Source organism: Escherichia sp. TW14182 (assembly GCF_000208525.1).
GTDB lineage: Bacteria > Pseudomonadota > Gammaproteobacteria > Enterobacterales > Enterobacteriaceae > Escherichia > Escherichia ruysiae.
In genome coordinates this window covers 1-57287 of sequence record NZ_AEJZ01000062.1, presented here as the reverse complement: position 1 = coordinate 57287, position 57287 = coordinate 1, and the positions used below count along the sequence as shown (strand labels likewise).

The 57287-nt window shown below is 52.4% G+C and carries 56 protein-coding genes (1 of these 56 running past the window's edge); 33 read left to right on the top strand and 23 right to left on the bottom strand.

Features of this window, described 5'->3' with window-relative positions; translation table 11 throughout:
- On the top strand, positions 1-861 hold the 3' portion of the coding sequence (envZ, locus tag EQY_RS0106220) for a two-component system sensor histidine kinase EnvZ (protein WP_001253701.1). It extends 492 nt beyond the left edge of the window; the window shows 861 of its 1353 coding nt (coding positions 493-1353); its start codon lies off the left edge, out of view; it ends in the stop codon at positions 859-861.
- A gap of 76 nt (positions 862-937) precedes the next feature.
- Here the strand turns inward: envZ and pckA are convergent, their stop codons facing one another.
- Complete coding sequence (gene pckA, locus EQY_RS0106215) at positions 938-2560, bottom strand: phosphoenolpyruvate carboxykinase (ATP) (protein WP_001309803.1); 1623 nt, start codon at positions 2558-2560, stop codon at positions 938-940.
- Between the two features lie 376 nt (positions 2561-2936).
- On the opposite strand from pckA, the gene EQY_RS0106205 reads away from it, so the two are divergent.
- On the top strand, positions 2937-4661 hold the full coding sequence (locus tag EQY_RS0106205) for a DUF4153 domain-containing protein (RefSeq protein ID WP_000432420.1): 1725 nt from the start codon (positions 2937-2939) through the stop codon (positions 4659-4661).
- A 143-nt stretch (positions 4662-4804) separates the two neighbouring features.
- On the opposite strand, the gene hslO is transcribed toward EQY_RS0106205, so the two are convergent.
- The 4 genes from hslO to igaA form a co-directional block, all read right to left on the bottom strand.
- A complete protein-coding gene (gene hslO / locus EQY_RS0106200) occupies positions 4805-5683 on the bottom strand; it encodes an Hsp33 family molecular chaperone HslO (RefSeq protein ID WP_024165248.1) in 879 nt (292 codons plus the stop codon).
- A 24-nt stretch (positions 5684-5707) separates the two neighbouring features.
- Positions 5708-6109 carry a ribosome-associated heat shock protein Hsp15 gene (hslR, locus tag EQY_RS0106195; protein WP_000660493.1) on the bottom strand — a complete coding sequence of 134 codons (402 nt, stop codon included), beginning with the start codon at positions 6107-6109 and terminating at the stop codon, positions 5708-5710.
- Between the two features lie 10 nt (positions 6110-6119).
- Positions 6120-6788, bottom strand: coding sequence for a GMP/IMP nucleotidase (gene yrfG / locus EQY_RS0106190; protein ID WP_001295168.1), 669 nt, complete (start codon positions 6786-6788; stop codon positions 6120-6122).
- 64 nt (positions 6789-6852) lie between these two features.
- Positions 6853-8988, bottom strand: coding sequence for an intracellular growth attenuator protein IgaA (gene igaA, locus EQY_RS0106185; protein ID WP_000104495.1), 2136 nt, complete (start codon positions 8986-8988; stop codon positions 6853-6855).
- Between the two features lie 321 nt (positions 8989-9309).
- On the opposite strand from igaA, the gene nudE reads away from it, so the two are divergent.
- Entirely contained in the window at positions 9310-9870 is a 561-nt protein-coding gene (gene nudE / locus EQY_RS0106180; RefSeq protein ID WP_000045734.1) for an ADP compounds hydrolase NudE, read from the top strand.
- 166 nt (positions 9871-10036) lie between these two features.
- On the opposite strand, the gene mrcA is transcribed toward nudE, so the two are convergent.
- A complete protein-coding gene (gene mrcA / locus EQY_RS0106175; protein ID WP_010348371.1) occupies positions 10037-12589 on the bottom strand; it encodes a peptidoglycan glycosyltransferase/peptidoglycan DD-transpeptidase MrcA in 2553 nt (850 codons plus the stop codon).
- A gap of 119 nt (positions 12590-12708) precedes the next feature.
- On the opposite strand from mrcA, the gene hofM reads away from it, so the two are divergent.
- The 20 genes from hofM (at position 12709) to EQY_RS0106075 (ending at position 30411) form a co-directional block, all read left to right on the top strand.
- Entirely contained in the window at positions 12709-13488 is a 780-nt protein-coding gene (gene hofM, locus EQY_RS0106170) for a DNA utilization protein HofM (protein WP_010348370.1), read from the top strand.
- On the top strand, positions 13488-14027 hold the full coding sequence (locus tag EQY_RS0106165; RefSeq protein WP_001069302.1) for a PilN domain-containing protein: 540 nt from the start codon (positions 13488-13490) through the stop codon (positions 14025-14027). The genes hofM and EQY_RS0106165 overlap by 1 nt, the downstream gene beginning before the upstream one ends.
- Positions 14011-14451, top strand: a complete 441-nt coding sequence (locus tag EQY_RS0106160; RefSeq protein ID WP_001093900.1) for a HofO family protein — start codon at positions 14011-14013, stop codon at positions 14449-14451. Before EQY_RS0106165 ends, EQY_RS0106160 begins: the two co-directional genes overlap by 17 nt.
- Entirely contained in the window at positions 14441-14845 is a 405-nt protein-coding gene (locus tag EQY_RS0106155; RefSeq protein WP_001264129.1) for a DUF2531 family protein, read from the top strand. Before EQY_RS0106160 ends, EQY_RS0106155 begins: the two co-directional genes overlap by 11 nt.
- The gene (hofQ, locus tag EQY_RS0106150) at positions 14757-15995 is read left to right on the top strand and encodes a DNA uptake porin HofQ (RefSeq protein WP_000816023.1); all 1239 of its coding nucleotides are present in this window, start codon (positions 14757-14759) and stop codon (positions 15993-15995) included. Before EQY_RS0106155 ends, hofQ begins: the two co-directional genes overlap by 89 nt.
- A gap of 400 nt (positions 15996-16395) precedes the next feature.
- Positions 16396-16917 carry a shikimate kinase AroK gene (gene aroK, locus EQY_RS0106145; protein ID WP_000818618.1) on the top strand — a complete coding sequence of 174 codons (522 nt, stop codon included), beginning with the start codon at positions 16396-16398 and terminating at the stop codon, positions 16915-16917.
- Positions 16918-16972: 55 nt separating this feature from the next.
- A complete protein-coding gene (gene aroB / locus EQY_RS0106140) occupies positions 16973-18061 on the top strand; it encodes a 3-dehydroquinate synthase (protein ID WP_000439868.1) in 1089 nt (362 codons plus the stop codon).
- Positions 18062-18151: 90 nt separating this feature from the next.
- Positions 18152-19453 (top strand): cell division protein DamX, encoded by a 1302-nt coding sequence (gene damX / locus EQY_RS0106135; protein WP_000343228.1) that lies wholly within the window; start codon positions 18152-18154, stop codon positions 19451-19453.
- A gap of 106 nt (positions 19454-19559) precedes the next feature.
- The gene (dam, locus tag EQY_RS0106130) at positions 19560-20396 is read left to right on the top strand and encodes an adenine-specific DNA-methyltransferase (RefSeq protein ID WP_000742146.1); all 837 of its coding nucleotides are present in this window, start codon (positions 19560-19562) and stop codon (positions 20394-20396) included.
- Between the two features lie 17 nt (positions 20397-20413).
- The gene (rpe, locus tag EQY_RS0106125) at positions 20414-21091 is read left to right on the top strand and encodes a ribulose-phosphate 3-epimerase (protein WP_000816280.1); all 678 of its coding nucleotides are present in this window, start codon (positions 20414-20416) and stop codon (positions 21089-21091) included.
- Entirely contained in the window at positions 21084-21842 is a 759-nt protein-coding gene (gph, locus tag EQY_RS0106120; protein ID WP_000032690.1) for a phosphoglycolate phosphatase, read from the top strand. The genes rpe and gph overlap by 8 nt, the downstream gene beginning before the upstream one ends.
- A complete protein-coding gene (trpS, locus tag EQY_RS0106115; RefSeq protein WP_000165546.1) occupies positions 21835-22839 on the top strand; it encodes a tryptophan--tRNA ligase in 1005 nt (334 codons plus the stop codon). The genes gph and trpS overlap by 8 nt, the downstream gene beginning before the upstream one ends.
- Before the next feature lie 161 nt (positions 22840-23000).
- Positions 23001-23906 (top strand): GntR family transcriptional regulator YhfZ, encoded by a 906-nt coding sequence (gene yhfZ / locus EQY_RS0106110; protein WP_001254798.1) that lies wholly within the window; start codon positions 23001-23003, stop codon positions 23904-23906.
- 16 nt (positions 23907-23922) lie between these two features.
- Positions 23923-24285, top strand: coding sequence for a hypothetical protein (locus EQY_RS0106105; protein WP_010348351.1), 363 nt, complete (start codon positions 23923-23925; stop codon positions 24283-24285).
- An 83-nt stretch (positions 24286-24368) separates the two neighbouring features.
- Positions 24369-25532, top strand: coding sequence for a YhfX family PLP-dependent enzyme (locus EQY_RS0106100; protein ID WP_000497312.1), 1164 nt, complete (start codon positions 24369-24371; stop codon positions 25530-25532).
- Positions 25533-26759: a phosphopentomutase gene (locus EQY_RS0106095; protein ID WP_000090655.1), complete on the top strand. Its 1227-nt coding sequence runs from the start codon at positions 25533-25535 to the stop codon at positions 26757-26759.
- Positions 26756-27634, top strand: a complete 879-nt coding sequence (locus EQY_RS0106090) for a phosphotriesterase-related protein (RefSeq protein WP_000151143.1) — start codon at positions 26756-26758, stop codon at positions 27632-27634. The genes EQY_RS0106095 and EQY_RS0106090 overlap by 4 nt, the downstream gene beginning before the upstream one ends.
- A 10-nt stretch (positions 27635-27644) precedes the next feature.
- The gene (locus EQY_RS0106085; RefSeq protein WP_024212436.1) at positions 27645-27998 is read left to right on the top strand and encodes a DUF2620 domain-containing protein; all 354 of its coding nucleotides are present in this window, start codon (positions 27645-27647) and stop codon (positions 27996-27998) included.
- 11 nt (positions 27999-28009) lie between these two features.
- The gene (locus tag EQY_RS0106080; protein WP_000366826.1) at positions 28010-29314 is read left to right on the top strand and encodes a YhfT family protein; all 1305 of its coding nucleotides are present in this window, start codon (positions 28010-28012) and stop codon (positions 29312-29314) included.
- A gap of 11 nt (positions 29315-29325) precedes the next feature.
- A complete protein-coding gene (locus tag EQY_RS0106075) occupies positions 29326-30411 on the top strand; it encodes an aminotransferase class I/II-fold pyridoxal phosphate-dependent enzyme (protein ID WP_000847117.1) in 1086 nt (361 codons plus the stop codon).
- Between the two features lie 150 nt (positions 30412-30561).
- Here the strand turns inward: EQY_RS0106075 and frlR are convergent, their stop codons facing one another.
- The 11 genes from frlR to tsgA all read right to left on the bottom strand — a co-directional run bounded on the left by frlR (position 30562) and on the right by tsgA (position 42813).
- Complete coding sequence (gene frlR, locus EQY_RS0106070; protein ID WP_001276846.1) at positions 30562-31293, bottom strand: DNA-binding transcriptional regulator FrlR; 732 nt, start codon at positions 31291-31293, stop codon at positions 30562-30564.
- 99 nt (positions 31294-31392) lie between these two features.
- A complete protein-coding gene (gene frlD, locus EQY_RS0106065; RefSeq protein WP_000792635.1) occupies positions 31393-32178 on the bottom strand; it encodes a fructoselysine 6-kinase in 786 nt (261 codons plus the stop codon).
- Positions 32175-33005 (bottom strand): fructoselysine 3-epimerase, encoded by an 831-nt coding sequence (frlC, locus tag EQY_RS0106060; protein WP_000847849.1) that lies wholly within the window; start codon positions 33003-33005, stop codon positions 32175-32177. Before frlC ends, frlD begins: the two co-directional genes overlap by 4 nt.
- Positions 33006-33055: 50 nt before the next feature.
- Positions 33056-34078 carry a fructoselysine 6-phosphate deglycase gene (frlB, locus tag EQY_RS0106055; RefSeq protein WP_000884079.1) on the bottom strand — a complete coding sequence of 341 codons (1023 nt, stop codon included), beginning with the start codon at positions 34076-34078 and terminating at the stop codon, positions 33056-33058.
- 21 nt (positions 34079-34099) lie between these two features.
- Positions 34100-35437, bottom strand: coding sequence for a fructoselysine/psicoselysine transporter (frlA, locus tag EQY_RS0106050; protein ID WP_000535516.1), 1338 nt, complete (start codon positions 35435-35437; stop codon positions 34100-34102).
- A gap of 295 nt (positions 35438-35732) precedes the next feature.
- Positions 35733-35900 (bottom strand): YhfL family protein, encoded by a 168-nt coding sequence (locus tag EQY_RS0106045; protein WP_001031834.1) that lies wholly within the window; start codon positions 35898-35900, stop codon positions 35733-35735.
- Between the two features lie 279 nt (positions 35901-36179).
- On the bottom strand, positions 36180-37553 hold the full coding sequence (cysG, locus tag EQY_RS0106040) for a siroheme synthase CysG (RefSeq protein ID WP_000349843.1): 1374 nt from the start codon (positions 37551-37553) through the stop codon (positions 36180-36182).
- 18 nt (positions 37554-37571) lie between these two features.
- On the bottom strand, positions 37572-38378 hold the full coding sequence (nirC, locus tag EQY_RS0106035) for a nitrite transporter NirC (RefSeq protein WP_000493550.1): 807 nt from the start codon (positions 38376-38378) through the stop codon (positions 37572-37574).
- A gap of 125 nt (positions 38379-38503) precedes the next feature.
- Positions 38504-38830 carry a nitrite reductase small subunit NirD gene (nirD, locus tag EQY_RS0106030; protein WP_000084764.1) on the bottom strand — a complete coding sequence of 109 codons (327 nt, stop codon included), beginning with the start codon at positions 38828-38830 and terminating at the stop codon, positions 38504-38506.
- Complete coding sequence (gene nirB / locus EQY_RS0106025; RefSeq protein WP_000049233.1) at positions 38827-41370, bottom strand: NADPH-nitrite reductase large subunit; 2544 nt, start codon at positions 41368-41370, stop codon at positions 38827-38829. Before nirB ends, nirD begins: the two co-directional genes overlap by 4 nt.
- A 261-nt stretch (positions 41371-41631) precedes the next feature.
- Positions 41632-42813 carry an MFS transporter TsgA gene (gene tsgA, locus EQY_RS0106020; RefSeq protein WP_000185241.1) on the bottom strand — a complete coding sequence of 394 codons (1182 nt, stop codon included), beginning with the start codon at positions 42811-42813 and terminating at the stop codon, positions 41632-41634.
- Positions 42814-43082: 269 nt separating this feature from the next.
- Between tsgA and ppiA the strand changes: the two genes are divergently transcribed.
- From ppiA to argD, 5 genes are all read left to right on the top strand, one after another.
- Positions 43083-43655, top strand: a complete 573-nt coding sequence (gene ppiA, locus EQY_RS0106015; protein WP_000477233.1) for a peptidylprolyl isomerase A — start codon at positions 43083-43085, stop codon at positions 43653-43655.
- Between the two features lie 104 nt (positions 43656-43759).
- Complete coding sequence (ficA, locus tag EQY_RS0106010; protein ID WP_000736864.1) at positions 43760-43927, top strand: FicA/YhfG family antitoxin; 168 nt, start codon at positions 43760-43762, stop codon at positions 43925-43927.
- The gene (locus tag EQY_RS0106005) at positions 43917-44519 is read left to right on the top strand and encodes a putative adenosine monophosphate-protein transferase Fic (RefSeq protein WP_001280619.1); all 603 of its coding nucleotides are present in this window, start codon (positions 43917-43919) and stop codon (positions 44517-44519) included. The genes ficA and EQY_RS0106005 overlap by 11 nt, the downstream gene beginning before the upstream one ends.
- A 31-nt stretch (positions 44520-44550) precedes the next feature.
- Positions 44551-45114 (top strand): aminodeoxychorismate synthase component 2, encoded by a 564-nt coding sequence (gene pabA / locus EQY_RS0106000; RefSeq protein ID WP_000601866.1) that lies wholly within the window; start codon positions 44551-44553, stop codon positions 45112-45114.
- An 85-nt stretch (positions 45115-45199) separates the two neighbouring features.
- Entirely contained in the window at positions 45200-46420 is a 1221-nt protein-coding gene (argD, locus tag EQY_RS0105995; protein ID WP_000190003.1) for a bifunctional acetylornithine/succinyldiaminopimelate transaminase, read from the top strand.
- A gap of 91 nt (positions 46421-46511) precedes the next feature.
- Here the strand turns inward: argD and EQY_RS0105990 are convergent, their stop codons facing one another.
- Together EQY_RS0105990 and crp are read right to left on the bottom strand one after the other, a co-directional pair.
- A complete protein-coding gene (locus EQY_RS0105990; protein ID WP_000269296.1) occupies positions 46512-48602 on the bottom strand; it encodes a YccS/YhfK family putative transporter in 2091 nt (696 codons plus the stop codon).
- Positions 48603-48652: 50 nt separating this feature from the next.
- Positions 48653-49285 (bottom strand): cAMP-activated global transcriptional regulator CRP, encoded by a 633-nt coding sequence (gene crp, locus EQY_RS0105985; RefSeq protein WP_000242755.1) that lies wholly within the window; start codon positions 49283-49285, stop codon positions 48653-48655.
- Between the two features lie 301 nt (positions 49286-49586).
- Here crp and EQY_RS0105975 point away from each other — a divergent pair, with 301 nt between their 5' ends.
- Positions 49587-49991: an OsmC family protein gene (locus EQY_RS0105975; protein ID WP_001148908.1), complete on the top strand. Its 405-nt coding sequence runs from the start codon at positions 49587-49589 to the stop codon at positions 49989-49991.
- A 54-nt stretch (positions 49992-50045) separates the two neighbouring features.
- Here EQY_RS0105975 and EQY_RS0105970 read toward each other — a convergent pair whose 3' ends face one another.
- The 4 genes from EQY_RS0105970 to EQY_RS0105955 are packed head-to-tail and all read right to left on the bottom strand — an operon-like array spanning position 50046 to position 54116.
- A complete protein-coding gene (locus EQY_RS0105970) occupies positions 50046-50915 on the bottom strand; it encodes a phosphoribulokinase (protein ID WP_001274699.1) in 870 nt (289 codons plus the stop codon).
- Between the two features lie 53 nt (positions 50916-50968).
- Positions 50969-51187 (bottom strand): YheU family protein, encoded by a 219-nt coding sequence (locus EQY_RS0105965; protein WP_000907080.1) that lies wholly within the window; start codon positions 51185-51187, stop codon positions 50969-50971.
- Positions 51181-52203: a hydrolase gene (locus EQY_RS0105960; protein ID WP_000057418.1), complete on the bottom strand. Its 1023-nt coding sequence runs from the start codon at positions 52201-52203 to the stop codon at positions 51181-51183. The genes EQY_RS0105965 and EQY_RS0105960 overlap by 7 nt, the downstream gene beginning before the upstream one ends.
- Positions 52203-54116, bottom strand: a complete 1914-nt coding sequence (locus EQY_RS0105955; RefSeq protein ID WP_000634789.1) for an ABC transporter ATP-binding protein — start codon at positions 54114-54116, stop codon at positions 52203-52205. The genes EQY_RS0105960 and EQY_RS0105955 overlap by 1 nt, the downstream gene beginning before the upstream one ends.
- A gap of 130 nt (positions 54117-54246) precedes the next feature.
- On the opposite strand from EQY_RS0105955, the gene kefG reads away from it, so the two are divergent.
- The 4 genes from kefG to slyD form a co-directional block, all read left to right on the top strand.
- The gene (gene kefG, locus EQY_RS0105950; RefSeq protein WP_024212435.1) at positions 54247-54798 is read left to right on the top strand and encodes a glutathione-regulated potassium-efflux system ancillary protein KefG; all 552 of its coding nucleotides are present in this window, start codon (positions 54247-54249) and stop codon (positions 54796-54798) included.
- A complete protein-coding gene (gene kefB / locus EQY_RS0105945; RefSeq protein ID WP_000399133.1) occupies positions 54798-56603 on the top strand; it encodes a glutathione-regulated potassium-efflux system protein KefB in 1806 nt (601 codons plus the stop codon). The genes kefG and kefB overlap by 1 nt, the downstream gene beginning before the upstream one ends.
- Positions 56604-56612: 9 nt before the next feature.
- On the top strand, positions 56613-56813 hold the full coding sequence (locus EQY_RS0105940) for a YheV family putative zinc ribbon protein (protein ID WP_001007730.1): 201 nt from the start codon (positions 56613-56615) through the stop codon (positions 56811-56813).
- Positions 56814-56907: 94 nt separating this feature from the next.
- Positions 56908-57287, top strand: a 380-nt coding sequence (gene slyD, locus EQY_RS0105935) for a peptidylprolyl isomerase (RefSeq protein ID WP_000861329.1), incomplete at its 3' end; no start/stop codon positions are given.

The window sequence follows — 57287 nt, the reverse complement described above, 5'->3', positions numbered from 1 at the left end:
CTGGCGATAATGCTGTTAGCAATAGGCGGCGCGTGGCTATTTATTCGTATTCAGAACCGACCCTTAGTCGATCTCGAACATGCTGCTTTGCAGGTGGGTAAGGGGATTATTCCGCCGCCGCTGCGTGAATATGGCGCTTCGGAGGTGCGTTCGGTTACCCGCGCCTTCAACCATATGGCGGCAGGCGTTAAGCAACTGGCAGATGATCGCACATTGCTGATGGCAGGGGTAAGCCACGACCTGCGCACGCCGCTGACGCGTATTCGCCTGGCGACTGAGATGATGAGCGAGCAGGATGGCTACCTGGCAGAATCGATCAATAAAGATATCGAAGAGTGCAACGCCATCATTGAGCAATTTATCGACTACCTGCGCACCGGGCAGGAGATGCCGATGGAACTGGCGGATCTTAACGCTGTGCTTGGTGAGGTGATTGCCGCCGAAAGTGGCTATGAGCGGGAAATTGATACCGCGCTTGAGCCGGGCAGCATTGAGGTGAAAATGCACCCTCTGTCGATCAAACGCGCGGTGGCGAATATGGTAGTGAACGCCGCCCGCTACGGCAATGGCTGGATTAAAGTCAGCAGTGGAACGGAGCCGAATCGCGCCTGGTTTCAGGTGGAAGATGACGGCCCAGGTATTGAACCGGAGCAGCGTAAGCACCTGTTCCAGCCGTTTGTCCGTGGTGACAGCGCGCGCACTATCAGTGGCACTGGCTTAGGGCTGGCGATTGTGCAGCGGATTATCGATAACCATAACGGGATGCTGGAACTTGGCACCAGCGAGCGGGGCGGGCTTTCCATTCGCGCCTGGCTGCCATTGCCGGTAACGCGGGCGCAGGGTGCGACAAAAGAAGGGTAAATAAAACGGGAGGCGAAGGTGCCTCCCGTTTTGCTTTCTATAAGATACTGGATAGATATTCTCCAGCTTCAAACCATTACAGCTTCGGACCAGCCGCTACCAGCGCAGCACCCGCAGGGGTGTCGGTATATTTATCGAAGTTGTCGATAAACAGTTTCGCCAGCGTTTCAGCTTTTTCCTGCCATTGTTCCGGAGAGGCGTAAGTGTTACGCGGATCGAGGATCTTCGTGTCAACGCCAGGCAGTTCTGTCGGGATCGCCAGGTTAAACATCGGCAGAGTGAAGGTTTCTGCGTTATCCAGCGAACCATTCAGAATAGCGTCGATAATGGCGCGGGTATCTTTAATGGAGATACGTTTGCCAGTGCCGTTCCAGCCGGTGTTAACCAGATACGCCTGCGCGCCCGCCGCCTGCATACGTTTCACCAGCACTTCTGCGTACTGAGTCGGGTGCAGCGACAGGAACGCCGCGCCGAAGCAGGCGGAGAAGGTTGGCGTCGGTTCGGTGATGCCGCGTTCAGTACCGGCCAGTTTGGCGGTGAAGCCAGAGAGGAAGTGGTACTGAGTTTGATCGGCAGTCAGACGAGAAACCGGCGGCAATACGCCGAAAGCATCTGCGGTCAGGAAGATAACTTTAGTTGCGTGGCCTGCTTTGGAGACCGGCTTAACGATGTTTTCGATATGATAGATCGGATAAGAAACGCGGGTGTTCTCGGTTTTTGAACCATCGTCAAAGTCGATAGTGCCATCTTCACGCACGGTGACGTTTTCCAGCAGCGCATCGCGACGGATAGCGTTGTAGATTTCGGGTTCCGCTTCTTTCGACAGCTTGATGGTTTTCGCGTAGCAGCCGCCTTCGAAGTTAAACACGCCGTCATCGTCCCAGCCGTGTTCGTCATCGCCAATCAGGCGGCGTTTCGGGTCGGTGGAAAGGGTGGTTTTACCGGTGCCGGAAAGGCCGAAGAACACCGCAACATCGCCTTTCTCGCCAACGTTGGCGGAGCAGTGCATGGAGGCAATGCCTTTCAGCGGCAGCAGGTAGTTCATCATCGAGAACATCCCTTTCTTCATTTCGCCGCCGTACCAGGTGCCGCCAATCAGCTGCATGCGCTCGGTCAGGTTAAACGCCACGAAGTTTTCGGAGTTCAGACCCTGTTCTTTCCACTGCGGATTGGTGCACTTCGCGCCGTTCATGACGATAAAATCAGGTTTGAAACCTGCCAGCTCTTCATCGCTTGGGCGAATAAACATGTTTTTGACGAAATGCGCCTGCCAGGCCACTTCGGTGATGAACCGAACGGAAAGACGAGTATCCGGGTTAGCGCCACAGAATGCGTCTACAACGAACAGACGTTTGCCGGAAAGCTGTTTGGTTACCAGGCCTTTCAGATGTTGCCAGGTTTCAGGGGAGAGAGGTTTGTTGTCGTTCTTACCTTTGCCTTTGTCTGCCCACCAGAAGGTATCGCGAGTGGTATCGTCACGGACGATATACTTATCTTTTGGTGAACGGCCGGTGAAGATTCCGGTATCGACGGCAACGGCGCCCAGATTAGTTAACACCCCGCGCTCATAACCGGTCAGGCTCGGATCGAGCTCTTCCTGATACAGCAGGTCGTAGCTTGGGTTGTAAACGATATCATGTACGTCACTGATACCATAAGCCTCGAGTTCTTGCGGGGTCAAACCATTGTTAACGCGCATTTCACTGCTCCTTAGCCAATATGTATTGCCTGAATAGTAAAGTCTTTTTGGGGGTGTTAACCGCGACAAGGCTCATAGATTTACGTATCTGGAGAAATTCATATTTGACAAAACTCCGTGATTCCTGTCACGAAACGGTAGCTATTATCGCAGAAATAGCATTTTAGGTGTGGAAAATGTTCTTAAAAGGTTAAAACTTGGTTTATATGGCGAGAATGTTGCGAGTGTAATCGCATTCCTGAGTGAAATTGATGCAAATTCAACGAGTAAAGTATCGATTCACCACGCTAACTTTTTTTGATTACTTTCTGAGAAAAACAAATTAGTCCAGCCTGGATGCGATAATTACCTCTCCTTTTGATTCTGGATAACCAACATGGAAAACGTTGAGCTTTCACCCGCAACACGCAGGGGAATGGTTGTTACCGGATTACTCCAGGGATTAGTTTGCTACCTGCTGATCTCCTGGCTCGCTGGTAAAAATAACAGTTGGATAGTTTATGGCGTACCTGCGACCGTGGCGCTTTCATCCGTTTTGTTATTTTCTGTAGTGTCCTTCAAACAGAAGCGACTTTGGGGATGGCTGGCGATAGTGTTGATTGCCACTCTTGGGATGAGCGGCTGGCTGAAGTGGCAAATTGATGGCATGAGTCCCTGGAGAGCGGAAAAGGCGCTTTGGGATTTTGGGTGTTATCTGCTGCTGATGGGAATGATGTTGCTGCCGTGGATACAACAGAGTCTGCGTGAGCGTAATGACAGTACCCGCTATAGCTATTTTTACCAGTCGGTATGGCATAACGTACTTATATTATTGGTGATTTTTATCGCTAATGGCCTGACGTGGCTGGTGCTTTTACTGTGGAGTGAGTTGTTTAAACTCGTTGGTATCACGTTTTTTAAAACGCTCTTTTTTGCAACCGACTGGTTTATTTATCTTACGTCAGGTCTGGTTACCGCACTGGCGGTGATCCTCGCGCGGACACAGTTGCGTTTAATCGACTCCATTCAAAAGCTGTTCACGTTAATCGCCACGGGGTTGCTGCCGTTAGTATCATTGCTAACCCTGATGTTTATTATCACCCTGCCGTTTGCGGGCCTGAACGCGATTTCTCGCCACATTTCCGCTGCCGGGTTGCTTTTGACGCTGGCCTTTTTGCAATTGCTCTTAATGTCCATTGTCGGCGATCCGCAAAAAGCGTCACTTCCCTGGACGGGGCCGTTGCGTTGCCTGATTCAAACCGCTCTGCTGGTCGCCCCATTGTATGTGTTCGTCGCCGCCTGGGCGTTATGGCTGCGGGTCGCGCAGTACGGCTGGACTGCCGAACGCTTGCATGGCGTGTTGGCGGTGCTGGTGTTACTGGTGTGGTCGCTGGGATATTTTGTCAGTATTGTCTGGCGTAAAGGGCAAAATCCCCTTGTTCTTCAGGGCAAAGTGAACCTTGCGGTTTCGTTATTGGTGCTGGTGATACTGGTGCTTCTTAATTCGCCGGTACTGGACAGTATGCGCATTAGCGTGAACAGTCATATGGCACGTTATCAGAGCGGCAAAAACACGCCAGACCAGGTAAGTATCTACATGCTCGAACAGAGCGGTCGCTATGGCCGTGCGGCGCTTGAGTCGCTGAAAAGCGATGCCGGGTTTATGAAAGACCCGAAACGCAGACGGGATCTGCTGATGGCGTTTGATGGGAAGCAACATCTTCAGCAGCAGGTATCGGAAAAAGCATTAGCCGATAACGTGTTAATTGCCCCTGGTTCTGGCAAACCGGATGCGACATTCTGGTCGGCCTTAATCAAAGAACGCTATAACGTGATGACCTGTATTGAAAAGGATGCTTGCGTACTGGTCGAGAGAGATCTAAATAGTGATGGTCAGACGGAGCGGCTCCTGTTTGCCTTTAATGATGAAAGAGTCATCGTCTATGGCATTGACCCCACCGGGAAAGAATGGCAAGAGCTCACGATGAGTTTACTTCCGCGCGAAATAACGAAAGAGAAATTACTCACTGCCGCGAAGGAAAGAAAACTGGGAACGAAGCCTAAAACGTGGCGCAATCTTACGGTGGATGGTGAAACGCTGGAGGTGAATTTGAATGAGTGACAACACGCATCTGATTTTTGTCAGATGCGGCGCCTTAGCTGACCCACAATAACTTGCGATTTATACCGTAGGCCTGATAAACGCAGCGCATCAGGCAATTTCGTCATGAAATCCGGCAGAGTTATCTCTGCCGGAAAAACTAATTAATGAACCTGCGGATCTGCCGGAGACGCGTTGTTGCGGATCTCGGCAATATCCATCGCATTGAACAGATAGTGGTTACCGCAGTAATCACAATGCATGTCAATTTCGCCATCTTCCGCCAGGATGCTATCCACTTCTTCATCCGGCAGCGTTTTCAGCGCATCGGCGCAACGTTCACGTGAGCAGGTGCATTTGAACTCCACATCCTGCGGATCGTAAACCGTCACCTCTTCTTCGTGGTACAAACGCCACAACACTTCATTTGCCGGCAAAGTCAGCAACTCTTCGGTTTTGATGGTTTCGGTTAGCGTCGCCAGGTGGTCGAAGTCGTCCTGCTGGGCATTTTGCGCAGGCATTACCTGTAACAACATACCGCCAGCGGCGGGCTTACCATCTACGTTGCCGGTGCGAATAAACAGGCGCGTCGGAAGCTGTTCAGAACGCATAAAGTAATCTTCCAGGCAGGCCGCCAGGGTATCACCTTCCAGACCAACCACGCCCTGATAGCGTTCGCCTTCGCTCGGGGTAATGGTGATCACCACATAACCATTACCGACCAGCGTTTTCAGGTCGGCATTTTCCGGAATTTCGCCCTGTACGCGCGCCACGCCGCGCATCTGCTGGTTGTTGTTACCGTTGATAACCGCCAGATTCATCGGACCGTCGCCTTGCAGCTGTACGGTGATATCACCATCAAACTTCAGCGTAGCGGTTAACAGGCTGGTCGCAACCAGCAGTTCTGCCAGCACGTTTTTAACGGGCTGCGGATAATCGTGATTCTCAAGGATCTGTTGCAGGGTTTCCGAAACGGTTACCAGTTCGCCGCGCACGGCAAAGTTTTCAAACAGATAGCGATGTAATTGGTCATGTTGCGGCATAATCATCTCTCTTGCAGGTGACAGTTATTCACTGTCGCCGTGTTTAAATCGTAACAGGTCGCGGCGCTCTTTTTTGTCCGGGCGTCGATCCGGGTGCGGCATGGTTAAGGCATTAAGTTTACGTGCCAGCGCCATTTTTTCGCGTTTCTCTACACTTTCCGCAGTCTCTTCATACAGCAAGACTGCCTCGCTGGCGGGGCGACGCTGTTCAGTAATCGCCTTTACAATCACCGTTCGTTCGTCATTTCCCTGGCGCAGAGTGAGCGTGGCATTCAGTTCGACGACTTTACTCGGCTTGCTGCGCTGCCCGTTGTAATGCACCTTACCGCCTTCGATCATTTCACGAGCCAGCGCGCGGGTTTTGTAAAAACGGGCGGCCCATAGCCATTTATCCAGTCGAACCTCAACAGCAGGTTTTTCTTTCATGGCGTCTCCTTCACATTAGCGAGGGGATCAGGCGGCGGTAGTCATTCAGTGACGGATGGCGCTGATACTGTTTTTCAGCAATCCCTGAGTCGGGATTAGTGACGCCGAGGCAGTAACGAATACCAAATTGCGCGGCAGCATCGAGAATTGCTTCGCTGTCATCAATAAACAGCGTTCTTTCAGCTTTCAGACCCGTAGCTTCGGCCACCGCATGCCATAACCGCTGATCCTCTTTCGGATAACCAAATGTGTGGGTGGAAAGTAATAAATCAAGGTGTGCGTCAAGACCGGTATGCTCAAGTTTTACCGCCAGGTTGTGCGGATGTGCGTTGGTGAGCAAAATTCGCTGCTTACCGCTGGCTTTAAGTGCCTCAAGAAACGGAATAGTATCTTCACGCAGTACGGCGCGCGGTCCCATCTCGGTGGTCATTGCACAGATATCCAGACCCAGTTGTTCACTCCAGTAATCAAGACAGTACCAGTTTAGCGTATGCTGCACGTCGTGATATTGCTGGCGCATATATTCCATCGCTTCCTGTGGCGTGACCCCGTTTTTCGCGCCCCAGGTTTCAGGCACCAGCTTTTGCCAGAAATAGTTATCGAAGGCGAGGTCGAGCAACGTGCCGTCCATATCCAGCAGAACGGTATCTACGTCCTGCCAGGCAATGTTGATATGCATGAGGGAAATCTCCAGAGTGAAGCCATTTGCGCGACAGGGTAGCATAACCTGCCGCGCAAACGTGTTATTCGATAAGGCTTTCTGAAGGGGTGATCAGTTGTGGATTCAGGCAGCTTTCATAATAGGCCTGAATTTCCATCATGCGAGTACGATGACGGTGATAACGACGCCAGGCCTGTACGCCATTATAGATGGCACTGCCCAGCATCGTCAGCAACAGCAATGTCGTGCCCAGATAGCGCCACAGGCCGGAGCGATCCGGGATGGGGTGCAAGCCGATATGCTGCGTGCCGTTGGCATCGGTAAAAATATTGGTGACGATGCCTTCAGCGTTAAACGGTGTATGCATCAGCATTTGCGCCAGTTTCTGGAAAGCGTTCCACTGTTCTTGCGGCGGGTAGTCGTAAAGTGATGCCGAAGGCCAGGGCTGATCAACAAAATCGCTGCCTTCGTCGCTGACAATCAGGAATCCTCCCGGTGCCGGGCTATTCAGTGATTGCGCGGCTCGCGCCGTTTCATGAGTAATGAATGGTGCTGTGGAGGTTTCCACCAGGTTATCGAGTGATTCCGCGCTCACCGGGCGGAGTAATACATTCACGCCGTCGAGTTTTCCAGCGTTAGCGCGTTTTACCAGTGCGTCCCAGTCCTTACTGTTGCCGAGATTCACCAGCGCATTTTTCAACCGAACACAATCATCTTTGGCAGCACAGAGATCGGCGGTTTTCAGCACGATGTCGCCAAAGTCATCGAGCAGTACCATGCCGGATTTCTGAATTGCTGAACGCAATGTGGCGCTGACGCGAGATTCATCATCCGGTTTCGGGTGCAACTGGCGGTTTACTGCCTCGGTCAGTGCCGTGGCCTTGTTGACCAGTTCAGATTCCGGTAATGGCAATGAACGGGCGTCATTCCAGATGATCTGCGAGCAGTCAAATGGCAAAAACGGTGAATTGGTTTTCGCGCTCCAGGTGCCAGAAGTGCGGATATTACACATCCCTGTACCGCTAAGACGTAAGGTATCGCCTACACGTACTCCGGCATCTGCCAGTTGTTTAACGCTGGTGGCTTCAATGGTCTGCGCGCCTTTCATCCACGAGAGGGTGAATTTCAGCGGCATATCCAGCGGAACCCAGAACAGCAGCATAAACAGCACCAGCAGAGAACCCGCCGCGATAATCGTACTGCGTAGCCAGTGTTGCAGCGGGAAGTTTTTCACTTCGTCATGCAGTGAAAGATAGCGTCCCTGACGTACCACGTGCCGATCAAGATAGATATCGATATCCGTTTGCTGCCCCAGATCCTGCGCAATATAAGGCTGCCAGTGCGCGGGATAGACCAGGTCGATAATACCGAGCGAAATATTGTTGATCTGTTCCTGATCGTTTTCGCCAAACAATCCCCAACGACGCGGCGTACCACGCAGACAGTGGATCTCCCGCAGGGATGATTTTGCCGGTGGCGCAAATAGTCCCCACAGACCTGCGCCCAACAGCAATAACGCGCCGCCAGCCAGCCACGGGACAAATACATCCGGAGTAATCAGGCAGAAAAAGAACATCAGGAAGGAGGCGACAATCAGCAACGCTTCACGCAGCCCACGTGGGCGACTAAGCGCATACTCTTCGTGTGTTTCTTTGCGAATATTGAGCAGTTCGATTTGTTCGCTTTCTTCGCCGCGAATCGACGCCTGCGTTGACGGAACAGGCTGCAACGCATAGCCACGAGTTTCCTGAATGTACTCTTGCAGCGTATGACCGTTGAGAGAAATAACCAGCGGCAGCGAATCGGTATGGATCAGTTCAACGCTATTTTCATCGTTGATGTACTGCTCCCAGAACGGGGGCAGGTGGACTTCCACCGAATCGAGATAATAACGCCATTTGTTAGGATCGTCGGTTGAAATGCCATAACGCGTGATGGCATGTGTCAGCATCATGACGTTGTTGCTTTCCGCGTTCAGCGTCAGTGATACGGGGGCCGTGCTGGCGCCCGTCGGACCAGGAACCTGCAAAACCTGCGTCAGGCTGTCGAGATAATTTTCAACGGCGTTACGTTCTTCAGGCATGAGTTTGCGCGTTTGCGCATCAGCGAAGGCGTTAGTCCAGGGCAGTTGACGCCGTCTGGAGCGCACTTTTATCAGCCATCCCGCAAGTAGTGAGCAGGCCAGCAAAGCAGCTATAAAAATTACAATGGTGCTCATGCTTTCCCCATCTTACTTAATTTGTCAGGTGTGATTAGTCGCATCCTGGACACAATATAGGATCCTGCGGTTGGCTATCGGCAAGCGTGGAGTTGAACTTGAGCATCATTAAGCGCATCCCAGTAACCGGTGATCATAGCAAACCCTCTGAGGGCGGAATATCAGCAAATTCCTGGAGTTATTTCAACCTATTGACTTTTAATTTGATTTGAGAATGATTATTTATTAAGTTGCGTAAATGTAAATAACATGCAATTCACATTGCCGAATGCGTGTCCGATATCGCACAATAACTGCTGATTTCACAGCATAGATTCCACGATGAGCAAATCATTACAAAAACCCACCATTCTGAATGTTGAAACTGTAGCCCGTTCCCGATTGTTTACCATCGAAAGCGTGGATCTGGAGTTCAGCAACGGCGTGCGGCGTGTTTATGAACGAATGCGTCCAACCAACCGGGAAGCCGTGATGATTGTGCCGATTGTGGACGATCACCTGATTTTGATCCGCGAATACGCGGTGGGAACTGAATCCTACGAATTAGGTTTTTCGAAAGGATTAATTGATCCCGGTGAAAGTGTTTATGAAGCAGCAAACCGCGAACTCAAAGAAGAAGTGGGATTTGGCGCAAGGGATCTGACTTTTTTGAAGAAACTCAGCATGGCACCGTCTTACTTTTCCAGCAAAATGAATATCGTGGTGGCGCAAGATCTCTACCCTGAATCGCTGGAAGGCGATGAACCAGAGCCACTACCTCAGGTGCGCTGGCCACTGACGCATATGATGGATTTGCTCGAAGATCCTGACTTCAACGAAGCGCGTAATGTCAGCGCGTTGTTTCTGGTGCGCGAGTGGTTGAAGGGGCAGGGACGGTTGTAAATACGTGGAGCTTGCCTGATGCGCTACGCTTATCAGGCCTACGTGGTTCCTGCAATATATTGAGTTTCGACGATTTTGTTGGCTGGATAAGGCGTTCACGCCGCATCCAGCATGAACAACGCGCACTTTGTCTGCAAACTGAAAAGGCGCCGAAGCGCCTTTTTAATCAGAACAATTCCTGAGCCTCACCATTATCGATGATGGTTGTCCCTACCTCGCGTACTGCTTGCTGTGTAGGCTGCGTACCTTCGATGAAATACTCTTCGCGGCTGTTACCACCGTTGGCCAGTTGCCCGGTGCTGCGATCGATATTCACCGTCACAATACCCGGCGGCGGCGTCAGCGGTTGTTCCGGTACACCTTCCAGAACGGCTTTCATATAAGCATCCCAGGCTGGCTGGGCGCTCTTCGCACCGCCTTCGTAACCGGAGATCTGATCTTTAATCGCCCCGGAAGCCGTAGTGTGACCGAGATTACGGCGGTGATCATCAAAGCCAATCCATACCGATGTCACAACGCCCGGTCCGTAACCCGAAAACCATGCATCCTTCGAACTGTTGGTCGTCCCTGTTTTCCCGCCGATATCATGACGTTGCAAATCACGACCTGCGCGCCAGCCAGTGCCCTGCCAGCCAGGTTCACCAAAGATATTGGTGTTCAGGGCGCTCTTAATCAGGAACGCCAGCGGTGTGCTGATGACGTGTGGTGCGTATTCTGGCGCACCAGTCTTCGCCACTAATGCCTGATTAGCCTGCTCCAGTTGTGGCATTGGCACAGAAACATTCTGCTGTTCGCGAGAGATAGCCACGTCTTCAACGTCGCTGTTTTCCAGCACGTTCGATTTTTGCGTATCACCGTAAATCACCGGAATATCACATTCCGGGCAGGCTACTTTCGGTTTCGCTTCGAAAATCACGCCGCCCTGATCGTTTTCAATTTTGCTGATAAACCAGGGGTCGACCAGGAAGCCACCATTAGCCATCACTGCGTACCCGCGCGCCACCTGTAACGGCGTGAAGGAAGCGGAACCCAGTGCCAGCGATTCAGTGTGGACAATATTTTGTGCCGGGAAGCCGAAGCGTTGCAAATACTCTGCGGCATAGTCCACGCCCATTGCTCGCATTGCGCGTACCATTACCACGTTTTTCGACTGGCCCAACCCCTGACGTAAACGGATTGGACCGGCGTACTGCGGCGGTGAGTTTTTCGGCTGCCAGTCAGAACCCGCGCCTGCGTCCCAGCGGGAAATTGGCACATCGTTCAGCATACTTGCCAGCGTCAGACCTTTATCCATCGCTGCGGTGTAGAGGAACGGCTTGATATTCGAACCCACCTGACGCAGTGCCTGGGTGGCGCGGTTAAACTTGCTCTGATTGAAATCAAAACCACCGACCAGCGCCATAACTGCGCCGTTTTGCGGATTGATCGATACCAGCGCCGAGTTCACTTCCGGCACCTGTGCCAGCCACCAGGCATCGCCCACCTGGCGAACCCAGATTTGCTGACCTGTTTGCACAACATCGGTCACTTTACGCGGCGTCGGTCCCTGCTGTGTATCGGAGCGATAAGGCCGTGCCCAGCGAATCCCTTCCATACGCAGCGTCACAGATGTTCCGTCCGCCAGCATTGCTGTTGCTTCCTGCGGGTTGGCGCGGGTGACTGCGGCAGGTAGCAGCGGACCATAGGTTGGCAGCGCCTTCAGCGTATCGGTAATCTTTTTGTCATCCCACGCTGATTCACCTACTTTCCACAGCACATTGGCCGGGCCGCGATAGCCGTGACGCATGTCGTAGTCCAGTACGTTATTACGCACGGCTTGCTGTGCGGCCTGCTGCACTTTGCGGGTAATGGTAGTGTAAATGCGATAGCCGTCTTCATAAGCGTTTTCGCCGTAACGGTTATACATCTCCTGACGTACCATTTCGGTGAGATATGGCGCTGAGAAGGCGATCTCCGGTGCGTGATAGTTGGCGTTAATCGCTTCGGTGCGTGTCTCATCGAGCTGCTGTCGGGTGATATACCCTTCGTCCAGCATTCGCGACAGCACGACGTTACGCCGCGCGACGGCTCGATCCATTGAATAGAGCGGGTTGAAGGTGGAAGGGGCTTTAGGCAGCCCGGCAATCACCGCCATTTCGTTCAGTGTCAATTGGTCGACGGTTTTACCGAAATAGACTTGTGCCGCAGCACCGACACCATAGGCGCGGTAACCGAGGTAAATCTTGTTCAGATAAAGCTCGAGGATCTCGTCTTTCGTCAGCAACTGTTCAATACGAATTGCGAGGAAGACTTCCTTAATTTTACGCATTAGCGTGCGTTCTGGACTCAGGAAGAAGTTTCTCGCCAGTTGTTGGGTGATGGTGCTCGCCCCTTGCGATGCGTGACCGGAGAACAGCGCCACGCTTGCCGCACGGAAGATCCCCACTGGGTCAACGCCGTGATGCTCGTAGAAGCGGCTGTCTTCCGTCGCAATAAAGGCTTTCACCATCTCCGGCGGGATTTGATCCAATGTAACCGGAATACGACGTTTTTCACCGTATTGAGCAATCAGCTCGCCATCGGCGCTGTAAATCTGCATCGGAATTTGCAGGCGAACATCTTTTAATGTCGCCACATCCGGCAGTTGTGGCTCGATGTAGCGGTAGAGGCCATAAATCGAGCCTGCTCCCAGCAGAATGCAACAGACTGCAAGGATCAATAAATACTTTACGAACTTCACTGGAAATTTCCCATTTAGTTTCATTTGGGCAGTTTATAAACAAACGCGCGGTAGTATAAAGGCAAGCCAGACGCATTGATATACCCGTCAGAGTGACGGGGGATAAGGAGATCATCACAATGGCATTTAAGACCTGGCAAATTGGTTTGCATTTACAACAGCAAGAAGCGGTGGCGGTTGCTATCGTGCGTGGCGCGAAAGAATGCTTTTTGCAACGCTGGTGGCGTTTGCCGCTGGCGACCGACATTATCAAAGATGGGCGCATTATTGACGCGGAACGGCTGACTAAAACGTTGTTACCGTGGAGTCGTGAACTGCCACACCGTCATCACATTATGTTGGCATTTCCCGCTAGCCGAACGTTACAAAGGGCATTTCCGCGTCCGGCAATGTCCCTGGGCGAACGGGAGCAAATGGCCTGGTTGACAGGTACGATGGCTCGCGAGCTGGATATGGAACCGGACTCCCTGCGCTTTGATTACAGCGAAGATTCGCTAAGTCCCGCTTATAACGTGACCGCCGCGCAAAGCAAAGAGCTGGCAACGCTGCTTAGCCTGGCAGAAAGATTGCGTATTCACGTTAGTGCGATTACCCCAGACGCCTGCGCTTTGCAGCGATTCCTGCCTTTTTTACCTTCTCATCAGCAATGTCTGGCCTGGCGTGATAACGAACAGTGGTTATGGGCGACGCGTTATAGCTGGGGACGCAAACTGGCGGTGGGGATGACAAGCACGAATGAACTGGCCGCGACGTTAGCCATTAATTCTGAAAGTCTCGCGATATGCGGCGAAGGCGGATTTGACCCCTGGAATGCGGTTTCTGTGCGTCAGCCGCCACTACCGCCACCAGGTGGAAACTTTGCTATCGCGCTGGGGCTGGCGCTTGGGGAGGGGTACTGATGAATCCGCCAATCAATTTTTTGCCCTGGCGAGAGCAACGCCGGACGGCCTTTCTTCGCTTCTGGTTGCTGATGTTCGTTGCTCCTCTGCTGCTGGCTGTCGGGATAACGCTCATGCTGCGTTTGACAACCAACGCTGAAGTACGCGTTGACGCTGTTTTGCTTCAGGCGGAACAACAACGCGCCAGCACCCTACAAACCAGTAAACCACGTTTGCTGGAACGGCAACAATTACGCGAACAGCGTTTGCAACGTCAGCGCCAGCGACAATTTACCCGCGACTGGCAATCTTCGCTGGAGTCACTGGCGGCACTTTTACCCGAACACGCCTGGCTGACAACGATAAGCTGGCAGCAGGAAACGCTGGAGGTAAAGGGATTTGCGACGAACATTACTGCGTTAAACGCACTGGAAAAAGCACTCCGCCAGGATACTTCTTTTCAGCTCAACCAGCGCGGAGCCACGCAGCAGGATGCTCAAGGTCGCTGGCAATTTGAGTATCAGTTAACAAGGACGGTTAACGATGAACACTCTTTTTGACTGGTGGTTCGCGACATCACTCCGTATCCGCCAGTTTTGCTGGGCAGTCTGGTTGCTGATGTTAGTTACGCTCATTTTTCTTTCATCGGCACACCAGGAAGAGAGTGACGCATTAATTCGACTGCGGGCAAGTAATCACCAGCAATGGACGGCACTTTATCGCCTGGTAGACACCACTCCCATCATTGAAGAAAAGAAGTTGCCCTTTTCGCCACTGGATTTTCAGTTGCCCGGCGCGCAACTGCTTTACTGGCATCCATCCGCTCAGGGAGGCGAGTTGGCGTTAAAAACGTTCTGGAAAGCTGTGCCGTCGGCATTTACACGGCTGGCAGAGCGCAACGTCAGCGTGAGCCGTTTTTTGTTAAGCGTGGAAGGTGGTGACCTTTTGTTCACGCTACAACTGGAGATGCCGCATGAGGGTTAAACGCGGGTTGTTGGTAGGTATTGCCTTGTGCCTTTTAACCGGTATGCGTGACCCTTTTAAGCCGCCGGAGGATCTATGCCGGGTAAGCGAACTTAGCCAGTGGCGTTATCAGGGGATGGTAGGGCGAGGCGAGCGCGTTATTGGCGTAATAAAAGATGGGCAAAAAAAATGGCGACGGGTGGAGCAAAACGATGTGCTGGAGAATGGCTGGACAATTTTACAACTGACGCCAGAAACATTAACGCTGGGAACTGGAAAAAACTGCGAACCGCCACAGTGGTTGTGGCAACGGCAAGGAGATAAAAATGAAGCAATGGATAGCCGCACTACTGTTGATGATGATACCCAGCGTACAGGCGGCAAAGCCGCAAAAAGTGACGCTGATGGTGGATGACGTTCCGGTGGCTCAGGTGTTACAGGCGCTGGCTGAACAGGAGAAGTTAAACCTGGTGGTTTCGCCAGACGTCAATGGTACGGTGTCGTTACATCTCACTGACGTTCCCTGGATACAGGCACTACAAACCGTAGTGAAAAGCGCCGGGCTGATAACGCGCCAGGAAGGCAACATTCTTTCAGTGCATTCCGTTGCCTGGCAGAATGACAATATCGCCCGTCAGGAGGCTGAACAGGCGCGGGTGCAGGCAAATCTGCCGCTGGAAAATCGCAATATTACTCTGCAATACGCCGACGCCGGAGAGCTGGCGAAAGCAGGAGAAAAGCTACTTAGCGCCAAAGGCAGCATGACTGTCGATAAACGTACTAATCGCCTTTTGCTGCGTGATAACAAAACGGCGTTAAGCGCACTGGAACAGTGGGTAGCGCAAATGGATTTGCCGGTCGGGCAGGTTGAATTGTCGGCGCACATTGTCACCATTAATGAAAAAAGTCTGCGCGAGTTAGGCGTGAAATGGACGCTGGCCGATGCGCAACAAACCGGCGGCGTTGGGCAAGTGACCACGCTCGGCGGCGATCTCTCTGTGGCAACGGCAACGACGCATATCGGTTTTAACATTGGGCGTATCAACGGGCGTTTACTGGATCTGGAGCTTTCCGCGCTCGAACAAAAACAGCAACTGGATATTATCGCCAGCCCGCGTCTGCTGGCCTCACATCTCCAGCCTGCCAGCATTAAACAGGGAAGCGAGATCCCGTATCAGGTTTCCAGTGGTGAAAGCGGCGCGACGTCGGTGGAATTTAAAGAGGCCGTACTGGGAATGGAAGTCACGCCCACGGTGTTACAAAAAGGTCGCATCCGACTGAAATTACACATCAGCCAGAACGTTCCGGGACAGGTGCTACAACAAGCTGATGGCGAAGTGCTGGCGATTGATAAGCAGGAGATCGAAACGCAGGTTGAAGTAAAAAGCGGAGAAACGCTGGCACTGGGTGGTATTTTTACCCGTAAAAATAAATCGGGTCAGGATAGCGTACCGCTGTTGGGCGACATCCCCTGGTTCGGGCAATTATTTCGTCATGACGGAAAAGAAGATGAACGACGCGAGTTAGTGGTATTTATCACGCCACGGTTGGTTTCCAGTGAGTAAACTGCCGCAAAAACGGCGATGTTTTCATGCTGAACATGTTTCATCTATTTGACGTGCGCAGGTATTTAGCATACAAGGAGTACCGATTTGAGAGTCGGTGCTCTTTGTTACCTGCGTTTTATGATGGTGATTTATCTTTCACGCGGCATTTTGCTGTCTTTTTTACGCTAATCTTACCCGGTGATTTATCGCCAGAGCGGTGATAGCAAGGCAGTGCACCTGCAGCGACCAGATATGCAGAGGGATGGGCAATTTATTCAGTTGCCAAACCCGCTGGAGTATTGAGATAATTTTCAGTCTGACTCTCGCAATATTTTATGAGGTTTCAGTTCATGTCCTGCGGCGCTCTCTGAGCGAAGCGGGTTTATCATTAACGAATAGTCTTAGTAGTACCGAAAAAATGGCAGAGAAACGCAATATCTTTCTGGTTGGGCCTATGGGTGCCGGAAAAAGCACTATTGGGCGCCAGTTAGCTCAACAACTCAATATGGAATTTTACGATTCCGATCAAGAGATTGAGAAACGAACCGGAGCTGATGTGGGCTGGGTTTTCGATTTAGAAGGCGAAGAAGGCTTCCGCGATCGCGAAGAAAAGGTCATCAATGAGTTGACCGAGAAACAGGGTATTGTGCTGGCTACTGGCGGCGGCTCTGTGAAATCCCGCGAAACGCGTAACCGTCTTTCCGCACGTGGCGTTGTCGTTTATCTTGAAACGACCATCGAAAAGCAACTTGCGCGCACGCAGCGTGATAAAAAACGCCCGTTGCTGCACGTTGAAACACCGCCGCGTGAAGTTCTGGAAGCATTGGCTAATGAACGCAATCCGCTGTATGAAGAGATTGCCGACGTGACCATTCGTACTGATGATCAAAGCGCCAAAGTGGTCGCAAACCAGATTATTCACATGCTGGAAAGCAACTAATTCTGGCTTTATATACACTCGTCTGCGGGTACAGTAATAAGGTGGATGTCGCGTTATGGAGAGGATAGTCGTCACTCTCGGGGAACGTAGTTACCCAATTACCATCGCATCTGGTTTGTTTAACGAACCAGCTTCATTCTTACCGCTGAAATCGGGTGAGCAGGTGATGTTGGTCACCAACGAAACCCTGGCTCCTCTGTATCTCGATAAGGTTCGCAGCGTACTTGAACAGGCGGGTGTTAACGTCGATAGCGTTATCCTCCCTGACGGCGAGCAGTATAAAAGCCTGGCAGTACTCGACACCGTTTTTACGGCGTTGTTGCAAAAACCGCACGGTCGCGATACGACGCTGGTGGCGCTTGGCGGCGGCGTAGTAGGCGATCTTACCGGTTTTGCAGCGGCGAGCTATCAGCGCGGCGTTCGCTTCATTCAAGTCCCGACGACATTGCTGTCGCAGGTGGACTCTTCCGTTGGCGGAAAAACCGCAGTCAACCATCCCCTCGGTAAAAATATGATTGGCGCTTTTTATCAGCCAGCATCAGTGGTGGTGGATCTCGACTGTCTGAAAACGCTTCCTCCGAGAGAGTTAGCTTCGGGGCTGGCGGAAGTCATCAAATACGGCATTATTCTTGACGGTGAGTTTTTCAACTGGCTGGAAGATAATCTGGATGCGCTGCTCAATCTGGATGGTCCGGCAATGGCGTACTGTATTCGTCGTTGCTGTGAGCTGAAAGCAGAAGTTGTCGCTGCCGACGAGCGCGAATCCGGCTTACGTGCTTTACTGAATCTGGGACATACCTTTGGTCATGCTATTGAAGCGGAAATGGGGTATGGCAATTGGTTGCACGGTGAAGCAGTCGCGGCGGGTATGGTGATGGCGGCGCGGACGTCGGAACGTCTCGGGCAGTTTAGTTCTGCCGAAACGCAGCGTATTATTACCCTGCTTACGCGGGCTGGATTACCGGTTAATGGGCCGCGCGAAATGTCCGCGCAGGCGTATTTACCGCATATGCTGCGTGACAAGAAAGTCCTTGCGGGAGAGATGCGCTTAATTCTTCCGCTGGCAATTGGTAAGAGTGAAGTTCGCGGCGGCGTATCGCACGAACTTGTTCTTAACGCTATTACCGATTGTCAATCAGCGTAACAACAAGAAAGGTCCGGCCGCTTATCAGCGGTCTATTAGCTTCAGGTTAATTGCAACGTGGTAAGCATTAACCTTTTAGTGGGGTGTTAAATGGATGAATTCAAACCAGAAGACGAGCTGAAACCCGATCCCAGCGATCGTCGTACTGGTCGTTCTCGTCAATCTTCTGAGCGTTCAGAACGTACTGAACGTGGCGAACCGCAGATCAATTTTGATGATATTGAACTTGATGAAACTGACGATCGCCGTCCGACTCGTGCGCAAAAAGAGCGCAATGAGGAACCGGAAATCGAAGAAGAAATTGATGATTCCGAAGATGACGCTGTGGATGAAGAGCGTGTAGAGCGTCGTCCGCGTAAGCGCAAAAAAGCAGCCAGCAAACCGGCTTCTCGTCAGTATATGATGATGGGCGTCGGTATTCTGGTTCTGCTGCTGTTGATCATCGGTATCGGTTCTGCGCTAAAAGCCCCCTCGACCTCTTCCAGCGATCAAACCGCGTCTGGTGAGAAGAGTATTGATCTTGCTGGCAATGCGACTGATCAGGCAAATGGCGTGCAGCCAGCGCCGGGAACCACGTCTGCGGAAAATACCCAGCAGGATGTTTCTCTGCCGCCGATTTCTTCTACGCCGACCCAGGGGCAAACCCCGGCGGCAACGGATGGTCAACAACGTGTTGAAGTGCAGGGTGACCTGAATAACGCGCTGACCCAGCCGCAAAATCAGCAACAGCTGAACAATGTGGCGGTGAACTCTACGCTGCCGACTGAACCCGCGACTGTAGCGCCAGTTCGTAATGGCAACGCATCGCGTGATACGGCGAAAGCGCAAACCGCTGAACGTCCGGCCACTACGCGTCCGGCACGTCAGCAGGCGGTGATTGAACCGAAAAAACCACAAGCAACTGTGAAAACGGAACCGAAGCCGGTAGCACAGACGCCGAAGCGTACTGAACCGGCTGCACCTGTGGCGAGCACAAAGGCACCGGCTGCGACTTCTACGCAAGCCACAACGCCAGCAGCACCAAAAGAGACGGCGACTACGGCTCCAGTACAGACGGCATCTCCGGCGCAAACCACGGCAACACCAGCCGCTGGAGCGAAGACCGCAGGTAATGTTGGTTCGTTGAAATCGGCACCGTCCAGCCATTACACTCTGCAGCTGAGCAGTTCTTCTAACTACGACAACCTGAACGGTTGGGCGAAGAAAGAGAATCTGAAAAACTACGTTGTCTATGAAACGACGCGTAATGGTCAGCCGTGGTATGTACTGGTTTCTGGCGTGTACGCTTCGAAAGAAGAGGCGAAAAAAGCGGTATCTACATTGCCAGCAGATGTTCAGGCCAAAAACCCGTGGGCGAAACCGCTGCGTCAGGTACAGGCCGATCTGAAGTAATCAAGGTTATCTCCCGCAATGGTTTATCGTTGCGGGAGTTGCCTGAAGCGCTGGATGCTGTCGGAGCTTTCTCCACAGCCGGAGAAGGTGTAATTAGTTAGTCAGCATGAAGAAAAATCGCGCTTTTTTGAAGTGGGCAGGGGGCAAATATCCCTTGCTTGATGATATTAAACGGCATTTGCCTAAGGGTGAATGTCTGGTTGAACCTTTTGTGGGTGCCGGGTCGGTGTTTCTCAACACCGACTTTTCTCGTTATATCCTTGCCGATATCAATAGCGACCTGATTAGTCTCTACAACATTGTGAAGATGCGTACTGATGAGTACGTACAGGCTGCCCGCGAGCTGTTTGTTCCTGAGACAAATTGCGCCGAGGTTTACTATCAGTTCCGCGAAGAGTTCAACAAAAGCCAGGATCCGTTCCGTCGGGCGGTACTGTTTTTATATTTGAACCGCTACGGTTACAACGGCCTGTGTCGTTACAATCTGCGCGGTGAGTTTAACGTGCCGTTTGGCCGCTACAAAAAACCCTATTTCCCGGAAGCTGAGTTGTATCACTTCGCTGAAAAAGCGCAGAATGCCTTTTTCTATTGTGAGTCTTATGCCGATAGCATGGCGCGCGCAGATGATGCATCTGTCGTCTATTGCGATCCGCCTTATGCACCACTATCTGCGACCGCCAACTTTACGGCGTATCACACAAACAGTTTTACTCTTGAACAACAGGCGCATCTGGCGGAGATCGCCGAAGGTCTGGTTAACCGTCAGATCCCGGTACTGATTTCTAACCATGATACGGCGCTAACGCGCGAGTGGTATCAGCGCGCAAAATTGCATGTCGTCAAAGTTCGACGCAGTATAAGCAGCAACGGCGGCACACGTAAAAAGGTGGACGAACTGCTGGCTTTGTACAAACCAGGAGTCGTTTCACCCGCGAAAAAATAATTCTCAAGGAGAAGCGGATGAAACAGTATTTGATTGCCCCCTCAATTCTGTCGGCTGATTTTGCCCGCCTGGGTGAAGATACCGCAAAAGCCCTGGCAGCTGGCGCTGATGTCGTGCATTTTGACGTCATGGATAACCACTATGTTCCCAACCTGACGATTGGACCAATGGTGCTGAAATCCTTGCGTAATTACGGCATTACCGCCCCTATCGATGTGCATCTGATGGTGAAACCGGTTGATCGCATTGTGCCTGATTTCGCTGCCGCTGGTGCCAGCATCATTACCTTTCATCCTGAAGCCTCCGAGCATGTTGATCGCACGCTGCAACTGATTAAAGAAAATGGCTGTAAAGCGGGGCTGGTATTTAACCCGGCGACACCGCTGAGCTATCTGGATTACGTGATGGACAAACTGGATGTGATCCTGCTGATGTCCGTCAACCCTGGTTTTGGCGGTCAGTCTTTCATTCCACAAACGTTAGATAAACTGCGCGAAGTACGTCGTCGTATCGACGAGTCTGGCTTCGACATTCGACTGGAAGTGGACGGTGGCGTGAAGGTGAACAATATTGGCGAAATCGCTGCGGCGGGCGCGGATATGTTTGTCGCTGGCTCCGCTATTTTCGACCAGCCAGACTATAAAAAAGTCATTGATGAAATGCGCAGTGAACTGGCAAAGGTAAGTCATGAGTAAGTTTGAAGATATTCGCGGCGTTGCCTTCGATCTCGATGGCACGCTGGTTGACAGTGCTCCCGGCCTGGCTGCTGCGGTAGATATGGCGCTGTATGCGCTGGAGTTGCCCGTTGCAGGCGAAGAGCGTGTTATTACCTGGATTGGTAATGGCGCAGATGTGCTGATGGAGCGGGCATTGACCTGGGCGCGTCAGGAACGTGCGACGCTGCGTAAAACGATGGGCAAACCGCCCGTTGATGACGATATTCCGGCAGAAGAACAAGTACGTATTCTGCGTAAGCTGTTTGATCGTTACTATGGCGAAGTTGCTGAAGAAGGCACGTTTTTGTTCCCGCACGTTGCCGATACGCTGGGCGCATTGCAGGCTAAAGGCCTGCCGCTAGGTCTGGTTACCAACAAACCAACGCCGTTCGTCGCCCCGCTGCTGGAAGCCTTAGATATCGCAAAATACTTTAGCGTGGTTATCGGCGGCGATGACGTACAAAACAAAAAACCCCACCCGGATCCGCTGCTACTGGTGGCTGAACGTATGGGCATTGCCCCGCAACAGATGCTGTTTGTCGGCGATTCTCGCAATGATATTCAGGCAGCAAAAGCAGCCGGTTGCCCTTCAGTTGGCTTAACCTACGGATATAACTACGGCGAGGCTATCGATCTCAGCCAGCCTGATGTAATTTATCACTCTATAAATGACCTTCTGCCCGCATTAGGGCTTCCGCAAAGCGAAAATCAGGAATCGAAAAATGACTAAGCCCATCGTTTTTAGTGGCGCACAGCCTTCAGGTGAATTGACCATTGGTAACTACATGGGTGCGCTGCGTCAGTGGGTAAACATGCAGGATGATTACCATTGCATTTACTGCATCGTTGACCAACACGCCATCACCGTGCGCCAGGATGCGCAGAAGCTGCGTAAAGCGACGCTGGATACGCTGGCGTTGTACCTGGCTTGCGGTATCGATCCTGAGAAAAGCACTATTTTTGTTCAGTCCCACGTGCCGGAACATGCGCAGTTAGGCTGGGCACTGAACTGCTATACCTACTTCGGCGAACTGAGCCGCATGACGCAGTTTAAAGATAAATCTGCGCGTTATGCCGAGAACATTAACGCTGGTCTGTTTGACTATCCGGTGCTGATGGCTGCGGACATCCTGCTGTATCAAACCAATCTGGTGCCGGTCGGCGAAGACCAGAAACAGCACCTGGAACTGAGCCGCGATATTGCCCAGCGTTTCAACGCGCTGTATGGCGATATCTTTAAAGTACCGGAGCCGTTTATTCCGAAATCTGGCGCGCGCGTAATGTCGTTGCTGGAGCCGACCAAGAAGATGTCCAAGTCTGACGATAACCGCAATAACGTTATCGGTCTGCTGGAAGATCCGAAATCGGTAGTGAAGAAAATCAAACGTGCGGTCACTGACTCCGACGAGCCGCCGGTAGTTCGCTACGACGTGCAGAACAAAGCGGGCGTTTCTAACCTGCTGGATATCCTTTCTGCTGTAACGGGCCAAAGCATTCCGGAACTGGAAAAACAGTTCGAAGGCAAGATGTATGGTCACCTGAAAGGCGAAGTGGCTGAAGCGGTTTCCGGTATGCTGACTGAATTGCAGGAGCGTTATCACCGTTTCCGCAATGATGAAGCCTTCTTGCAACAGGTAATGAAAGACGGCGCAGAAAAAGCCAGCGCACACGCTTCCCGCACGTTGAAAGCGGTTTACGAAGCGATTGGTTTTGTGGCGAAGCCTTAATTCACTATTGATACCAAAAACCGGGGAAACCCGGTTTTTTTACGTCGTTATTTGCAATAACCCAAAAAAATGTGAAGCATCTCGCCGTTTCCACATCTGCTTGTTGCGCTTTATCTTCATTTTCATGAAGATATAAATATTCATTTTATTGAAAATTTATTATGCGTCGAACGTTTATCAAAAAAGAAGGCGTCGTCATCACGACGCTGGCTCGTTATTTGTTAGGTGAAAAGTGTGGTAATCGCCTGAAAACTATAGATGAACTGGCAACTGAATGCCGTTCGTCCGTCGGCCTGACGCAGGCCGCGTTAAAAAATCTGGAGTCAAGCGGCGCGATACGGATTGAACGTCGCGGGCGCAATGGCAGTTATCTGGTAGAGATGGATAACAAAGCACTGCTGACCCATGTTGATATCAACAATGTGGTATGTGCGATGCCCTTGCCCTATACCCGCTTGTACGAAGGTTTAGCGAGCGGATTAAAAGCTCAGTTTGATGGCATTCCTTTTTACTATGCGCATATGCGTGGTGCGGATATTCGCGTGGAGTGTTTGCTTAACGGTGTCTATGACATGGCGGTAGTTTCGCGACTGGCGGCAGAAAGTTATCTCACGCAAAAAGGATTATGTCTTGCGCTGGAGTTGGGGCCGCATACCTACGTTGGCGAGCACCAGTTGATTTGCCGTAAAGGGGAGTCCGGTAACGTGAAGCGCGTGGGGCTGGATAACCGTTCGGCAGATCAGAAAATCATGACCGATGTCTTTTTTGGCAGTAGCGATGTGGAGCGAGTCGATCTCTCTTATCACGAGAGTTTACAGCGCATTGTTAAAGGTGATGTCGATGCGGTTATCTGGAACGTGGTGGCGGAAAACGAACTGACCATGCTGGGATTAGAAGCCACGCCGCTCACAGACGATCTGCGATTTTTACAGGCAACTGAAGCCGTGGTTTTGACGCGAGCCGATGATTACCCGATGCAACAATTGCTGCGTGCGGTTGTTGATAAACACGCCCTGCTTGCCCATCAACAGCGAGTGGTCAGTGGGGAACAGGAACCCAGTTATTAAACGAAAGGCATCTAAAATGGAAACCAGACTCAACCTGCTTTGCGATGCAGGGGTCATCGATAAGGACATCTGCAAAGGCATGATGCAGGTCGTCAACGTACTGGAAACAGAGTGCCATCTACCAGTGCGCAGCGAGCAGGGAACGATGGCAATGATACATATGGCGAGTGCGTTGATGCGCAGTCGTCGCGGCGAACAGATCCAGCCACTGGATGACGAGTTGCTGGCTGAACTGTCGCAATGTCGCCACTGGCCAGCGATCATGCAGTTGCACCAGGTGTTATTGCAGGGATTCGCGCTGGAAGTTAACCCGTGTGAAGAAGGCTATTTGCTGGCCAACCTTTATGGATTATGGATGGCCGCTAACGAAGAGGTCTGAAGCCCACAACAAATCCACGTCGCATATCTTAAATATTCAAAAAAATGAATATTTGATTCAAGGAACAGAAACGAGGCAACAAGATGTTTGTAGAAGCATTGAAACGCCAGAACCCGGCACTGATTTCTGCCGCACTAAACCTGTGGCAGCAGGGCAAGATAGCCCCGGACAGTTGGGTTATCGACGTGGATCAGGTACTGGAAAACGGTAAGCGGTTGATTGAGACGGCGCGGCTTTATGGTATTGAGCTGTATCTGATGACCAAACAGTTCGGTCGCAATCCGTGGCTGGCGGAAAAACTGCTGGCGCTGGGCTACAGCGGTATTGTGGCGGTGGATTACAAAGAGGCGCGAGTGATGCGCCGCGCAGGTTTGCCGGTGGCGCATCAGGGGCATCTGGTGCAAATCCCTTGTCACCAGGTCGCTGATGCCGTTGAACAGGGCACCGACGTCATCACCGTGTTTACTCTCGACAAAGCGCGGGAAGTTTCTGCGGCGGCGGTGAAGGCCGGGCGAATCCAGTCTGTGCTGCTCAAAGTTTATAGCGACGATGATTTTCTTTATCCGGGACAGGAAAGTGGTTTTGCTCAACATTCGTTGCAGGAAATTGTCGCTGAAATCCAAAAACTGCCAGGACTCCATTTAGCGGGACTTACCCATTTCCCTTGCCTGCTATGGAATGAGAGTGCCGGGAAGGTTTTGCCGACGCCGAACCTCCAGACGTTGGTCAATGCCCGCAACCAGCTGGCGGAATCTGGTGTTGCTGTTGAGCAATTAAACGCGCCTTCAGCAACCAGCTGTACTTCACTGCCAATGCTGGCGGAATACGGTGTTACTCATGCCGAACCTGGTCATGCGCTGACGGGCACCATTCCGGCAAACCAACAGGGTGACCAGCCTGAACGCGTAGCCATGCTCTGGTTAAGCGAAATATCCCATCATTTTCGTGGCGATAGCTACTGCTATGGCGGCGGCTATTACCGTCGTGGTCATGCGCAACATGCGCTGGTGTTTACGCCAGAAAATCAAAGCATTACTGAAACATATCTCAACGCCGTGGATGACAGCAGCATCGACTACACCTTGCCTTTGGCGGGAGAGTTTCCGGTGAGTAGCGCGGTGGTGCTCTGTTTTCGTACACAAATTTTTGTTACCCGCAGTGATGTCGTGCTGGTGTCCGGTATTCAGCACAGAGCGCCGGAAATCGTAGGCCGTTATGACAGCCTCGGCAACCTTCTGGAGGCGTAAATGGCGCGATTTGTGGTGTTAGTGATTGATAGCTTCGGCGTGGGAGCAATGAAAGATGTCACGCGGGTACGCCCGCAGGATGCCGGAGCCAATACTTGCGGTCACATTCTTTGTGAGTTACCGCATTTACAACTGCCAATGCTGGAGAAGTTAGGGCTTATTAATGCTCTGGGCTATGCCCCCGGAGATATGCAGCCATCGGATTCCGCAGTCTGGGGTGTGGCGGAACTGCAACATGAAGGTGGCGATACCTTTATGGGACATCAGGAAATTTTAGGTACGCGACCACTGCCGCCGCTGCGGATGCCCTTTCGTGATGTTATTGACCGTGTTGAGCAAGCATTAATTACTGCGGGCTGGCAAGTAGAGCGCCGTGGCGATGAGTTGCAGTTTCTGTGGGTTAACCAGGCCGTGGCAGTTGGTGACAATCTCGAAGCGGATTTAGGCCAGGTCTATAACGTTACCGCCAATCTCTCCGTAATACCGTTCGATGAAGTCATCAAAATAGGTCGTGTGGTGCGTGAGCAAGTTCAGGTTGGCAGAGTGATCACATTTGGGGGGCTGTTAGCGGACAGCCAGCGCATTCTTGATGCCGCAGAAAGCAAGGAAGGACGTTTTATTGGCATCAATGCGCCGCGTTCTGGCGCTTATGACAACAGCTTCCAGGTCGTGCATATGGGCTACGGTGTCGATGATAAAGTGCAGGTGCCACAAAAACTGTATGAAGTGGGCGTACCAACCGTGCTGGTGGGGAAAGTGGCGGATATTGCCAGCAATCCTTATGGCGTGAGCTGGCAAAACCTGGTGGATAGCCAGCGGATTATGGATATCACCCTCGACCAGTTTAACGCACATCAGACCGCGTTTATTTGCACCAATATCCAGGAAACCGATCTTGCCGGTCATGCAGAAGACGTCGCACGTTATGCCGAACGTTTGCAGGTCGTTGACCGTAACCTTACTCGCCTTGTTGAGGCGATGCAGCCGGATGATTGCCTGATCGTGATGGCTGATCACGGTAACGACCCGACCATTGGACATAGCCACCATACCCGCGAAGTGGTGCCGGTACTGGTTTATCAGCAAGGGCTGGTTGCAACTCGTCTGGGGGTTTGTTCCACGCTCTCTGACGTAGGAGCTACAGTATGTGAATTTTTCCGCGCATCGCCGCCACAAAACGGCACTTCCTTTTTATCGTCCTTTCGCTTTCAGGGTGACTCTTTATGACCATCGACTCGACCGGCTACACCCTTGCCCATGAGCATCTGCATATTGATCTCTCCGGCTTTAAAAACAACGTGGACTGCCGCCTTGATCAGTATGCGTTCATTTGCCAGGAGATGAACGACCTGATGGCCCAGGGCGTGCGTAATGTGATTGAGATGACCAACCGTTATATGGGGCGCAATGCGCAATTTATGCTCGATGTAATGCGCGAAACCGGGATCAACGTGGTGGCCTGTACCGGTTATTACCAGGACGCGTTTTTCCCGCAACATGTGGCGACCCGCAGCGTGCAGGAACTGGCGCAGGAGATGGTCGATGAAATTGAACAGGGTATCGATGGCACGGAGCTGAAAGCCGGGATCATCGCAGAGATTGGTTCCAGCGAAGGAAAGATTACGCCGCTGGAAGAGAAGGTGTTTATTGCCGCCGCGCTGGCACATAACCAGACCGGACGTCCGATCTCCACGCATACCTCTTTTAGCACCATGGGGCTGGAACAACTGGCGCTACTGCAAGCCCACGGAGTTGATCTTTCGCGCGTCACCGTTGGTCACTGCGATCTGAAAGACAACCTCGACAACATTTTGAAGATGATCGATCTCGGCGCGTATGTGCAGTTCGACACCATTGGTAAGAACAGTTACTACCCGGACGAAAAGCGTATTGCGATGCTTCATGCGCTACGCGACCGTGGGTTGCTGAACCGCGTCATGCTGTCGATGGATATTACGCGCCGCTCCCATTTAAAAGCCAACGGTGGTTATGGCTATGACTTTTTATTGACCACCTTTATTCCGCAATTGCGCCAGTCAGGATTCAGTCAGGCCGATGTGGATGTGATGTTACGTGAAAATCCCTCTCAATTTTTCCAATAAGGACAGACTCATGAAAAAGATTGGCGTTGCAGGCTTACAGCGTGAGCAGATTAAAAAAACCATTGAAGCGACGGCTCCAGGCTGTTTTGAAGTTTTCATTCACAACGACATGGAAGCGGCAATGAAAGTGAAATCCGGGCAACTGGATTACTACATCGGCGCGTGTAATACCGGCGCAGGTGCGGCATTGTCGATTGCCATTGCGGTGATTGGCTATAACAAAAGTTGCACTATTGCCAGGCCGGGCATTAAAGCGAAAGACGAACATATCGCCAAAATGATCGCCGAAGGGAAAGTGGCGTTTGGGCTTTCCGTTGAGCACGTCGAACATGCGATTCCGATGCTGATTAACCATCTGAAATAAAAGGCACGACTATGGATCTGTATATCCAGATTATCCTGGTGGCGTGCCTGACCGGTATGACATCATTTCTGGCGCATCGCTCGGCGGCTGTTTTCCATGATGGTATTCGCCCGATCCTGCCGCAACTGATTGAAGGCTATATGAACCGTCGCGAGGCGGGGAGTATAGCTTTTGGTCTGAGCATTGGTTTTGTGGCCTCGGTGGGGATCTCTTTTACCCTGAAAACCGGCTTGCTCAATGCATGGCTGCTTTTTCTTCCTACCGATATTCTCGGCGTACTGGCGATAAACAGCCTGATGGCGTTTGGTCTTGGCGCGATCTGGGGGGTACTGATCCTCACCTGCCTGTTGCCAGTAAACCAGTTGCTGACTGCGCTGCCGGTAGATGTATTAGGTAGCCTTGGGGAACTTAGCTCGCCGGTGGTTTCTGCTTTTGCGCTGTTCCCGCTGGTGGCGATTTTCTACCAGTTTGGCTGGAAGCAAAGCCTGATCGCCGCTGCCGTCGTGTTGATGACCCGTGTGGTGGTGGTGCGTTTTTTCCCGCATCTTAATCCGGAATCCATCGAAATCTTTATTGGCATGGTAATGCTGCTGGGGATCGCCATTACTCACGACCTGCGTCATCGTGATGAAAATGACATCGATGCCAGCGGGCTTTCGGTGTTTGAAGAGCGCACGTCGCGGATTATCAAAAACTTACCGTATATCGCCATCGTGGGAGCATTGATTGCTGCCGTTGCCAGCATGAAGATTTTTGCCGGTAGCGAAGTGTCTATTTTCACCCTTGAGAAAGCGTACTCCGCAGGCGTAACGCCGGAACAATCGCAAACGCTGATTAATCAGGCGGCTCTGGCGGAATTTATGCGCGGGCTGGGTTTTGTACCGTTGATTGCCACCACTGCGTTAGCCACTGGTGTGTATGCGGTTGCGGGCTTTACCTTTGTTTATGCGGTGGGCTATCTCTCGCCGAATCCGATGATTGCGGCGGTATTAGGCGCCGTAGTTATTTCGGCGGAAGTCCTGTTACTTCGTTCGATCGGCAAATGGCTGGGACGCTACCCGTCAGTGCGTAATGCGTCGGATAACATCCGTAACGCCATGAATATGTTGATGGAAGTGGCGCTGCTGGTCGGCTCGATTTTCGCGGCAATCAAAATGGCAGGCTATACCGGATTCTCCATCGCGGTTGCCATTTACTTCCTCAACGAATCTCTCGGTCGTCCGGTACAAAAAATGGCGGCACCAGTGGTGGCAGTAATGATTACCGGTATTCTGCTGAATGTACTTTACTGGCTTGGCCTGTTTGTTCCGGCTTAAGGAATGCACTTATGAAGACGTTTCCTCTGAAAAGTCTGACCATTGCTGAAGCGCAGCAGAAGCAGTTTGCGCTGGTGGATAGCATTTGTCGCCATTTTCCTGGTAGCGAATTTCTTACCTGCGGTGATTTGGGATTAACGCCGGGGCTGAATCAGCCTCGCATTACCCAGCGTGTGGAGCAGGTGCTGGCAGATGCGTTTCATGCGCCAGCGGCGGTGCTGGTGCAAGGCGCTGGCACAGGAGCGATTCGTGCCGGGCTGGCGGCTTTGCTTAAACCAGGGCAGCGTCTTCTGGTGCATGACGCGCCCGTTTATCCGACGACACGCGTCATCATTGAACAGATGGGGCTGACGCTTATTACTGTTGATTTCAATGACCTGTCGGCACTTAAGCAGGTCGTAGACGAGCAACAACCTGATGCGGCGCTGGTGCAGCATACGCGCCAGCAGCCGCAGGATCGCTACATTCTGGCAGAGGTGCTGGCAACGTTGCGCTCGGCTGGCGTTCCTGCGTTAACCGATGATAACTATGCGGTAATGAAGGTGGCGCGAATCGGCTGCGAATGCGGGGCGAATGTCTCGACATTTTCCTGCTTCAAGCTATTTGGGCCAGAGGGTGTTGGTGCGGTGGTAGGCGATGCCGACGTTATCAACCGTATTCGCGCTACGCTCTATTCCGGCGGTAGTCAGATCCAGGGCTCTCAGGCGCAGGAAGTCTTGCGTGGGCTGGTTTTCGCGCCGGTGATGCATGCGGTACAGGCGGGCGTTTCTGAACGGCTGCTGGCTTTACTTAACGGCGGCGCAGTGCCGGAAGTTAAAAGTGCCGTCATTGCCAATGCGCAGTCGAAGGTGTTGATTGTGGAGTTTCATCAGCCGATTGCCGCCAGGGTGCTGGAAGAAGCGCAGAAACGCGGTGCGTTACCGTATCCGGTGGGCGCGGAGTCGAAATATGAGATCCCGCCGCTCTTTTATCGCCTTTCCGGAACGTTTCGCCAGGCGAATCCGCAATTAGAACATTGTGCGATTCGCATTAATCCGAATCGTAGTGGTGAAGAGACGGTGCTGCGGATTTTGCGTGAGAGTATTGCCAGTATTTAATGCTGGATAGCACCGTCAGCTAAATTCCGCACCGCACATTCCCCTCGCCCCTCTGGGGAGAGGGGGAGGATGAGGGGAATGTGCGGGATGTAAAATTCAGTGCGCCAGCATCGCCGGATGCGATGCTGGCGCATCTTATCCGGCCTACGGTTAATGTCGTTGGTTATCAATCGTTAAGGTGATGCGATTGGCGCGGCAGAAGAGTTCCGAAACGTGCACTGGTTTGTCATTCTGATCAAAGGCGATTTTGCTGATGCGAAACAAGGGTTCGCCCAGTTCACACTTCAGCCATTTTGCCTGCGCGCGCGTAGCGGCAAAGATATCAATGGTCTTTTTGTCGCTGACCACTCGCGTGTCAAAACGCTCCTGAAATAACTGATAGGTGGAGCTGCCTTCGACATAAATCGCATCAAAATCAGGATAACGTGACAATGGGATCCACGAGCTATCAATAAACAGCGGCTCTTTATCAAGATACATCACCCGGCTGAGACGGAACACTTTGCTGTTGCCAGGAATATTCAGCTTCTCGCAAAACGGCGCGGCGCTGACCTGCTCTTGCTCGATCACTTTCTCTTTCGTCGGTTTACCTTGCGAAACACCAAAGTCGGTAAAGCCGCTAACGGTCAGCAGGGCGTTTTCAACTTTCTGACTTTGCACAAAGGTGCCTTTACCCTGCCAGCGGATCAGTATACCGTCCGCCACTAAGTCGCTGATGGCTTTACGAATGGTGATGCGGCTGACGTTGTACTGCGTACACAGCTCGTTTTCAGTTGGGATCTGTTGCCCAGCCTGGTAAACTCCCTGCGCGATATCATCCAGCAGCCGCTGGCGGACGGTGGCATAGAGCAGTTGATGAGAGTAGCGGTCCGTAGCTGACATAATCGACCCTGAAATAAAGAATGAATTACACGGATTATAGGGTCGTTTTCCGGCAAGTAACAGCACGTTGGCGTGAAGATGCTCACGCCAACGTTATGCCTACCAGGCACCGTGGTACTGAATAGTTTGTGCCGCACACGCCGTTCCCTGCGCCATCGCCTGCGGTAATGTCATCCCCGCAGACCAGCCGCAAAGGAATCCGGCAATGAACGAATCTCCGGCACCCATGGTGTCGATAACCGTCACCGGTTCAGGAGCCTGACGCCAGAACTGCGCGCCATCCCAGGCAATGCTGCCGTTTTCACCCAGCGTGACAATCACCACGCCTGCGCCACGGGCAACAATCGCCTTCATCTTCAGACGTAACGCTTCGTCTTCTTGCGGCGCGGAGGCAAAGGCAAAATCGAGATGCGGCACCAGTGTCTGCCAGAGCGGGCTGTCCCACTTGTCGGAGAAGTCGAAAGCGGTAAGTTTGCCCGCTGCGTGCAGGTGCGGGAATGCGTCCTCCGCATGTCCCCAGATTGCCGCGTGCACAATGTCATACTGCGCCAGCCAGGCGTAATCCTCTTCGCTCAGGGCAAAGTCGGCCATCACGCCTTCGGTGTAGTCGCCAAAAACGCGATCGTTGCCGTGCAGTTCCACCTGAGTTTGCGCGGTAACGCCGTGTTTCGTATGGACATGGCTGATATCGACGCCCATGTGGGCAAGATCCTGCTTCAGCTTTGTGCCGTAGTCATCGTCACCCACCCAGGTAATGCATCCGGGTTGTATGTCGTAGCGAGTGCAGTACACCGCCACGTTCACCGCATTACCGCCAGAAAACGCTTTATTCAGTTGCGGGTAGATATCGACGCAGTTATCGCCGATTGTCGCCAGGTTTTTCATCTCGCATCCTCCGGCAGCAGCGCACGAAAGCGTTCCAGCGCCTGGCGAGCGTAGAGTCTGGGTTCGTTCATGTACATCGTCACCAGTTCCACCGTACAGTAACCGTCATAACCTCTGTCGATGATATCGCGCATCAGCTCCCGCAACGGCATTTTGCCTTCACCGGGGATGTAATGCGTGTCGCTGGCTCCGTCGCTGTCGACAATATGCAGATGACGCAGTTTATCGCCCAGTTTGTCGAAATAACTCATCACCGGCTCTGCCTGGACATACGGCGCGCAGATGTCGACCATGCTGAACAGACGCGGCGAAGACACCAGCGCCAGCGCATGAAGCACATCGTTGGCGTTACACACGACGTTCGATTCATACGGCGTTAACGGTTCGAGGATCAAATCCATACCGATATTTTCCGCGTACTCGCACAATTCGCTTAAGTTCTCTGCCAGCCGCCCCCAGATAACATCAGGCGGCGTGAGATAACCCGCGTGAGCCGCAGAAATCAGCGTATAACCGGCGTTCATCTCTTTCGCCATATCCATCGCCAGCTTGATCATGTCGAGGCTTTCGCGACGCATATGCTCATCGCCCAGCATCATGTTATACGGATAACCATTGGTTTCTGGCGTGTAACCGATAATCGGCATCTGATACGTCTGCGCCAGTGCCTTAATGTGTTTGAGGCCGCCTGCTTTTAAGTCCGGCGCGAAGGCATGCGGACGCCCGCCCCAAATTTCAATGCCATCGTAACCCAGCTCGCTTGCGTCACGGAATGCGTGTTCAATAGGCAGCCGCTGGTGGCCGCAGGTAAACATACCTGTTTTCATCGGATAACTCCTTGCGTAAATCCGGCCCGTTGCCAGGCCGGGAGAGGGGATTAATATTCCACCAGACCACCGTAATAGCGGCGTTCATCCGGGTTGTGATCTTTGTAAATTGACAGGTAGTAGTAGAGCCACTCCATCGGCACGAACATCAGGAACGGCGCCAGCCACGGATGTAGCCCTTGCGAAATTTCGGCGTAATCGATGACGATCACGTTGTCGGTACGCTGTTTGACAAAGTTAATGGCGCGTTCGGTGGTATGGCGGCTTTCGTCATTGCCGAGCAGGAACAGGAATGGAACACCCGGTTCAACAATCTCCAGCGGGCCGTGGCGGAACTCACCGCTCTCAATCACACAGCCGTGGGTCCAGGTAAATTCCATCAGCGTTACAATGCCTTCTTTGTAACCCAGCGGACGCAGCGGTCCCGCAGAAACCGTGTAAATCATCGGCCACTGGCTGGCCTGTTCACCGAGCTGGCGACCTTTCTCTTCCCATGTACGCACCAGATGACCGAGCGCATCCGGCAATTGCTTAAGATCGTTTTTGATCTTGCCGATTTCCGCGTTTGGCGCGAGGCGGGTGATCATCTCCAGCACCACGCTGTAGCAGAGCAGCAGGTGAATTTCCCAGATGCAGTCGGCCTGATAATCAATGGTAAACTCTGCCGCCGAAGTAATCGGGCTGTCCGCGCGTTTGGTGAACGCCGCAGTGAGTGCACCGCAGGCCCGGCCCAGTTCCAGCGCCTTGATTACCTCTTCGGTTTTACCGTAGTCAGAAACGCCAATCACTGCACAACGATCGTCGAGGCGATGCGGGGTGTTATCGCAGAACTCCCAGCCGGAAATAGCGTAGACCTGAAGATCGGAAAAACGATCCGCCAGATGTTTCGCCGTTTGCGCCGCGTTGAGCGGCGATCCGCAGGCAACGAAATAAATACGATCAATGTCGCGCTTCACCATCTCTTCCACGATGGTATGTACCAGCGGAACGTCATGGGTGAGTACTTTTTCTACTTCCTGAACCATATTTTCGGTGACCAGAAAGTCCACGGTGCTTTTATCAATATCTAACATTTCACTTTTCTCCAGATAACATTACGACAAAGCATTTAGCTGGCGGCTCCGCTTCGCCCAGAAGGCGTAAGCAGGCAGACCAGTAGCAATAACGATGACGGCGCAGATAAGGCCGGGAATAGGTGCCCAGACAAAAGTTGAGGCAACCAGAATGAGGCTTGATGCAATGGCGAGGGTAGTCATCAGCCCGAAAGCCGGAGTACGCCACAGCGGTTTGTAATCGTCGCGTTTACGACACCAGATGATGGAGCCGAAGGTGAGGGTGTTTTTGAAACACATCACCAGCGTGAAGTAGCCCAGCAGGCTGGTGAGATCGGAAACGAAGATGAAGAAGATCCCAAGCGCCCCTTGCAGGATGATGGAAACATCTGGCGTGTTGTATTTCGGATGCACATGCCCGAAGCATTTGAAGAATAAATTGTCTTTCGCCATCGCGTATTCCAGGCGCGGCTGGTACATCACGCAACTGGAAAGCGAGCCGAGAATGACGATCATCGCCGTGACGGCAACGAAGATCCCGGCGGTGCTGCCGAGTGCGGGGATCCAGGTCAGGGCGTCGGAAATCGGCGTTTCAGAGTTGGCGAGTTTATCGAAGGGCATCAGCCCGGAAATCACCAGCGCCAGCAGGGTGTAAAGCACTAAAACCAGCAGGCAGGAGCCAATCAGCGCTCGCGGCATGGTTTTGCCGGGGTTTTTGATTTCACCAGTCATATAGCAGATGGAGGCCATGCCGGTATACGACCAACTGGTGGCAGAGATCCCCGCCAGTAGCGCCATAAAGCTGCCCGTCGCGCCAATCGAGGTGGTGGAAGGGGCGGTAAAATTCTCCGCTTTAAACCAGAAGATCCCAAGGCCAATGACGATAGTGAACGGGATAATTTTGGCGATGGTAATCAGCGTCTGAAACGCTGCGCCGCCTTCGACGGATCGCAGATGCAGCAGCATAAAGGCGATAATTAACCCGGCGGCGATAAATTTACCGAGCAGAGGATCGATAGGCGTTAAAAAGCCAAGATTGCTGACAATCGCCAGCGCCATGATTGACAGTGAAGGCGCATCGTTGGCCCAGAAGCTGGCCCAGCCGGAGAGAAAAGCCAGCGGTCGGCTACCGGCATTTTTTAAATAAACATAATCTGCGCCATTTTCCGGATAAGCGGTTGATAGCTCCGCATAGACGCACATTTGCGGGATCACAATTAACCCGCCGATGACAAAAGCGAGCACCGTCAGCCACGGCGTTCCCGCCGCTTTAGCGACTTCACCCACGGAGACGAAAATACCGGAGCCGACGGTTGTCCCGACGGCGATTGCAAGAACGGCCCAAAATCCGAGCTTGCGTTGGAGTTCCTGGCTTCCCATAGCGATACCTTTTTCTTGTCCAACACGTTGTAGGGGAGAGTTTGCAGTCATTTAAAAGGTAACATGACAATGCATGATGAATATAACAACATATAATGTTATGTGTTGTAGAGGAAGATCACAAAATTTTGCACAGGATCGTGTTGTGGCGGGAGTGAATGACTATCGCATTGAAATTAAAATGAAATTATTTTTACAGGCAGGGGGAAAGAAGGGCATAGAAACAAATACGCCCTCGGGGGATCCAGAGGGCGTCAGGCAATTAAACCGACATTAACCGATTTCTATTAAGAGATTACTGTGCAGTAGGACCGCAACCGCCAATGATTTTAGAAATAGAAATTGCCGGGTGCAGCAGGTAGTCGTAAGAGCAGTTCTTATCACGGTTTTCAATATGACCAGTACATGCAGTTAACGTAGCCAGTACTGCACCTACCAGTGCAACTTTAATAAATTTGTTCATTTTCATTCCCTATGTAAAATATATCGAGTAATATTCATTAATTATATGAATATAAGCAAACAGCTCGTTAGAGACAATACAGGAATATCTATTACACGTCAGTGAGTGGGCTATTAATATTTCGATTATATTTGTAAGCCCCTGTAACTGTAGGTGGTTATTAAAATAAGGAATTAGTTAAAAAGTTGTTTTATGTCTAATGAAGATAAAAATTAATATGGTGATTATTGTAAATAAAAAAAGGTCAGAAATATCTGACCTTAATTAAATTTGTTTAAATTAATGGTTTGAGAACCAGTTTAATTTATCGCGCAAACCAACAACCCGGCCAATAATAATTAATGATGGACTGTTCATTTGCTGCGCCAGATCGCCCAGCTGCGCGAGCGTACCGTCAATCACGCGTTGCGTTACCGCCGTCCCGTTTTCGACAATCGCCACTGGCATTTCGCCTGGCATTCCGTGTTCAATCAATTTTTGCTGAATGGTCGCAGCCTGATTTAGTCCCATATAGAATACCAGCGTCTGTTTTTCTGCTGCCAGGTTTTCCCAGTCCAGCTCACCACCGGTTTTTAAGTGTCCGGTAATTAAGCGTACGCTCTGAGCATAATCGCGATGCGTAAGTGGAATACCCGAATAAGCAGAGCAACCAGAAGCTGCAGTAATACCCGGAACTACCGAGAACGGAATACCCGCGTTGCACAGTGTTTCCAGCTCTTCGCCACCACGGCCAAAAATAAACGGATCGCCGCCTTTCAGACGCACCACGCGTTTGCCTTTTTGCGCTTCCCGCAGCAGGATCTGGTTAATCTCTTCCTGTGGTACGCAGTGGTATCCCGCGCGTTTACCGACGAAAACGCGGTCAGCATCGCGCCGTACCAGATTCATAATTTCGTCAGAAACCAGACGGTCGTAGACCACCACATCAGCCTGCTGAATTTGTTGCAGACCTTTCAGCGTCAGTAGCCCGGCATCGCCAGGGCCGGCGCCAACCAGCACCACTTCACCGCGATGGTCAAGCGGCTCGTTGATTAACTGTTCGGTCGTTTCAGTAATGGCTTTCTGATCGTTATTCGCCAGCGACTGCGCCAGGCGGTCATTAACGAACAGTTTTTCCCAGAAACGGCGACGCTCGCCCATTGTCGCGAACTGTTGTTTCACCCGACCGCGTAATTGCCCGGCGTATTTCGCTACCTGGCCCAGATGTAGCGGCAGCAGTGATTCGAGTTTTTCGCGCAGCAGTCGCGCCAGAACCGGCGAGGTGCCGCCAGAGGAGACCGCTACCATCAACGGTGAGCGGTCAATAATCGACGGCATAATGAAGCTGGCGGCTTTCGGCGCATCGACCACGTTACAGAAGATGCGGCGAGCTTCGGCGGCTTCGCTGACGCGCTGGTTAAGCGCGTCATCATCCGTCGCGGCAATCGCCAGCCAGCAGGGGTCGAGAAGGCTTTCATCAAATGGCCCTTCGACGAGGGTTAACATGCCAGCATCTGCCCATGCGGTGAACTGTGGAATAAACGCTAATGCATTCACCGTTAAGCGAGCGCCCGCGTCTAACAGCAACCTTGCTTTGCGTTCCGCAACATCACCACCGCCGACAATCAGACAGTCGCGATCGCGTAATTGGCAAAATATAGGCAAATGATCCACGTAAAAACCCCTTACTGATTAACCTGCAGCCGTTTCAGTTTGATTAAATTTGTCCGCAACCGGACGATTCGCTTTCGGCGTAGCATACCAATAACCCAATCCCATGAATACGGCGCCCGATAAAGTATTACCCAGCGTCACCCACAGCAGGTTATGCCCAATACCTGCCAGCGTATAGGCTTCGCTGTGGTTGCCGAACCAGGAGAGCGCGAACAGCGTCATGTTAGCGATGGAGTGCTCATAGCCAGACGCGATAAATGCCAGCAGACACCACCAGATAGCGATAAATTTCGCCGCCCCTTCAGTGCGCAGCGCCATCCAGATAGCCAGGCAAACCAGCCAGTTACACAATGCGCCTTTGAAGAACAGTACCATTGCCGGTGCAGTGGTTTTAGCCAGCGCGACGGAGTGAACGATGCTGGTATCTACCGGCAGCAGGCTACCGCCGCCCCAGCTATAAAGCATGGCAACGAAGACGGAACCGACCAGGTTGCCCAGCCAGGTTTGCGGCAGGATTGCCCACATTTGCCCGTGGCTGATAGTGCCCGCTTTCACCCCAAAGGTGAGGAACATGGTGTGTCCGGTGAACAGTTCAGAACCGGCGATAATCACCAGCGTTAAGGCGATACCAAAGGTCGCGCCCATCACCAGAGGACGTATGGACGGATCGAGCAAATTACCGAGCGTGAAAATCAGGATGATCCCAAGACCCACATACGCGCCCGCCATTGCGGAGCTGACCCAGAAGCCGAGCGGGTTATTTGCCGACAGGCGTGCAATGCGCGCAGCGTTAGCCGCACACTTATTAATAGTGTCTGTAAACATTTGATTATCCTTTAAAAAATAAAAACAAAAAATAAAACAAAAAGTTTAAAAAATGTCCTGCAATATACCGAAGGTCATTACAGGACAATGCAAAAAGGGGAGGCATTGCGCCTCCCGTTAAAACATTAACCGCGTAGCTGTACCACGCCGTCTTTCACTCGCGCTTCGTAATGCTTGACGGAAAACTGTTCGTCTTCCATGCACAAGCCGTCGCTTAAGCGAAAACGCTGTTTTTTCAGCGGGCTGGCTACCCACAGCTCGCCCTGGTGTTCCGCAATCAGCCCGCGTGACAGCACGCTGGATTCGAAGAACGGATCGATGTTGCTGATCGCAAACACCTGGTCGCTGTGATACGGGCGGAAAATTGCCACCTGCTCGTCACCTAACAGCGCGCAGACGCCGGTTTCAGGCAGGATGTCATCGATTTTGCAGATGTCTTTCCACTGGCTCATGCGTTGTCCTCCACCAGAGTTACCGGGATACGTTCATACGGCGTTGCCGGACGGTGCTGTTCGCGTTCTGGCACCATCTGCACGTTCGGGTCACGCTTGTCGCTGTTGATGAAGTGTTTGAAGCGAGTCTGCGCGGACGGTGTATTGACCGTTTCAGTCCACTCACACACTACCGCTTCACGCAGGCGCGCCATCTCTTCTTCCAGATGTGCGTTCAGCCCCAGTTTGTCGTCAATGATCACCGCTTTCAGGTAATCGATGCCGCCTTCAAGGTTTTCTAACCACGGCGCGGTACGCGTCAGTTTGTCGGCGGTACGGATGTAGAACATCATGAAGCGGTCAAGATATTTGATCAGCGTTTCGCGATCGATATCCGCCGCCAGCAGATCCGCATGACGCGGTTTCATGCCGCCGTTACCGCAAACGTACAGGTTCCAGCCTTTTTCGGTGGCGATGATACCCACGTCTTTACCCTGAGCTTCTGAACATTCACGGGTACAGCCAGAGACACCGAACTTCATTTTGTGCGGAGTACGGATGCCTTTGTAGCGGTTTTCCAGTTCCACGCCGAGACCCACGCTGTCGCCAACGCCGTAGCGGCACCAGGTGCTACCCACGCAGGTTTTCGCCATACGCAGTGCTTTCGCATAGGCATGACCGGTTTCGAAGCCGGCTTCAATCAGCTGACGCCAGATCTCCGGCAGATCGTCTTTCTGTGCGCCAAACATTGCCAGACGCTGGGAGCCAGTGATTTTGGTGTAGAGATTAAATTCACGCGCGATACGACCTACCGCCATCAGCCCTTCCGGGGTGATTTCACCGCCCGGAGAACGCGGGATCACCGAGTAGGTGCCGTCTTTCTGGATGTTAGCGAGGAAGTTATCGTTAGAATCCTGCAGCGGAGTATGTTCCGGTTTCAGAATGTATTCGTTCCAGCAGGAGGCCAGCAGCGAACCGACGGTCGGTTTACAAACTTCACAACCGTAGCCTTTGCCGTGTTTCGCCAGCAGTTCTTCGAAGGTTTTAATGCCTTCAACGCGGATCAAATGGAACAGTTCCTGACGCGAATAAGCAAAGTGTTCGCACAGGTTGTTGTTAACTTCGATACCCTGTTTCGCCAGTTCCGCATTCAGTACCTGAGTGACCAGCGGGATACAGCCGCCGCAGCCAGTACCGGCTTTGGTTTCGGCTTTCAGCGCCGCAACGGTGTGGCAGCCTTTGTTGATAGCAGCAATCAGGTCGCCTTTGGTGACGTCGAAGCAGGAGCAGATTTGTGCGCTGTCCGGCAGTTTATCTACACCGATAGATGGCTTACCGCTACCGGAGTGCGCTGGCAGGATCAGGGAATCTGGGTTTTCTGGCAGTTCGATAGCGTTCAACACCAGTTGCAGCAGGTTGCCGTAATCGCTGGTATCACCCACCAGTACCGCACCGAGCAGGGTTTTGTTGTCTTCGCTGACAACCAGGCGTTTGTAGATCTCTTTGCTTTCGTCGAGGTAAACATAGCTACGAGCGCCTGGTGTACGGCCATGCGCATCGCCAATACCGCCAACGTCCACGCCCAGCAGTTTCAGCTTGGCGCTAAGGTCAGCGCCTTCAAAGGCGTTTTCGCTACCGAGAATGTGGTCAACGGCGACCTGCGCCATTTTGTAGCCTGGTGCGACCAGACCAAAGACACGGTTGTTCCAGCTTGCGCATTCACCGATGGCGTAGATATCCGGATCGGAAGTCTGGCAGGAATCATTGATTACGATACCCCCGCGCGGAGCAACGTCCAGACCACACTGGGTTGCCAGCTTATCGCGCGGACGGATACCGGTAGAGAAGACGATAAAGTCAACTTCCAGCTCGCTACCGTCGGCAAAACGCATGGTTTTACGCGCTTCGACACCTTCCTGCACAATTTCAAGGGTGTTTTTGCTGGTGTGAACGCGCACGCCCATACTTTCGATTTTGCGACGCAGCTGCTCGCCGCCCATCTGATCAAGCTGTTCCGCCATCAGCATAGGGGCAAATTCGATAACGTGGGTTTCAATGCCTAAGTTTTTCAGCGCGCCAGCGGCTTCCAGACCTAACAGGCCACCGCCAACAACGGCACCGCGCTTGCTGCGACGGGCGCAGGATTCAATCGCGTTGAGGTCTTCAATGGTGCGATAGACAAAGCAATCCTGGGTATCAGAACCTTTGATCGGCGGGATCCACGGGTAGGAACCGGTCGCCATGATCAGCTTGTCATAATAAACGGTACGCCCGGCGCTGGAGTGAATCACCTTCTCCTGACGGTTGATGGTGATAGCGCGTTCGCCGACCAGAACTTTAATGCCGTGTTTCTCGTAAAAGCCTTCGCGCACCAGCGACAGCTCTTCGGCGGTGTGGTGAGAGAAGTAAGACGAGAGGTGTACGCGGTCATAAGCGATGCGCGGTTCTTCACAGAAAACGGTAATATCAAAGTTGGCCGCATCAGATTTATCAAGAAGATCTTCGATAAAGCGATGGCCGACCATACCGTTACCGATAATTGCGAGTCTGACTTTGCTCATTTTTGCCTCGATTTCTTTTCTATTACCGCCTACCTTAACGATTCAGCAACCCCACTTATTGATGCAAATCAAATTCACCTTTATATACTCCTTAAGAGGTATATTGCTGATTTGTATAAATATTCTTAAGTCACGGAATTGTCTGACATTTCATGTTTGTGCAAAAAACAGACAAAATAAAAGCATTTATAGAGATGAAGGCACGTTGCGGGAGATGAGAGGAAAAAGCCGGACGACAAAAGTGCCGCCCGGCATTGGCAATTAATGAGAGGTCAGGGTGTTGTGCTGACGGTGACGGCTGACAAAACCTAACAGGAAGCACATCACGAATACCACAGCGTACAGACCGTTTGCAGTGAGCAGTGCCGCCTGTGGACCGCTATGTTCTACGATCGGACCGGTAACCACAAAGGTCAGCATGGTGCCGATGGTTCCACAGGTGAGTACGAAGTTAACCAGTTTTGGCGATGGTACTTTTGTCTGCTGGGAACCCAGAGTGATGATGGTGGTATAGATTGCGCTGGAGAAGAAGCCCAGAGCAAGAATAGACCATGCCATATGCGCTGGTGTTCCGGTGTTAAAGACGTACATCAGAATCGCAGCCAGGCCTGCCAGCACGGTCAGAATACGTTGCAGGTCAAAGAAACGCAGAATAAAGCTGAACGCCCACATGCCGACCATGTACGACATCCAGAAGTTGCTTACCAGCGTACCCGCGTCGTTCAGGCTCATGCCCAGACCTTTGGCGTACTCTGGCACCCAGGAGATAAAACCTAGCTGACCGAGGATGTAGCACAGCGCAGCAATAGAGAGAAACAGCACGCCGATCCCCCACTTTTCTTTCGCTACCGGGGCGTCAGCTTTTGGCGCATGTTTGCCCAGCGCCGGGAACTCACAGCCGAAGGTCAGAATAAAAATAGCGACGTACACCAACCCGATGCAGGCATAAACCCAGTACCACTCAATGCTGCGCGCCAGCAGAAATGCGGCGATCATCGGGAAAATCATCCCGGCCATACTGAAGAAGGAGTCGGTAAACAGCAGACGGGAACCGCGCTGGCGCCCTTCATACATTTGCGTTACCAGGAATGTACCAATCGACATGGTGATACCGCTGACCACCCCAAGGATGAACATCGCCGCCGAGAACAGCGCCAGGCTGTGGCTGAACATCAAACCGGCAACCGCCAGCACCATCAGGAGAAAGCCAAAACGTAACTGCGTTTTCAACGGGACGATTTCCATCAGCCAGGCGTTGAGGAAGATAGAGATTAAAATGCCGGCGTTGAGGAAGGTGAAGGTATTACTCATACTGGAAACGGGCAGATTGAAATAATCGGCGATATTTCCCATCACCATCCCGGTGACAATAACCAACGCACCGGTCAGTGCGTAGGAAAGAAAGCTAATCCATGTGAGCTTGATGCGATTGCTGTTAGTCATGATTGGCCTGCGTTCAAAAGTAAAATGGCATAGCGGGCTATGCCGCGAGCGGGCGATTTTAGGTGATTTTGTGATCTGATTAAATATTTAATTGCAAACGGTTGCTAATTTGCAAACGTTAAAGTGATTCTGATCACGAAATAAAAGTGATCATCAGGTTACATATATTTCAAGTACGTAAAATTAGGTAAAGGAATGGCCTTGTCATTGAAGGCTATTTAGAATCTCTCCACTTGCTTTTTTTCTGCTCTGTTTGTTAAGGAAATCTCATGTTCAAATCGACCCTGGCGGCGATGGCTGCTGTTTTCGCTCTTTCTGCTCTCTCACCCGTAGCAATGGCAGCGAAAGGGGATCCGCACGTATTGTTAACAACCTCTGCTGGTAATATCGAACTGGAGCTGGATAGCCAGAAAGCGCCGGTATCAGTGCAAAACTTTGTCGATTATGTGAACAGTGGTTTTTATAACAACACCACCTTTCACCGCGTTATCCCTGGCTTTATGATTCAGGGCGGCGGATTTACCGAGCAGATGCAGCAGAAAAAACCAAACCCGCCAATCAAAAATGAAGCCGATAACGGCCTGCGCAATACGCGCGGCACTATTGCTATGGCGCGAACTGCGGACAAAGACAGCGCAACCAGTCAGTTCTTTATCAACGTAGCCGACAATGCCTTCCTTGACCACGGTCAGCGTGATTTCGGCTACGCCGTCTTTGGTAAAGTGGTGAAAGGTATGGACGTTGCCGATAAGATTTCCCAGGTGCCGACTCATGACGTTGGTCCATACCAGAATGTGCCGTCAAAGCCGGTCGTTATCCTTTCCGCTAAAGTCCTGCCGTAACGATTTCTCGCGCGGGCAAAATTGTCCGCGCATCTGCTCTTCCGGCGTAACCCGGATTTGCCGCTTATACTTGTGGCAAATGGACACGTTCAGGGAGGCATCCAGTGAAGAAACTCACCGATAAGCAAAAGTCCCGTCTCTGGGAGCTTCAGCGTAATCGTAATTTCCAGGCCAGTCGCCGTCTTGAAGGCGTCGAGATGCCATTAGTCACTCTTACTGCCGCTGAGGCTTTGGTGCGCCTTGAAGAGCTAAGGAGGCACTATGAGCGATAAATTCGGCGAAGGGCGCGACCCGTATCTCTATCCTGGCCTCGATATCATGCGTAATCGGCTGGATATCCGCCAACAGCAGCGGCTGGAGCAGGCGGCTTACGAAATGACGGCGCTGCGTGCCGCGACCATTGAGCTTGGTCCGTTGGTGCGTGGTTTACCGCATTTGCGCGCTATTCATCGCCAGCTGTATCAGGATATTTTCGACTGGGCGGGGCAACTGCGTGAAGTCGATATTTATCAGGGGGATACACCGTTCTGCCACTTTGCTTATATCGAAAAAGAGGGCAATGCCCTGATGCAGGCTCTGGAGGAAGAAGGTTATCTGGTCGGCCTTGAGAAAGCGAAGTTCGTCGAGCGACTGGCGCACTACTATTGTGAAATCAATGTCCTGCATCCATTCCGTGCGGGAAGTGGCCTGGCACAGCGGATCTTCTTCGAGCAACTGGCTATTCATGCGGGCTATCAACTGAGCTGGCAGGGTATCGAAAAAGAGACCTGGAATCAGGCAAATCAGAGCGGGGCTATGGGCGATCTCTCTGCGCTGCAGACGATATTTAGCAAAGTGGTAAGCGAAGCCGGGGAATCTGAGTAAAATAGCGCGGTTCTTTCGTACCGGAGCCGCCATGATCCTGCTTATTGATAACTACGATTCTTTCACCTGGAACCTCTACCAGTACTTTTGTGAACTGGGGGCGGATGTGCTGGTTAAGCGCAACGATGCGTTGACGCTGGCGGATATCGACGCCCTTAAACCGCAGAAAATTGTCATCTCACCTGGCCCCTGTACGCCCAATGAAGCCGGGATCTCCCTTGAGACTATTCGTCACTATGCCGGACGCTTGCCGATTCTTGGCGTCTGCCTCGGTCATCAGGCGATGGCGCAGGCTTTTGGCGGCAAAGTCGTGCGCGCCGCAAAGGTCATGCACGGCAAAACTTCACCGATTACGCATAACGGCCAGGGGGTATTTCGCGGTCTGGCAAATCCACTCACCGTGACGCGCTACCATTCGCTGGTGGTAGAACCTGACTCATTGCCAGCGTGCTTTGACGTGACTGCCTGGAGCGAAACCCGCGAGATTATGGGGATTCGCCATCGCCAGTGGGATCTTGAAGGTGTGCAGTTCCACCCGGAAAGCATTCTCAGCGAACAGGGGCATCAATTGCTGGCGAATTTCCTGCATCGCTGATTTCTGGTTGCTATCTAGTGATTTTTTATGCATATTTTGTGATTATAATTTCACATTGATTTATGCGTAACAGGGTGATCATGAGATGGCAACTGAACAAGCAGCAATTACACGCGCGACTTTCGATGAAGTGATCCTGCCGATTTATGCACCGGCAGAATTTATTCCGGTAAAAGGTCAGGGCAGCCGAGTCTGGGATCAGCAAGGCAAAGAGTACGTCGATTTCGCGGGTGGCATTGCGGTTACGGCATTAGGCCATTGCCATCCGGCGCTGGTGGAAGCGTTAAAAACCCAGGGGGAAACGCTATGGCATATCAGTAACGTTTTCACCAACGAACCGGCGCTGCGTCTTGGGCGTAAGCTGATCGAGGCAACCTTTGCCGAACGTGTGGTGTTTATGAACTCCGGGACGGAAGCCAACGAAACGGCCTTTAAACTGGCTCGGCATTACGCTTGCGTGCGCCATAGCCCGTTCAAAACCAAAATTATTGCCTTCCATAACGCCTTTCATGGACGCTCGCTGTTTACCGTCTCGGTAGGCGGGCAGCCGAAATATTCCGACGGCTTTGGGCCAAAACCGGCAGACATCATTCACGTTCCCTTTAACGATCTCCACGCAGTGAAAGCAGTGATGGATGATCACACCTGCGCGGTGGTGGTTGAGCCGATTCAGGGCGAGGGGGGCGTGACGGCGGCGACGCCAGCGTTTTTGCAGGGCTTGCGCGAACTGTGCGATCAGCATCAGGCATTGCTGGTATTTGATGAAGTGCAGTGTGGGATGGGGCGCACCGGCGATCTGTTTGCTTATATGCACTATGGCGTGACGCCGGATATTCTGACTTCCGCGAAAGCGTTAGGTGGTGGCTTTCCGATTAGCGCCATGCTGACTACGGCGGAGATTGCTTCTGCGTTTCATCCTGGTTCGCATGGTTCCACCTACGGCGGTAATCCGCTGGCCTGTGCAGTAGCTGGCGCGGCCTTTGATATCATCAATACCCCTGAAGTGCTGGAAGGCATTCAGGCGAAACGCCAGCGTTTTGTTGACCATTTGCAGAAGATAGATCAGCAGTTTGATGTGTTTAGCGATATTCGCGGTATGGGGTTGTTGATTGGTGCCGAGCTTAAGCCACAGTACAAAGGTCGGGCGCGCGATTTCCTTTATGCGGGCGCCGAGGCTGGCGTAATGGTGCTGAACGCCGGGACAGATGTGATGCGTTTTGCACCATCGCTGGTGGTGGAAGATGCGGATATCGATGAAGGGATGCAACGTTTTGCCCGCGCGGTGGCGAAGGTGGTTGGGGCGTAATAAGACGTGTCATCGTCGCATCAGGCAAAGCATGTCGGATGCGGCGTGAACGCCTAATCCGACCTACGGTTTGCTTCTGGCAATAATGATATTACGCCTTCGAATCCCGTAACTTCCGACTCAACCAAATCCCGTGATGCGGTCGCTGCCGCCAGGCCATCGCTGAAATGGTGTGCATTGTATTCAGATGACCAATAACGCGTTGTAAATGCTGCTCCAGCGTGCCAGACGCGCCTTCGTGTGGCAGCATCTCTGGCGAGTCTATGATATTGGCGTCACCAGAACTCCCCGGTTCATCATATTCCAGCCGCTGCTGACAGCGTTGAATAGCGATTTCACAAGACTGCAAATACTCCTGCGCCAGTTCCGGCGGCAATGCCCGGTGCTCCCGCGCCAGCGTAGTCATGGCATTAATATGCTCAACAATAAACTGACTATGCGTAACCCACAGTTTCATATCTGCCAGATAATGGCTGTTAAACGCCGGTTCCTGCATCGCCTGGTTCAATGAGTTATACAAGGTGTTATGCGCCTGATTAACCCGCATTCGTTGCCAGGCTAGTGGCGTAGGTTGCGGATCTTTACTGAGGATCAGACGAATGGCCTCCTGGTAAGTTTCTAAGGCATCATGGGCGTTCTTGCGCAATAAGCCGCTCTGCCACTGCGGCCACAGCCAAACTGTGCCGCCGAAGGCAATCAGACAACCGATGATAGTATCGATTAGACGGGGGATGATGTACTGCTCGCCATTCAGCCATAACAGTTGCAGGGTATATACAGCGGTAATGGTAAAACCGACCGTCGCCCAGCCGTAGTTTTTGCGCAATATCAGGTAACTGGCGAGCGTGGTGAAAAGCATCAGCGTCAGGGTGTAACCTTCAGGGATTTTAAAGTGCAGTGCAACACCTGCAATAATTAATCCAACCACGGTTCCGACAGAACGATTCACAATTCGCAGACGAGTCGCGCCATAACCATTTTGCGTCACCAGCAATACCGTCATTAGTATCCAATAGGATTTCGGCAGATGCAGCGCGGTGCCCATCAGGCTGGCAACGCTTAACATCACACTCAGTCGTCCTGCATTACGCAGTGCTGGCGATTTCAGGGAAAGATAGCTTTTCAGCGCCGGGAGTAACGGCATTCGTCGCTGTTTATCGGCCAGTAAGTCACGGGTATAGAGTGGTTTTTGCGTTCGCAGCACGCGGGCGATGCGGCTGAAATGCCAGTAGCAGAATTGCCCTACAGGGTTATCCGGATGCTGGCGGGCGATTTTTTCCAGTGCGCCAATTTGCTTATCCATCGTAAAACGCGTCGGCAGGCGATGGTAAAGAATGTCATCAGCCAGCACGCGCAGGCGAGTGGCGACGGTTTGCGCATTCCAGCGGATAACTTCCTCCGCATGGCTACGCTCGACCAGCTTTTGCACCTCTTCTGGCTGATGCAAACTGACCGAGATGTGTTCCTGTAAATCCAGCGCCTCCTGGAAAATGCGCAGCATCCGCTTGTAATCGGTATTATTTTGCGCGGAAAGCATATGCATTTGCTGATAGCACTGGGTAATTAAATCGACCGCTTTTTGCTGGCGTTCCAGCAGCGGTGGCAACGCTTTCTCAGGATCGGTGTGTTGGGTAAGCAGGCTGTATTTGGCTTCGCAATAATCTGCCAGTTCACGGTACAGCAGGCTAAGTGACTCGCGTAGCGGTTGTTCGCGCCAGAGCCAGAACCAAAACCAGTTAAACAGCCCATACCAGAGTGTACCCAACGCATAGATGAGCAACGGTTCCCAGACGGGCATGTATCCCGCCAGACTTAAGGTAAAAATAGCTGCCAGCAGCGATGCGGGAAGTAATTTTGCGTGTAATGGCCCTAACTCGGCAGTAACGCCAAGTATCAACGTTAACCCTGTCAGCAGAAATGGCAGGGGGATATCTTTTTCCAGCAGCAGTTGTGTTAGCAAGCTGCAGGTGGCAAACAGCGACGCACCAATAATTAAACGTTTGAAAAAGCGTTTATGGGGCGTATCAAGCCCCGCAATATTGCAACAGGCGGGGACGAGGGAAAAGAGCAGCCCAAGCCTTAATTCGCCAAGCAATAGACCAACGGCCACGGGCAAACATAGCACCAGCGTTTGTCGTAGTGCATAGTTGATATCAGGATGGTAAATCAGTCTGCGCCACATCGGGTTAAACAAAATGGCGCGCTACTCAGTAACGCGCCACTCCGACGGGATTAACGAGTGCCGTAAACGACGATGGTTTTACCGTGTGCGGAGATCAGGTTCTGATCTTCCAGCATCTTCAGAATGCGCCCCACGGTTTCACGAGAACAGCCGACAATCTGACCGATTTCCTGACGGGTAATTTTGATTTGCATACCGTCCGGGTGAGTCATGGCATCCGGTTGTTTTGCCAGGTTCAGCAGAGTCTGTGCAATGCGGCCTGTTACATCGAGGAATGCCAGGTTGCCCACTTTCTCTGAAGTGACTTGCAGGCGACGTGCCATCTGTGCGGAGAGACGCATCAGAATATCCGGGTTTACCTGAATTAATTGGCGGAATTTTTTGTAGGAAATTTCAGCCACTTCACAGGCGGTTTTCGCACGTACCCATGCGCTACGTTCCTGGCCTTCTTCAAACAGGCCCAGTTCGCCAATGAAATCACCCTGATTCAGATAAGAGAGGATCATTTCTTTACCCTCCTCGTCTTTGATCAGCACTGCCACAGAGCCTTTAACGATGTAGTACAGCGTTTCCGCTTTTTCACCCTGGTGAATAAGCGTGCTCTTGGATGGGTACTTATGAATGTGGCAATGAGACAAGAACCATTCGAGAGTCGGGTCTGTTTGCGGTTTGCCAAGCACCATGCGCGGTTATCCTCTGTTATAAGCTTTCTCCAGAGCCAGAAAACGCCGCTGTCTCTGGATTGCCGAAATGTGCTTCCCGCTACCTGGGAAGGGGCTATCAACTGAACTGCACGGTAATGTGACGTCCTTTACATACATGCAGTACATCAATGTATTACTGTAGCATCCTGACTGTTTTAGCATAGCTTTCGCGTTGTGTCTCCTGGTGTCTCGCTTCAGCATGACCCAGGTCGCCTTCCGTTGCGCGATTTGGTCAGTACGCGTACTCTGTCAGGAAAATTGACGCAATGGAGTTTCGATTATGCAAGCGCGTGTGAAGTGGGTCGAAGGGTTAACCTTTCTGGGCGAATCCGCCTCTGGTCACCAGATTTTAATGGACGGCAACTCAGGCGATAAAGCGCCAAGTCCGATGGAAATGGTGTTGATGGCGGCGGGTGGTTGCAGCGCCATTGATGTGGTTTCTATCCTGCAAAAAGGGCGTCAGGATGTGGTCGATTGTGAAGTAAAATTGACCTCTGAACGCCGCGAAGAGGCACCACGCCTGTTTACGCACATTAATCTGCATTTTATCGTCACCGGTCGCGACCTGAAGGATGCAGCGGTTGCGCGTGCGGTTGATCTCTCAGCCGAGAAGTATTGCTCAGTCGCGTTGATGCTGGAAAAAGCGGTAAATATTACTCACTCGTATGAAGTGGTTGCCGCGTGATTTAACTATCCCGTTGTGAAGCCGGAGAGTATTTTATCCGGCTTAATAGCAGAGTTACTCGATTTTCTTCCCTTCCATCAGTCGTTGCACCAGCGGCAGCATAATTAACTCCATTGCCAGACCCATTTTGCCGCCCGGCACCACTAATGTATTGATGTGGGAAATGAACGAGCCTTGCAGCATCGCCAACAGCCAGGGGAAATCGATTCCTTCCAGATTTCGAAAATGGATTACCACAAAGCTTTCATCCAGCGATGGGATGCCTTTTGCGGCGAAGGGGTTTGAGGTGTCAACGGTGGGGACGCGCTGGAAGTTAATGTGGGTGCGAGAAAACTGCGGTGTGATGTAGTTGATATAGTCTTCCATTGAGCGAACTACCGAGTCCATCACCGCTTCTCGCGAGTGCCCGCGCTCGCTGGTGTCGCGGATGAGTTTTTGAATCCACTCCAGGTTAACGATAGGCACTACACCAACCAGTAAATCCACATGCTGCGCGACGTTATGTTGTGGTGTGACCACGCCGCCGTGCAAACCTTCATAAAACAGCACATCGGTGGGTTCTGGCAGCGCCTGCCACGGGGTAAACGTACCTGGCACCTGATTCCACGGTACGGCTTCGTCGTAGGTATGCAGATATTTGCGAGATTTCCCTTTGCCGCTCAGGCCGTATTCAATGAAGGTTTGTTCCAGCAGGCCGAAGTCGTTAGCTTCGGGGCCGAAGTAACTGATATGCCGCCCGGCGTCGCGCGCTTTGCGGATCGCCATGTCCATTTCCGGGCGGGTGTAACGGTGAAAACTGTCGCCTTCTACCTCGGCTGAGCGCAGATTTAACTGCGCGAAGATTTTTCGAAACGCGAGGCTGGTAGTGGTGGTTCCCGCGCCGCTGGATCCTGTTACCGCAATGACCGGATGTTTGGCAGACATAGTAACTCCATGACTTAGCTATCATTATTATCTCGTCCGCCGACGGTTGCAGGTTATTCGCGAAACTGACTGCGCGGCATGATATTGACCGTTTCGTGCAGCTCCGACCATACCAGCACCGCTTCTCCGCACTGTAGCTGGCGTTTGACGTCGGCGACTTTCTGTTCAAGTGTACGCTCATGTTCACCATAATCGGTGCCTTCGCGTAACACAAAGCTTTCAATTAAATTTTCCAGCGTTTCGGGGGAGATGTCTTGCCACGGAATCAACATGATTTCGCCTCCAGATACGTTGATAACCAGTCAGGAATGCGTGACTCCAGCCACATTTGCGGATGAAGTAATGTACCGCCAATAAAGCCAACATGACCGCCATGTTCCGTCAGTTGATACTCCACCTGTGGTGGGAGATTTTCCGGTTGCGGGATCACCTGATGATCCATAAACGGATCATCTTTGGCGTGAATAATCAGCGTGGGTTTGGCGATCCGATTGAGCATCGGCATGGCGCTACACTGACGATAATAGTCGATAGCGTCGGCGTAGCCGTGAATTTTGGCGGTGATCAGATCGTCAAATTCGCGGATGCGGCGTACCGATTTCAACTGTGCGAGATTAATCGGCAGCGTTCCGGGGTAGGCCGCCAGTTTGCGCGCAGCATTGGCTTTTAACAAGTTCAGCAAGTAACGCTGATAAACGCGGGAGAAGCCTTTATCCATGTGATAACTACAGGCTTCCAGCATAAACGGTGCAGAGACAATCGCCGCCGCATCAATCGGGAGGTCATTGCCTTCTTTGGCCAGCAAACAGGCCAGCATATTACCGCCGAGCGAATAGCCGACGGCAGCCGTTGGCGCATGACCAAATTCGCGTTGCAGCCAGCGTAAAAACCAACTGGCATCTTCGGTTTCGCCCGAATGGTAAATGCGGTGCATCCGGTTTGGTTCACCGCTGCACCCGCGAAAATGCATCACCACGCCCAGCCAGCCGCGCTTTTGCGCCGCTTCGACCAGACCATGCGCATAAGGACTATTGAGGCTGCCTTCGAGACCGTGGAAGACCACCAGACGCGGTTTATGCTTCGCTTGTGTGGGGTCTTCACTCCACGCGAGATCGACAAAGTCGCCGTCGGGCAACTCCAGCCGCTGCCAGTGCGGGATGAATTTCACCTGACGACGAAACAGACGCGGCAGCATGGTTTGGAGATGACAATTGCTGAAACCGCGCATAGGGGTAAATTCAGCACTGCTGCTGAATACATTGGCATCGGTCGTCGTTATCTGCGCCATCAGTTGCTTTGGCCTTCCAGCAGCATCTGTTCCAGTTGCTCCTGGGCTTCCAGCCACGCCATTTCGCACTCTTCCAGGCCGGATTTGGCGCTGGCTTGCTGTTGCAGACAGGCGGTCAGCTCTGCTTTACGGCTCTGGTCATACAGCTCGCTGTCGCCAAGTTTCTCTTCCGCCTGCGCCAGTTGCGCGTTCAACTTCTCCATCTCTTTTTCCAGACGGGCGATCTCTTTACGCAGCGGCTGGGTTTGCGCACGCAACTCTGCTTCCCGACGCTTCTGATCTTTACGTGCCTGGGCGCTGTTAGCGTTCTCTTTTGGCGCTTCGTCGGCCTGGTTTTCCTGCTTTTGTACGTCGCTTAACCACTGTTGATAATCTTCCAGATCGCCGTCGAACGGTTCGACTTTACGATCGTGAACCAGATAGAGATCGTCAGTGGTGGAACGCAGCAAATGACGGTCGTGCGAGACGACAACCAGCGCGCCTTCAAACTCGATCAATGCTTCGGTGAGTGCCTGGCGCATGTCGAGGTCAAGGTGGTTGGTCGGTTCGTCGAGCAGCAGCAGATTCGGGCGCTGCCAGACAATTAAAGCCAGCACCAGGCGCGCTTTTTCGCCACCGGAGAAGCGGCGCGTTTCTTCCGTCACTTTATCGCCCTGGAAACCAAAACCGCCGAGATAGTCACGCAGTTTTTGCTCCAGTTCCTGCGGTGCTAAACGCGCCAGATGCTGAATAGGCGATTCGTCAGCGCGCAGGTATTCCAGTTGATGCTGGGCGAAGTAGCCGAGTTTGATCCCTTTCGCCAGGCCAATTTCTCCGCTGACTGGCGCAAGTTCACCGGCTAACAGTTTGATTAATGTCGATTTACCCGCGCCGTTTCGGCCTAACAGACCAATGCGCGAACCCGGCACCAGATTCAGTTTTATCGAGTCGAGAATAATGCGATCGCCATAGCCCGCACTGACTTTTTCCATCTTCAACAACGGATTAGGCAGGCTTTCCGGCGCGCGGAAGCTAAAGCGGAACGGGTTATCGACGTGCGCGGGGGCAATCAGCTCCATGCGCTCAAGCATCTTAATGCGGCTCTGTGCCTGCTTCGCTTTAGTGGCTTTGGCACGGAAACGGTCGATATAACTTTGCAGATGCGCTACACGTTCTTGTTGGCTTTCGTACATCGCCTGTTGCTGCGCCAGGCGGGTGGCGCGCTGCACTTCAAACGAGCTGTAGTTACCTGTGTACTCGAACATGCTTTGCTGTTCGATATGAATAATTTTATCGACGATCGGATCGAGGAAGTCGCGGTCGTGAGAGATCAGGATCAGCGTGCCCTGATAGCTCTTTAACCATTTTTCCAGCCAGATAACGGCATCGAGATCGAGGTGGTTAGTCGGTTCGTCGAGCAGCAGCAAGTCTGAACGGCAAATCAGCGCCTGGGCGAGGTTAAGACGCATACGCCAGCCACCGGAGAAATCACTCACCGGGCGCTCCAGTTGTTCGTTGCTGAAACCGAGGCCGTGCAGCAGGCTGGCGGCGCGGGAGCGAATACTCCACGCGTCGATAGCATCCAGCTTGCCATGAATGGTGGCGATGGCGTGCCCGTCGTTACGTTCGTTGGCGTCGTGCAACTGCGCTTCCAGTTGACGATATTCACGGTCGCCGTCAATGACATATTCCAGCGCCGCTTGCGGTAACGCCGGCGTTTCCTGATTCACCCACGCCAGTTGCCAGCTTCCCGGAAAGGTGTAGCTGCCGCCGTCGGCGCTGATTTCATTTTTCAGCAATGCCAGCAGGGTAGATTTACCACAGCCGTTTTTACCCACCAGGCCGACTTTCTGCCCAGGGTTGATGGTGGCGGTGGCATTATCCAGCAGGACGCGCACGCCGCGACGAATTTGTAACGAGGAGAAAACAATCATAAGGCGCCGTATGTTCAGACTATGTTAACTTATCATTATGATAATGTAATGTATGGGCGAGCTGCCGCACCGGGCGCAATGGTAGCCCAAAACAGCGACTATACACAAAAACCATACCGGGAGGGGGATGATGTCTCAGCCAGCGAAAGTTTTGCTGCTGTATGCCCATCCGGAATCTCAGGACTCGGTGGCAAACCGGGTACTGCTTAAACCGGCCACGCAGCTCAGCAATGTTACCGTGCACGACCTTTACGCGCACTATCCCGATTTTTTTATTGATATCCCCCGTGAGCAGGCATTACTGCGCGAGCACGAGGTGATTGTCTTTCAGCATCCTCTTTATACCTATAGCTGCCCGGCGCTACTGAAAGAGTGGCTGGACCGGGTATTAAGCCGTGGTTTTGCCAGCGGGCCGGGGGGAAACCAACTGGCGGGAAAGTACTGGCGTAGCGTGATCACCACTGGCGAGCCGGAAAGTGCTTACCGTTATGACGCGTTGAATCGCTACCCGATGAGCGATGTTCTGCGCCCCTTTGAACTGGCGGCGGGCATGTGCCGGATGCATTGGTTAAGCCCCATTATTATTTACTGGGCGAGACGGCAAAGCGCACAGGAGCTGGTAAGTCACGCCAGAGCCTACGGCGACTGGCTGGCAAATCCACTGCCCCCAGGAGGCCGCTGATGGAAGGTTCCGATTTTTTACTCGCGGGAGTGCTGTTTCTCTTCGCGGCGGTGGCTGCGGTGCCGCTGGCATCGCGGCTGGGTATTGGCGCTGTGTTGGGATATTTGCTGGCAGGGATTGCGATTGGCCCATGGGGGCTTGGGTTTATTAGCGACGTCGATGAGATCCTCCACTTTTCGGAACTCGGCGTGGTATTCCTGATGTTTATCATTGGGCTGGAGTTGAATCCCTCCAAGCTTTGGCAATTGCGACGCTCGATTTTTGGCGTAGGCGCGGCACAGGTACTGTTAAGCGCGGCGTTGCTGGCGGGATTATTGATGCTGACGGATTTCGCCTGGCAGGCGGCGGTGGTAGGTGGCATTGGTCTGGCGATGTCTTCAACCGCAATGGCGTTGCAACTGATGCGTGAGAAAGGGATGAATCGAAGCGAATCCGGGCAGCTCGGGTTTTCGGTTCTGCTATTTCAGGATCTGGCGGTGATCCCGGCGCTGGCGTTAGTGCCATTGTTGGCGGGTTCGGCAGACGAACATTTCGACTGGATGAAGATCGGCATGAAGGTGCTGGCATTTGTCGGTATGTTGATTGGTGGGCGCTATTTACTGCGCCCGGTATTCCGTTTTATTGCAGCTTCTGGCGTGCGGGAAGTGTTCACCGCCGCGACGCTGCTGCTGGTGCTGGGTTCCGCATTGTTTATGGATGCGCTGGGGCTGTCGATGGCGCTCGGTACGTTTATTGCGGGCGTGCTGCTGGCGGAAAGTGAATATCGCCATGAACTGGAAACGGCTATCGATCCGTTTAAAGGCTTGCTGCTCGGGCTATTTTTTATCTCCGTCGGGATGTCGCTAAACCTCGGGGTGCTTTATACCCATCTGTTGTGGGTAGTGATAAGCGTGGTCGTGCTGGTGGCGGTGAAAATTCTCGTGCTGTATCTGCTGGCGCGCCTGTATGGCGTGCGCAGTTCTGAGCGGATGCAGTTTGCTGGCGTGCTGAGCCAGGGCGGTGAATTTGCCTTTGTGCTCTTTTCTACCGCTTCTTCACAACGCTTATTCCAGGGCGACCAGATGGCGCTGTTACTGGTGACGGTGACGCTTTCCATGATGACCACGCCGCTGCTGATGAAGCTGGTGGATAAATGGCTATCCCGCCAGTTTAACGGAACGGAAGAAGAAGATGAAAAACCGTGGGTCAACGATGATAAACCCCAGGTCATTGTCGTGGGCTTCGGGCGTTTTGGTCAGGTGATTGGTCGTTTGCTGATGGCGAATAAAATGCGCATTACCGTGCTGGAGCGGGACATCAGCGCCGTGAACCTGATGCGCAAATATGGCTACAAAGTTTATTACGGCGACGCTACGCAGGTAGATCTTTTACGTTCTGCGGGTGCAGAGGCCGCTGAGTCTATCGTCATTACCTGTAACGAGCCGGAAGACACCATGAAGCTGGTGGAAATATGCCAGCAGCACTTCCCGCATTTGCATATTCTTGCGCGAGCGCGCGGACGTGTCGAAGCACATGAGTTATTACAAGCCGGGGTGACACAGTTTTCCCGTGAAACATTCTCCAGTGCGTTAGAGCTGGGGCGCAAGACGTTAGTGTCGCTAGGTATGCATCCACACCAGGCGCAGCGGGCGCAACTGCATTTTCGTCGCCTGGATATGCGAATGCTGCGGGAACTTATCCCGATGCACGCTGATACCGTACAAATTTCTCGCGCCAGGGAAGCCCGACGCGAACTGGAAGAGATTTTCCAGCGTGAAATGCAACAAGAACGACGCCAAATGGATGGCTGGGATGAATTTGAGTAGAGGGTGAAGATGGCAATCCGAAAACGTTTTATTGCTGGCGCGAAATGTCCAGCCTGTCAGGCGCAAGACTCAATGGCGATGTGGCGCGAAAATAATATTGATATTGTTGAATGTGTTAAGTGTGGGCATCAGATGCGTGAAGCCGATAAAGAAGCCCGCGATCACGTTCGCAAAGATGAGCAAGTGATTGGGATTTTTCATCCGGACTAGCGATATGCGCCGAGTTTTTTTAAGCTAGTGAGTACACGGCAGCAGAATTCCGATACAATCTGCGCCACTATTCTTCCCATGCTCAGGAGATATCATGAAAGTAGCAAAAGACCTGGTGGTCAGCCTGGCCTATCAGGTACGTACAGAAGACGGTGTGTTGGTTGATGAGTCTCCGGTGAGTGCGCCGCTGGACTACCTGCATGGTCACGGTTCCCTGATCTCTGGCCTGGAAACGGCGCTGGAAGGTCATGAAGTTGGCGACAAATTTGATGTAGCTGTTGGCGCGAACGACGCTTACGGCCAGTACGACGAAAACCTGGTGCAGCGCGTTCCTAAAGACGTATTTATGGGCGTTGATGAACTGCAGGTAGGTATGCGTTTCCTGGCTGAAACCGACCAGGGCCCGGTGCCGGTTGAGATCACTGCTGTTGAAGACGATCACGTCGTGGTTGATGGTAACCACATGCTGGCGGG

What these genes read in the sequence shown, in the direction of transcription:
- pckA (WP_001309803.1), bottom strand. Translation starts at nt 2,560, where the DNA reads ATGCGCGTTAACAATGGTTTGACCCCGCAAGAACTCGAGGCTTATGGT.
- EQY_RS0106205 (WP_000432420.1), top strand. Translation starts at nt 2,937, where the DNA reads ATGGAAAACGTTGAGCTTTCACCCGCAACACGCAGGGGAATGGTTGTT.
- hslO (WP_024165248.1), bottom strand. Translation starts at nt 5,683, where the DNA reads ATGCCGCAACATGACCAATTACATCGCTATCTGTTTGAAAACTTTGCC.
- hslR (WP_000660493.1), bottom strand. Translation starts at nt 6,109, where the DNA reads ATGAAAGAAAAACCTGCTGTTGAGGTTCGACTGGATAAATGGCTATGG.
- yrfG (WP_001295168.1), bottom strand. Translation starts at nt 6,788, where the DNA reads ATGCATATCAACATTGCCTGGCAGGACGTAGATACCGTTCTGCTGGAT.
- igaA (WP_000104495.1), bottom strand. Translation starts at nt 8,988, where the DNA reads ATGAGCACCATTGTAATTTTTATAGCTGCTTTGCTGGCCTGCTCACTA.
- nudE (WP_000045734.1), top strand. Translation starts at nt 9,310, where the DNA reads ATGAGCAAATCATTACAAAAACCCACCATTCTGAATGTTGAAACTGTA.
- hofM (WP_010348370.1), top strand. Translation starts at nt 12,709, where the DNA reads ATGGCATTTAAGACCTGGCAAATTGGTTTGCATTTACAACAGCAAGAA.
- EQY_RS0106165 (WP_001069302.1), top strand. Translation starts at nt 13,488, where the DNA reads ATGAATCCGCCAATCAATTTTTTGCCCTGGCGAGAGCAACGCCGGACG.
- EQY_RS0106160 (WP_001093900.1), top strand. Translation starts at nt 14,011, where the DNA reads ATGAACACTCTTTTTGACTGGTGGTTCGCGACATCACTCCGTATCCGC.
- EQY_RS0106155 (WP_001264129.1), top strand. Translation starts at nt 14,441, where the DNA reads ATGAGGGTTAAACGCGGGTTGTTGGTAGGTATTGCCTTGTGCCTTTTA.
- hofQ (WP_000816023.1), top strand. Translation starts at nt 14,757, where the DNA reads ATGAAGCAATGGATAGCCGCACTACTGTTGATGATGATACCCAGCGTA.
- aroK (WP_000818618.1), top strand. Translation starts at nt 16,396, where the DNA reads ATGGCAGAGAAACGCAATATCTTTCTGGTTGGGCCTATGGGTGCCGGA.
- aroB (WP_000439868.1), top strand. Translation starts at nt 16,973, where the DNA reads ATGGAGAGGATAGTCGTCACTCTCGGGGAACGTAGTTACCCAATTACC.
- damX (WP_000343228.1), top strand. Translation starts at nt 18,152, where the DNA reads ATGGATGAATTCAAACCAGAAGACGAGCTGAAACCCGATCCCAGCGAT.
- dam (WP_000742146.1), top strand. Translation starts at nt 19,560, where the DNA reads ATGAAGAAAAATCGCGCTTTTTTGAAGTGGGCAGGGGGCAAATATCCC.
- rpe (WP_000816280.1), top strand. Translation starts at nt 20,414, where the DNA reads ATGAAACAGTATTTGATTGCCCCCTCAATTCTGTCGGCTGATTTTGCC.
- gph (WP_000032690.1), top strand. Translation starts at nt 21,084, where the DNA reads ATGAGTAAGTTTGAAGATATTCGCGGCGTTGCCTTCGATCTCGATGGC.
- trpS (WP_000165546.1), top strand. Translation starts at nt 21,835, where the DNA reads ATGACTAAGCCCATCGTTTTTAGTGGCGCACAGCCTTCAGGTGAATTG.
- yhfZ (WP_001254798.1), top strand. Translation starts at nt 23,001, where the DNA reads ATGCGTCGAACGTTTATCAAAAAAGAAGGCGTCGTCATCACGACGCTG.
- EQY_RS0106105 (WP_010348351.1), top strand. Translation starts at nt 23,923, where the DNA reads ATGGAAACCAGACTCAACCTGCTTTGCGATGCAGGGGTCATCGATAAG.
- EQY_RS0106100 (WP_000497312.1), top strand. Translation starts at nt 24,369, where the DNA reads ATGTTTGTAGAAGCATTGAAACGCCAGAACCCGGCACTGATTTCTGCC.
- EQY_RS0106095 (WP_000090655.1), top strand. Translation starts at nt 25,533, where the DNA reads ATGGCGCGATTTGTGGTGTTAGTGATTGATAGCTTCGGCGTGGGAGCA.
- EQY_RS0106090 (WP_000151143.1), top strand. Translation starts at nt 26,756, where the DNA reads ATGACCATCGACTCGACCGGCTACACCCTTGCCCATGAGCATCTGCAT.
- EQY_RS0106085 (WP_024212436.1), top strand. Translation starts at nt 27,645, where the DNA reads ATGAAAAAGATTGGCGTTGCAGGCTTACAGCGTGAGCAGATTAAAAAA.
- EQY_RS0106080 (WP_000366826.1), top strand. Translation starts at nt 28,010, where the DNA reads ATGGATCTGTATATCCAGATTATCCTGGTGGCGTGCCTGACCGGTATG.
- EQY_RS0106075 (WP_000847117.1), top strand. Translation starts at nt 29,326, where the DNA reads ATGAAGACGTTTCCTCTGAAAAGTCTGACCATTGCTGAAGCGCAGCAG.
- frlR (WP_001276846.1), bottom strand. Translation starts at nt 31,293, where the DNA reads ATGTCAGCTACGGACCGCTACTCTCATCAACTGCTCTATGCCACCGTC.
- frlD (WP_000792635.1), bottom strand. Translation starts at nt 32,178, where the DNA reads ATGAAAAACCTGGCGACAATCGGCGATAACTGCGTCGATATCTACCCG.
- frlC (WP_000847849.1), bottom strand. Translation starts at nt 33,005, where the DNA reads ATGAAAACAGGTATGTTTACCTGCGGCCACCAGCGGCTGCCTATTGAA.
- frlB (WP_000884079.1), bottom strand. Translation starts at nt 34,078, where the DNA reads ATGTTAGATATTGATAAAAGCACCGTGGACTTTCTGGTCACCGAAAAT.
- frlA (WP_000535516.1), bottom strand. Translation starts at nt 35,437, where the DNA reads ATGGGAAGCCAGGAACTCCAACGCAAGCTCGGATTTTGGGCCGTTCTT.
- EQY_RS0106045 (WP_001031834.1), bottom strand. Translation starts at nt 35,900, where the DNA reads ATGAACAAATTTATTAAAGTTGCACTGGTAGGTGCAGTACTGGCTACG.
- nirC (WP_000493550.1), bottom strand. Translation starts at nt 38,378, where the DNA reads ATGTTTACAGACACTATTAATAAGTGTGCGGCTAACGCTGCGCGCATT.
- nirD (WP_000084764.1), bottom strand. Translation starts at nt 38,830, where the DNA reads ATGAGCCAGTGGAAAGACATCTGCAAAATCGATGACATCCTGCCTGAA.
- nirB (WP_000049233.1), bottom strand. Translation starts at nt 41,370, where the DNA reads ATGAGCAAAGTCAGACTCGCAATTATCGGTAACGGTATGGTCGGCCAT.
- tsgA (WP_000185241.1), bottom strand. Translation starts at nt 42,813, where the DNA reads ATGACTAACAGCAATCGCATCAAGCTCACATGGATTAGCTTTCTTTCC.
- ppiA (WP_000477233.1), top strand. Translation starts at nt 43,083, where the DNA reads ATGTTCAAATCGACCCTGGCGGCGATGGCTGCTGTTTTCGCTCTTTCT.
- EQY_RS0106005 (WP_001280619.1), top strand. Translation starts at nt 43,917, where the DNA reads ATGAGCGATAAATTCGGCGAAGGGCGCGACCCGTATCTCTATCCTGGC.
- pabA (WP_000601866.1), top strand. Translation starts at nt 44,551, where the DNA reads ATGATCCTGCTTATTGATAACTACGATTCTTTCACCTGGAACCTCTAC.
- argD (WP_000190003.1), top strand. Translation starts at nt 45,200, where the DNA reads ATGGCAACTGAACAAGCAGCAATTACACGCGCGACTTTCGATGAAGTG.
- EQY_RS0105990 (WP_000269296.1), bottom strand. Translation starts at nt 48,602, where the DNA reads ATGTGGCGCAGACTGATTTACCATCCTGATATCAACTATGCACTACGA.
- crp (WP_000242755.1), bottom strand. Translation starts at nt 49,285, where the DNA reads ATGGTGCTTGGCAAACCGCAAACAGACCCGACTCTCGAATGGTTCTTG.
- EQY_RS0105975 (WP_001148908.1), top strand. Translation starts at nt 49,587, where the DNA reads ATGCAAGCGCGTGTGAAGTGGGTCGAAGGGTTAACCTTTCTGGGCGAA.
- EQY_RS0105970 (WP_001274699.1), bottom strand. Translation starts at nt 50,915, where the DNA reads ATGTCTGCCAAACATCCGGTCATTGCGGTAACAGGATCCAGCGGCGCG.
- EQY_RS0105965 (WP_000907080.1), bottom strand. Translation starts at nt 51,187, where the DNA reads ATGTTGATTCCGTGGCAAGACATCTCCCCCGAAACGCTGGAAAATTTA.
- EQY_RS0105960 (WP_000057418.1), bottom strand. Translation starts at nt 52,203, where the DNA reads ATGGCGCAGATAACGACGACCGATGCCAATGTATTCAGCAGCAGTGCT.
- EQY_RS0105955 (WP_000634789.1), bottom strand. Translation starts at nt 54,116, where the DNA reads ATGATTGTTTTCTCCTCGTTACAAATTCGTCGCGGCGTGCGCGTCCTG.
- kefG (WP_024212435.1), top strand. Translation starts at nt 54,247, where the DNA reads ATGTCTCAGCCAGCGAAAGTTTTGCTGCTGTATGCCCATCCGGAATCT.
- kefB (WP_000399133.1), top strand. Translation starts at nt 54,798, where the DNA reads ATGGAAGGTTCCGATTTTTTACTCGCGGGAGTGCTGTTTCTCTTCGCG.
- EQY_RS0105940 (WP_001007730.1), top strand. Translation starts at nt 56,613, where the DNA reads ATGGCAATCCGAAAACGTTTTATTGCTGGCGCGAAATGTCCAGCCTGT.